Source organism: Brevibacterium daeguense (genome assembly GCF_021729135.1).
In the GTDB taxonomy this organism is placed as follows: domain Bacteria; phylum Actinomycetota; class Actinomycetes; order Actinomycetales; family Brevibacteriaceae; genus Brevibacterium; species Brevibacterium daeguense.
The window spans coordinates 170,559-228,229 of sequence record NZ_JAJTWW010000004.1; the positions used below are offsets into that span (position 1 = coordinate 170,559).

At 68.3% G+C, this 57,671-nt stretch carries 52 protein-coding genes (2 of these 52 cut by a window edge); 19 read left to right on the forward strand and 33 right to left on the reverse strand.

The genetic code is table 11. The features are described 5' to 3' along the window. A protein-coding gene (locus LXN01_RS05610; protein ID WP_236863597.1) for an FkbM family methyltransferase crosses the window boundary here: on the reverse strand, positions 1-931 show its 5' portion. The gene continues 140 nt to the left of window position 1, outside the view; the window shows 931 of its 1,071 coding nt (coding positions 1-931); its start codon is at positions 929-931; its stop codon lies off the left edge, out of view. 221 nt (positions 932-1,152) lie between these two features. Between LXN01_RS05610 and menC the strand changes: the two genes are divergently transcribed. After that, entirely contained in the window at positions 1,153-2,277 is a 1,125-nt protein-coding gene (menC, locus tag LXN01_RS05615; protein ID WP_236863599.1) for an o-succinylbenzoate synthase, read from the forward strand. 53 nt (positions 2,278-2,330) lie between these two features. On the opposite strand, the gene LXN01_RS05620 is transcribed toward menC, so the two are convergent. From LXN01_RS05620 to LXN01_RS05645, 6 genes are all read right to left on the reverse strand, one after another. Next, positions 2,331-3,134 (reverse strand): thioesterase family protein, encoded by an 804-nt coding sequence (locus LXN01_RS05620; protein ID WP_236863601.1) that lies wholly within the window; start codon positions 3,132-3,134, stop codon positions 2,331-2,333. Positions 3,135-3,202: 68 nt separating this feature from the next. Then, positions 3,203-4,210, reverse strand: a complete 1,008-nt coding sequence (locus LXN01_RS05625; RefSeq protein ID WP_236863603.1) for a cation diffusion facilitator family transporter — start codon at positions 4,208-4,210, stop codon at positions 3,203-3,205. After that, positions 4,207-4,695 (reverse strand): transporter substrate-binding domain-containing protein, encoded by a 489-nt coding sequence (locus tag LXN01_RS05630; RefSeq protein WP_236863604.1) that lies wholly within the window; start codon positions 4,693-4,695, stop codon positions 4,207-4,209. Before LXN01_RS05630 ends, LXN01_RS05625 begins: the two co-directional genes overlap by 4 nt. 64 nt (positions 4,696-4,759) lie before the next feature. Then, the gene (locus tag LXN01_RS05635; protein ID WP_236863606.1) at positions 4,760-5,719 is read right to left on the reverse strand and encodes a cation diffusion facilitator family transporter; all 960 of its coding nucleotides are present in this window, start codon (positions 5,717-5,719) and stop codon (positions 4,760-4,762) included. A 241-nt stretch (positions 5,720-5,960) separates the two neighbouring features. Then, positions 5,961-7,961, reverse strand: coding sequence for a flotillin family protein (locus LXN01_RS05640; protein WP_236863607.1), 2,001 nt, complete (start codon positions 7,959-7,961; stop codon positions 5,961-5,963). Between the two features lie 232 nt (positions 7,962-8,193). After that, positions 8,194-8,643, reverse strand: a complete 450-nt coding sequence (locus LXN01_RS05645; protein ID WP_236863609.1) for a DUF3817 domain-containing protein — start codon at positions 8,641-8,643, stop codon at positions 8,194-8,196. 142 nt (positions 8,644-8,785) lie between these two features. Here LXN01_RS05645 and LXN01_RS05650 point away from each other — a divergent pair, with 142 nt between their 5' ends. The 5 genes from LXN01_RS05650 to LXN01_RS05670 all read left to right on the forward strand — a co-directional run bounded on the left by LXN01_RS05650 (position 8,786) and on the right by LXN01_RS05670 (position 14,872). After that, positions 8,786-9,766 (forward strand): aldose epimerase family protein, encoded by a 981-nt coding sequence (locus tag LXN01_RS05650; RefSeq protein ID WP_236863610.1) that lies wholly within the window; start codon positions 8,786-8,788, stop codon positions 9,764-9,766. A 106-nt stretch (positions 9,767-9,872) separates the two neighbouring features. After that, a complete protein-coding gene (locus LXN01_RS05655; RefSeq protein ID WP_236863611.1) occupies positions 9,873-10,973 on the forward strand; it encodes a VIT1/CCC1 transporter family protein in 1,101 nt (366 codons plus the stop codon). 119 nt (positions 10,974-11,092) lie between these two features. Next, complete coding sequence (locus LXN01_RS05660; protein ID WP_236863612.1) at positions 11,093-12,001, forward strand: aminodeoxychorismate lyase; 909 nt, start codon at positions 11,093-11,095, stop codon at positions 11,999-12,001. 42 nt (positions 12,002-12,043) lie between these two features. Beyond that, complete coding sequence (locus LXN01_RS05665) at positions 12,044-12,358, forward strand: DUF4235 domain-containing protein (RefSeq protein ID WP_236863613.1); 315 nt, start codon at positions 12,044-12,046, stop codon at positions 12,356-12,358. Positions 12,359-12,520: 162 nt separating this feature from the next. Then, complete coding sequence (locus LXN01_RS05670) at positions 12,521-14,872, forward strand: (Fe-S)-binding protein (RefSeq protein WP_236863614.1); 2,352 nt, start codon at positions 12,521-12,523, stop codon at positions 14,870-14,872. Positions 14,873-15,042: 170 nt separating this feature from the next. On the opposite strand, the gene aroD is transcribed toward LXN01_RS05670, so the two are convergent. Further along, positions 15,043-15,837 (reverse strand): type I 3-dehydroquinate dehydratase, encoded by a 795-nt coding sequence (gene aroD, locus LXN01_RS05675; protein ID WP_236863615.1) that lies wholly within the window; start codon positions 15,835-15,837, stop codon positions 15,043-15,045. Positions 15,838-16,231: 394 nt separating this feature from the next. Here aroD and LXN01_RS05680 point away from each other — a divergent pair, with 394 nt between their 5' ends. The 3 genes from LXN01_RS05680 to LXN01_RS05690 all read left to right on the forward strand — a co-directional run bounded on the left by LXN01_RS05680 (position 16,232) and on the right by LXN01_RS05690 (position 19,517). After that, positions 16,232-17,542: a quaternary amine ABC transporter ATP-binding protein gene (locus LXN01_RS05680; RefSeq protein WP_236863616.1), complete on the forward strand. Its 1,311-nt coding sequence runs from the start codon at positions 16,232-16,234 to the stop codon at positions 17,540-17,542. 3 nt (positions 17,543-17,545) lie between these two features. After that, positions 17,546-18,403 carry an ABC transporter permease gene (locus tag LXN01_RS05685; protein WP_236863618.1) on the forward strand — a complete coding sequence of 286 codons (858 nt, stop codon included), beginning with the start codon at positions 17,546-17,548 and terminating at the stop codon, positions 18,401-18,403. A gap of 94 nt (positions 18,404-18,497) precedes the next feature. After that, positions 18,498-19,517, forward strand: a complete 1,020-nt coding sequence (locus tag LXN01_RS05690) for a glycine betaine ABC transporter substrate-binding protein (RefSeq protein ID WP_236863620.1) — start codon at positions 18,498-18,500, stop codon at positions 19,515-19,517. Between the two features lie 101 nt (positions 19,518-19,618). Here LXN01_RS05690 and LXN01_RS05695 read toward each other — a convergent pair whose 3' ends face one another. Continuing rightward, positions 19,619-20,083 (reverse strand): isochorismatase family protein, encoded by a 465-nt coding sequence (locus tag LXN01_RS05695; RefSeq protein ID WP_236863622.1) that lies wholly within the window; start codon positions 20,081-20,083, stop codon positions 19,619-19,621. An 87-nt stretch (positions 20,084-20,170) separates the two neighbouring features. On the opposite strand from LXN01_RS05695, the gene LXN01_RS05700 reads away from it, so the two are divergent. Beyond that, the gene (locus LXN01_RS05700; RefSeq protein ID WP_236863623.1) at positions 20,171-20,950 is read left to right on the forward strand and encodes an HpcH/HpaI aldolase family protein; all 780 of its coding nucleotides are present in this window, start codon (positions 20,171-20,173) and stop codon (positions 20,948-20,950) included. A gap of 36 nt (positions 20,951-20,986) precedes the next feature. On the opposite strand, the gene LXN01_RS05705 is transcribed toward LXN01_RS05700, so the two are convergent. From LXN01_RS05705 to dcd, 11 genes are all read right to left on the reverse strand, one after another. Next, a complete protein-coding gene (locus LXN01_RS05705) occupies positions 20,987-21,679 on the reverse strand; it encodes a hypothetical protein (protein ID WP_236863624.1) in 693 nt (230 codons plus the stop codon). Further along, the gene (locus LXN01_RS05710) at positions 21,676-22,944 is read right to left on the reverse strand and encodes a sensor histidine kinase (RefSeq protein WP_236863626.1); all 1,269 of its coding nucleotides are present in this window, start codon (positions 22,942-22,944) and stop codon (positions 21,676-21,678) included. The genes LXN01_RS05705 and LXN01_RS05710 overlap by 4 nt, the downstream gene beginning before the upstream one ends. Further along, on the reverse strand, positions 22,941-23,693 hold the full coding sequence (locus LXN01_RS05715) for a response regulator transcription factor (RefSeq protein ID WP_236863628.1): 753 nt from the start codon (positions 23,691-23,693) through the stop codon (positions 22,941-22,943). Before LXN01_RS05715 ends, LXN01_RS05710 begins: the two co-directional genes overlap by 4 nt. After that, complete coding sequence (gene mnhG / locus LXN01_RS05720) at positions 23,690-24,079, reverse strand: monovalent cation/H(+) antiporter subunit G (protein ID WP_236863629.1); 390 nt, start codon at positions 24,077-24,079, stop codon at positions 23,690-23,692. Before mnhG ends, LXN01_RS05715 begins: the two co-directional genes overlap by 4 nt. Further along, complete coding sequence (locus LXN01_RS05725; protein WP_236863631.1) at positions 24,076-24,579, reverse strand: MrpF/PhaF family protein; 504 nt, start codon at positions 24,577-24,579, stop codon at positions 24,076-24,078. The genes mnhG and LXN01_RS05725 overlap by 4 nt, the downstream gene beginning before the upstream one ends. Next, on the reverse strand, positions 24,576-25,184 hold the full coding sequence (locus LXN01_RS05730; RefSeq protein ID WP_236863633.1) for a Na+/H+ antiporter subunit E: 609 nt from the start codon (positions 25,182-25,184) through the stop codon (positions 24,576-24,578). Before LXN01_RS05730 ends, LXN01_RS05725 begins: the two co-directional genes overlap by 4 nt. Beyond that, entirely contained in the window at positions 25,181-26,758 is a 1,578-nt protein-coding gene (locus LXN01_RS05735; protein WP_236863635.1) for a Na+/H+ antiporter subunit D, read from the reverse strand. Before LXN01_RS05735 ends, LXN01_RS05730 begins: the two co-directional genes overlap by 4 nt. Further along, positions 26,758-27,363: a Na(+)/H(+) antiporter subunit C gene (locus LXN01_RS05740; RefSeq protein WP_236863637.1), complete on the reverse strand. Its 606-nt coding sequence runs from the start codon at positions 27,361-27,363 to the stop codon at positions 26,758-26,760. The genes LXN01_RS05735 and LXN01_RS05740 overlap by 1 nt, the downstream gene beginning before the upstream one ends. After that, a complete protein-coding gene (locus tag LXN01_RS05745) occupies positions 27,360-30,383 on the reverse strand; it encodes a Na+/H+ antiporter subunit A (protein WP_236863639.1) in 3,024 nt (1,007 codons plus the stop codon). Before LXN01_RS05745 ends, LXN01_RS05740 begins: the two co-directional genes overlap by 4 nt. Positions 30,384-30,507: 124 nt before the next feature. Further along, the gene (locus tag LXN01_RS05750) at positions 30,508-31,551 is read right to left on the reverse strand and encodes a hypothetical protein (RefSeq protein WP_236863640.1); all 1,044 of its coding nucleotides are present in this window, start codon (positions 31,549-31,551) and stop codon (positions 30,508-30,510) included. Continuing rightward, a complete protein-coding gene (dcd, locus tag LXN01_RS05755; protein WP_236863644.1) occupies positions 31,551-32,132 on the reverse strand; it encodes a dCTP deaminase in 582 nt (193 codons plus the stop codon). Before dcd ends, LXN01_RS05750 begins: the two co-directional genes overlap by 1 nt. Before the next feature lie 276 nt (positions 32,133-32,408). Between dcd and LXN01_RS05760 the strand changes: the two genes are divergently transcribed. The 3 genes from LXN01_RS05760 to LXN01_RS05770 all read left to right on the forward strand — a co-directional run bounded on the left by LXN01_RS05760 (position 32,409) and on the right by LXN01_RS05770 (position 36,290). Next, positions 32,409-33,902 (forward strand): LPXTG cell wall anchor domain-containing protein, encoded by a 1,494-nt coding sequence (locus LXN01_RS05760; protein WP_236863645.1) that lies wholly within the window; start codon positions 32,409-32,411, stop codon positions 33,900-33,902. 148 nt (positions 33,903-34,050) lie between these two features. Beyond that, a complete protein-coding gene (locus LXN01_RS05765; RefSeq protein ID WP_236863646.1) occupies positions 34,051-35,127 on the forward strand; it encodes an ATP-binding cassette domain-containing protein in 1,077 nt (358 codons plus the stop codon). A gap of 143 nt (positions 35,128-35,270) precedes the next feature. After that, positions 35,271-36,290 (forward strand): hypothetical protein, encoded by a 1,020-nt coding sequence (locus LXN01_RS05770; protein ID WP_236863650.1) that lies wholly within the window; start codon positions 35,271-35,273, stop codon positions 36,288-36,290. Between the two features lie 41 nt (positions 36,291-36,331). Here LXN01_RS05770 and LXN01_RS05775 read toward each other — a convergent pair whose 3' ends face one another. After that, entirely contained in the window at positions 36,332-38,239 is a 1,908-nt protein-coding gene (locus tag LXN01_RS05775; protein ID WP_236863651.1) for an NHL domain-containing thioredoxin family protein, read from the reverse strand. Positions 38,240-38,371: 132 nt separating this feature from the next. On the opposite strand from LXN01_RS05775, the gene LXN01_RS05780 reads away from it, so the two are divergent. Continuing rightward, positions 38,372-39,115, forward strand: coding sequence for a YggS family pyridoxal phosphate-dependent enzyme (locus tag LXN01_RS05780; RefSeq protein ID WP_236863653.1), 744 nt, complete (start codon positions 38,372-38,374; stop codon positions 39,113-39,115). Positions 39,116-39,199: 84 nt separating this feature from the next. Here the strand turns inward: LXN01_RS05780 and LXN01_RS05785 are convergent, their stop codons facing one another. Genes LXN01_RS05785 through LXN01_RS05795 form a run of 3 tightly spaced genes read right to left on the reverse strand, consistent with a single transcriptional unit; the run spans position 39,200 to position 41,198 of the window. Beyond that, on the reverse strand, positions 39,200-40,021 hold the full coding sequence (locus tag LXN01_RS05785) for an alpha/beta fold hydrolase (RefSeq protein WP_236863655.1): 822 nt from the start codon (positions 40,019-40,021) through the stop codon (positions 39,200-39,202). Further along, positions 40,018-40,602 carry a TetR/AcrR family transcriptional regulator gene (locus LXN01_RS05790; protein ID WP_236863656.1) on the reverse strand — a complete coding sequence of 195 codons (585 nt, stop codon included), beginning with the start codon at positions 40,600-40,602 and terminating at the stop codon, positions 40,018-40,020. The genes LXN01_RS05785 and LXN01_RS05790 overlap by 4 nt, the downstream gene beginning before the upstream one ends. Further along, the gene (locus LXN01_RS05795) at positions 40,599-41,198 is read right to left on the reverse strand and encodes a hypothetical protein (RefSeq protein WP_236863657.1); all 600 of its coding nucleotides are present in this window, start codon (positions 41,196-41,198) and stop codon (positions 40,599-40,601) included. The genes LXN01_RS05790 and LXN01_RS05795 overlap by 4 nt, the downstream gene beginning before the upstream one ends. 239 nt (positions 41,199-41,437) lie before the next feature. On the opposite strand from LXN01_RS05795, the gene LXN01_RS05800 reads away from it, so the two are divergent. From LXN01_RS05800 to LXN01_RS05815, 4 genes are all read left to right on the forward strand, one after another. Beyond that, a complete protein-coding gene (locus tag LXN01_RS05800; protein ID WP_236863659.1) occupies positions 41,438-41,722 on the forward strand; it encodes a hypothetical protein in 285 nt (94 codons plus the stop codon). A 6-nt stretch (positions 41,723-41,728) separates the two neighbouring features. Continuing rightward, the gene (locus LXN01_RS05805) at positions 41,729-43,678 is read left to right on the forward strand and encodes a DUF6571 family protein (protein ID WP_236863660.1); all 1,950 of its coding nucleotides are present in this window, start codon (positions 41,729-41,731) and stop codon (positions 43,676-43,678) included. After that, a complete protein-coding gene (locus LXN01_RS05810; RefSeq protein ID WP_236863661.1) occupies positions 43,675-44,205 on the forward strand; it encodes a hypothetical protein in 531 nt (176 codons plus the stop codon). The genes LXN01_RS05805 and LXN01_RS05810 overlap by 4 nt, the downstream gene beginning before the upstream one ends. Before the next feature lie 511 nt (positions 44,206-44,716). Further along, a complete protein-coding gene (locus LXN01_RS05815) occupies positions 44,717-46,525 on the forward strand; it encodes a DUF222 domain-containing protein (RefSeq protein WP_236863846.1) in 1,809 nt (602 codons plus the stop codon). Positions 46,526-46,668: 143 nt separating this feature from the next. Here the strand turns inward: LXN01_RS05815 and LXN01_RS05820 are convergent, their stop codons facing one another. The 6 genes from LXN01_RS05820 to mmsB all read right to left on the reverse strand — a co-directional run bounded on the left by LXN01_RS05820 (position 46,669) and on the right by mmsB (position 53,693). Further along, positions 46,669-47,085 (reverse strand): cytidine deaminase, encoded by a 417-nt coding sequence (locus LXN01_RS05820; protein ID WP_236863663.1) that lies wholly within the window; start codon positions 47,083-47,085, stop codon positions 46,669-46,671. A gap of 115 nt (positions 47,086-47,200) precedes the next feature. Further along, entirely contained in the window at positions 47,201-48,484 is a 1,284-nt protein-coding gene (locus tag LXN01_RS05825) for an ABC transporter permease (protein WP_236863664.1), read from the reverse strand. Beyond that, entirely contained in the window at positions 48,481-49,929 is a 1,449-nt protein-coding gene (locus tag LXN01_RS05830; RefSeq protein WP_425547655.1) for an ABC transporter permease, read from the reverse strand. The genes LXN01_RS05825 and LXN01_RS05830 overlap by 4 nt, the downstream gene beginning before the upstream one ends. Then, on the reverse strand, positions 49,926-51,500 hold the full coding sequence (locus LXN01_RS05835; protein WP_236863666.1) for an ABC transporter ATP-binding protein: 1,575 nt from the start codon (positions 51,498-51,500) through the stop codon (positions 49,926-49,928). Before LXN01_RS05835 ends, LXN01_RS05830 begins: the two co-directional genes overlap by 4 nt. 15 nt (positions 51,501-51,515) lie before the next feature. Further along, positions 51,516-52,607, reverse strand: coding sequence for a BMP family lipoprotein (locus LXN01_RS05840; RefSeq protein WP_236863668.1), 1,092 nt, complete (start codon positions 52,605-52,607; stop codon positions 51,516-51,518). A 177-nt stretch (positions 52,608-52,784) separates the two neighbouring features. After that, a complete protein-coding gene (gene mmsB, locus LXN01_RS05845) occupies positions 52,785-53,693 on the reverse strand; it encodes a 3-hydroxyisobutyrate dehydrogenase (RefSeq protein WP_236863671.1) in 909 nt (302 codons plus the stop codon). Between the two features lie 87 nt (positions 53,694-53,780). Here mmsB and LXN01_RS05850 point away from each other — a divergent pair, with 87 nt between their 5' ends. Next, entirely contained in the window at positions 53,781-54,740 is a 960-nt protein-coding gene (locus tag LXN01_RS05850) for a LysR family transcriptional regulator (protein WP_236863679.1), read from the forward strand. 65 nt (positions 54,741-54,805) lie between these two features. Here the strand turns inward: LXN01_RS05850 and LXN01_RS05855 are convergent, their stop codons facing one another. The 3 genes from LXN01_RS05855 to LXN01_RS05865 all read right to left on the reverse strand — a co-directional run. Then, positions 54,806-55,591 carry a 3-hydroxybutyrate dehydrogenase gene (locus LXN01_RS05855; RefSeq protein WP_236863680.1) on the reverse strand — a complete coding sequence of 262 codons (786 nt, stop codon included), beginning with the start codon at positions 55,589-55,591 and terminating at the stop codon, positions 54,806-54,808. Then, entirely contained in the window at positions 55,584-56,945 is a 1,362-nt protein-coding gene (locus LXN01_RS05860) for an MFS transporter (protein ID WP_236863681.1), read from the reverse strand. Before LXN01_RS05860 ends, LXN01_RS05855 begins: the two co-directional genes overlap by 8 nt. Before the next feature lie 216 nt (positions 56,946-57,161). Further along, positions 57,162-57,671: the final stretch of a bifunctional copper resistance protein CopD/cytochrome c oxidase assembly protein gene (locus tag LXN01_RS05865; protein ID WP_236863682.1), read on the reverse strand. The gene runs 1,563 nt beyond the window's last position; the window shows 510 of its 2,073 coding nt (coding positions 1,564-2,073); the start codon falls outside the window, past its right edge; it ends in the stop codon at positions 57,162-57,164.

Sequence of the window (57,671 nt, forward strand, 5' to 3'; positions counted from 1 at the left end):
GGGGAGCCAGCAGCACCTCGAGCTCGCGGGGTTCGGCGTGCTCGACCAGCACCTCGCACAGAATGTCCGGAGTGAAGCGGGCGAGGAACTCCTGACCGTGAGCGAACACAGTGTTCTCGGTTCCCTCGACGTCGACCTTCATGGCGACGATCGGGCTCTGCACGCCTGCTTCCGCCTCGGTGCTCGGTTCGTGCTCGGCCCCCGTGGCCGCCTCGGAGTCGTCGCCGCTCTCGGCCCCCGTGGCCGCCGCGGAGACGTCGCCGCTCTCGGCCCCACCCGCCACGTCCGCGATGAGCGAGTCGAGGGAGACGAACTCCACCTCGACGCCGGCGCTGAAAGACAGCCGCGCGGAGTAGAAGGACGGCAGCGCCGAGCCGCCCTCCCCCGACGGCACCGTCATCCTCTCGCCCGGACGGCCGACCCCGGCGCGGTGGACCGTGGCTCGGTCGGTGACGCCGTTGCGCTCCAGATTGCGCACCAGCCCTTCCGCGACGGCAGGCACCATCTCGAAGGCGTGGGCGTGAAGCCGCGGATTCGCCGTCAGCGCGGCGAGGGTGAACACTCCCGTGTAGGCGCCGACATCGAGGAACACGTCGGCATCCCGTGACAGCCGCGCCATCACGTCGAGCGCGAGCGCATCACCGGACACCGGGCGTCGCCCCCTGCCCCAGTACATCTCCTTGGCGATCTCGCAGCGGGCCGGGTCCAGCAGGACGAAGCGCTCGCCGTCGACCTCGGCGACGACTTCAGCGAGACCGGCCGGGGCCGGCAGTCTCCTGATCGACAGCCCGGGCAGCAGCCGCTGCGACGCTTGCAGGACCGGATGGATCCCGGAGCCGGCCAATGCGGTCTTGATCCCCGGTTTGAGTCCGAACCAGGATTGCCTGCGTCCCCGCGGTGACGCCCGAAAGTCCTGCTCTGCCATCGCCATGCTTTCCGTGTCGACACGCTTCTCCGCTCATCCTAAGCACACCCGGACACCGGTGCCCTCAGATCTCATCCCCCTGGCCCTCCCCCCGCGTCCGCCCGAGGCACCGGCCACTCTCCGATCTCACCGCCCTTCGCCCTCCCGAGCACCCCGAGGCGCCCGGCACCCCTTGCTATGGTGTGGCCAGTTCCGCCCAATCGCTCCCGGCCCCGAGGAAGTGTCCCGTGAAGCTGCGCGCCCTCACGCTCCACCGTGTCTCGATTCCGCTCGTCAGCCCCTTCATCACCTCGTTCGCGCGGCAGACCGAGAAGGACTGCTACCTCGTCGAGGCCGGCTTCGACACCGAGTCGGGGCAGGTCACCGGGTGGGGCGAGTCGGTGGCGATGACGGCGCCGCTGTACTCGGAGGAGTACGTGTCGGGCGGCATGGCCGTGACGCGGGACTGGCTGGCCCCGATCCTGTTCGATGTCGAGGAGCTGCGCGCGGAGACGGTCGGCTGGCATCTGCGCCACGTCATCGGCCACCGGATGTCGAAGGCGGCGCTGGAGATGGCCGTCCTCGAGGCGCAGCTGAAGTCCCAGCGGCTGTCCTTCAAGGACTACCTGGGCGGAGTGGCGGACACGATCCCCTCGGGCGTCTCGGTCGGGATCCAGGATTCGGTCGCGGACACGGTGCGCGTCATCGGCGGATACCTGGCGGAGGGGTACGCCCGCATCAAGCTCAAGATCCGACCCGGCGCGGACATCGAACCGGTCGCCGCCGTGCGCCGCGAGTTCGGCGACATCCTGTTCCAGGTCGACGCGAACGCCGCCTACACCCTCGCCGACTCCGCCCACCTGAAGAAGCTCGACGCATTCGGGCTGCTGCTCATCGAGCAGCCCCTGGGCGAGGCGGACATCCGCCAGCACGCCGAGCTCGCCCGGGTGATGTCCACGCCGATGTGCCTGGACGAGTCGATCGTCTCAGCGGAAGCCGCCGCGGATGCGATCGCGCTCGGGGCGGCCGCCGTCATCAACATCAAGCCCGGCCGCGTGGGCGGCTATCTGGAAGCGAGGCGGATCCACGACCTGGCGCGCGCCCACGGGATGGCGGTCTGGCACGGTGGAATGGTGGAGACGGGCCTGGGCCGAGCCGCCAACGCCGCAATGGCCTCCCTGCCCGGCTTCGTCCTGCCGGGTGACGTCTCCGGCTCGAACCGGTTCTTCCACGAGGACATCACCGAGGAGATCGTCATGCACGACGGAGTCGTCGATGTGCCGAGGGGACCCGGCTTCGGCGTGACCGTCGATAAGGGCAAGCTCGCGAAGTTCACCACCGAGATCCTGGAGATCGTCCCCGCGAGCGCGTGATCCGGCCCGGGCCGGCGGAAGGCGCGGCGGGAGGTCCATCCCTGCCCGCTGCGTCAGCCGATGTTCTGGGCCACCATCGTCTGCAGGCCGTAGCCGATCCCGCCCTTCGCATCGGCGAGCTCGGTGTGGACCAGGCCGCCTTCGCCCGGGGTGACGATCGACTGCGAGTTCATGCGCACCCACTCCCCCGTCGGCTCCCGGTCCAGGACGACATGGAGATCGCAGTTGATGAGGCGGTGCGAGAGCGGGTCGACGGGCAGGCTGATCCCGCCCCCGGAGTCGGCCAGCACGAGCGTCCGCTGCCATCCCGTCGGTTCCTCCCCCTCGACCAGCTGATTGAGCTGCCGCCCCCACGCCACTGCCGGAGCTCGGGTTCCCGCACCGCCTTCGAGGAAGCGCCATTCGATTGCCGAGCCGTACCCACCCGTATGTGCACCCGGGATCGTCGACAGCTTCTCCTCAGCGGGCGGGACATCGTCGGGCAGCAGCCGCGGGTCTTCGGGATCGCGTCGGCCGGGCACCTCGGGATAGCTGTCGGGCGCGGCCAGGATGCGCCAGGCGCGGGCCACGAGGGCGGGCCGTCCGTTCGCCGAGGCGCTCGCCGACACCAGCTCCATCGACCGTCCCCCGCGGATCACCTCGACCGAGATCTCCAGCGGAACGACCGGCACCGGGCCGAGGATGTCGACCCGCACATCGGCCAGCCGCTGGCCCTCTCGCGGGTCAACCGCCGCCATCTGCCGAGCGAGCAGCGCCGAGGGCGGTCCGGCATGCTGGTGCTCGGGACTCCACGGGCCGGCCGTCATCGGCGTCGACTCGAACCGGTTGTCATCGATCTGACGGTAGAAGGCCTCCATCGGCACAAGCTCCTTCGCTCGGGGGACTGCCAGGTTCCACCGCCGACCCTAGCAGTGGACGGCTGGGCCTACGCGGAGCGCAGCTGCGGCAGGAACTCCTCGGGCAGCTTCTCGACGGGGACGATCACCATGTCCTGCACCTTCCAGTCGAGGTCGACGCACGCCTCGCGCGCCTCGGCGAGCTGATCGAGAGTCGGCATCCGGCCGTTCCGGGGAACGACGAAGGCCTCGATGTGGAAGACGTGGCCTTCGTCCCTGATCCGGCACTCCGCATCCTCGACCCAGTCGATGCCGGTCAGCAGCTCGTCGACCTCGTCGATGAGCGGGTGCGGCTCCTTCGCGTCGAAGGTGGTGGCGCGCCTGTCCATGAGATCGGCGACTGCCGAGCGGAGGTTCTTCCAGCCGTCGGAGATGATGCTGAAGGAGATCAGGATCGCAGCCGCGGAGTCCGCCCACCACAGCCCGATGCCGATGCCGAACACTCCGACCGCCGTGGTGAGCGCGGTCATCCAGTCGGCCTTGTTCATATCGGCGTCGGCGTAGAGCACCTTGTTGTGCAGGACGGGCGCGAGCTTGAGCTTCATGCGCCCGAGGATCATCGGCGGGATCGCCGTCAGCAGCACGGTCGGGATCATCAGCCAGCCCAGCCACACGGTCGTCCCGAAGATCTCGATCAATCCGATCGGCGGGTGCTCGGCGGTGAGCAGCCCCAGCGCGGAATCGATCAGCAGGTACCCGCCCATGCCCAGCAGCGTCGTCGCCGCCACCAGATGGGCGACCCCAACAGAGCGGTGGAAGCCGTACGGGTGGGCTTCGGTCGGGCGACGCCGAGCGATCCGGACTGCGATGAGGAAGGCGATCGGCGGCAGGAAGGACAGCGCGTCCTCGATCCAGGCCGCCTTCATCGCTTGAGAGTTGCCCGCGACCAGGATCATCGCGACCACTGTGACCACGCGGATGACCAGGTCGATCCACTCCAGGCGGATCGCACGCCTGAGCGCCTTCGCGGGTTTTTCCGGCAGTTCGGTGTGGCCGAAGCGATAGCGTTCGGCGCCTGCGCGCGAGGACCCGTTCACAGTCGCACGTCCTGGTCGAGGAGGAACTGCTCGAGGGTGGTCGTGAATTCGTTCTCACCCATCACGGTTGCCATCACGTGCTTGGCGGTGGAGCCGTCCAGGCCCTTCGTCTCCACGTAGGGCGTGGTCAGCGCCGCATGCGACGTCCATGGCGAGGAGTCGGTGAAGCCCCCGACGATCATGTCGAGTTGGTCCTCCTGGAGCTGCATCATCAGCTGCTCCTCGCCGCCCGGAGTCCACGCGACCTCGGCATCGATCGCTCCGGCGAACTCCTCCACGAGGTCCACCTCGATGCCGGACGGGGCCTCGGACCCCGTGATGTCGGTCCACGGGGGCTGGTGCGAGATTCCCACCCGCAGCTCCCCGCCGCTGACCCGCTCAAGCGTGCCCTGCGGATCCGCCGGAATGCTGACCCCGCACCCGGTCAGCAGGAGGAGCACGACCGCCGCACCACCCCGTCTGATCCCTGCCCAACGCGACGCCACAGCAGCTCCCTCCGACCGCATCGTGCCGGTGTCGGCTGTCCTGCCGCACCTCCGCCTGGTGTCATCAAGATAGCCTGCCCCGCCTTGATCCGGGGGCATCATCCGAGGCGCCGCAGAGGCCCGCGAGATGTTCCCTGCGTGCATGGCCGGCGCGCTCGAGCTGGAACGTCGAGTGCGTGATGGCGGGCTCGAAGTGCTCACCGACGCATGCCTGCAGGTCCTGGAGGATCTCCGGCGCGCACTCGTCGCGGAAGCACTCGTCCTCCAGCACGACGTGCGCGGTGAGCACCGGCATCTTCGAGTCGATGAGGGAGATGTGCAGATCGTGCACTCCCAGCACGTGCGGCCGGCTGAGGATGTGCCGGCGGACTTCTCCGACATCGATCTGCGGCGGCGTGCCCTCGAGCAGGATGTGGAGCACCTCGCGCAGGATGAAGAACGCTCGCGGGATGATGATCACGGCGATCAGGATGCCGGCGACGGCGTCCGCCCGGGTCCAGCCGGTCGTCCAGATGACTGCCGCCGCGGCGATGACCGCGACCGAGCCCAGCGCGTCCGCCGCGACTTCGAGGAACGCGGCCCGCATGTTCAGACCCTGGTGCCGACCGCCGTGGAGCACGAGGAGTCCGATGACGTTCGCCGCCAGACCGACCACGCCGAACGCGAGCAGTTCGGGGCCGGGCACCTCGGGCGGGTCCGCGAGTCGGCTGATGCCCTCCCCGACGGCATACAGGCCCACGACCGTGAGCAGAGTGGCCTGCGCGCCGGCCGCGAGCACCTCGGCGCGACGCAGACCCCAGGTCCGCCGACCGGTGGCCGGCCGCAGCATCAGCCCTGCGGCGAAGAAGGCCATTCCCAGACCGAGCACGTCGACGAGCATGTGACCGGCGTCGGTGAGCAGCGCCAGGGAGCCGGTGACGACTGCGCCGAGCACCTCGGCGAGGAAGACGACAGCGGTCAGTCCGAGGACGACCCCCAACCGCCGGCGCGACTGGCCCTCACCGTGGCTGTGGCCCGCTCCCATCCGACCCTCCTGACCCTGCTGGCTGAGGCATCCATTTTACATCAGTGATCACTAATATGTAAGGAGAGGTGCCGGACTGACGCGGGCGAGAGGCCGCGCCTGTGTGCGACGGACACCGCGCCTGTGTGCGACATAGAACTCAGCGTGCGACCTCGAAAGGTCGCACGCTGTGCCAATGCGTCGCACAGTGCCGATAGGGCCGGGTGGCCGCTCGAACCCCGACCCGGGCTGGCCCCGTCTCTCAGGACCGGCCGCCGGTGCCGCCCTCCCCTTCGGGATCGTCGGAGTCCCCGCGGTTCGAGCCGTCGGAGGAGCCGCCCGGGGAGCCCCCGGCGTCGTCGACGTCCCCGTCGAGCGTCGGCCCGGACTTCCGACGGCGGGATTTCAGCGCCTCCTCGATGAGGGCGTTGACGTCGATGCCGGTCGAGCGCTTCACGTCCTCGCCGAATGCGCTCAGACCCGCAGCGAACTCCTGGCCGTCACGTGCACCGCCGGTCGGATCCACCGGCCCCCTGTCGTCGCCGGCACCGCGGGCACTGTCACTGCGGGCGCCGTCACCGCGGGCGCCGTCATCGCCCCGGGCACGGTTGTCTGCCCGGTTGCCCGAGGTGTACTTCTCGACGATGTCGGAGATCGCGCTGGCCGCCTCCGAGGCCGACTTCGAGGCGCCGGCCGGCCCGAAGCCCTCGGGCCTGCCGGATGCGCGCTTGACCATGTCGGCCAGATCGACCCCGGTGGTGCCGCGCAGCACTTCGAGCACCGATGCCAGGTTGGCCGACATGCTCTGCGCGAGCTTCGACTCCCCGTCGGTCGAGACGATCGACAGGTCCTTGATGTTGGCGTACGGCTCCACGAGCTTGCCCGCCAGGCTCGGCAGGGTCTGCAGGACCTGGCTGAGGACGGCGGCATCGTTGAAGTGGCGGTAGGCCTGCGCCCGCTTCTCCAGGGCTGCGGCCTCGGCGGCACCCCTGGCGCGCAGCGCCTCGGCCTCGGCGTCGCCCCTGGCCCGGATCGAGGATGCCTCGGCATCACCTTCGAGGCGCACCGCCTCGGCGTCCTTCGAACGGCGGGCGAACTCGGCGGCGGCGTCGGCCTCACCGCGAGCCCGGGTGGCCGCGGCCTCGGCCTCACCGGCCAGCCGCACTGCCTCCGCCTCCTTGGAGCGCTTTGCGAGCTCGGCGGCGGCCTGCGCCTCGCCCTCGAGCCTGACGGCCTCGGCCTCCTTCTCGCGGCGGTGCAGCTCGGCCGCGGCCTGCGCGCGTCCGCGGGAGTCGATCTCGTAGGCGTTCGCATCGGCTTCGGCCTGGCGGCGGTACTTCTCCGCATCGGCGGGTCGCTTGACCTCGGCCTCCAGCTGCTCGGCGCGCAGCTCCGCCTGCTCCTTGGCGACGACGCGCTCCTTCTCCAGGAGCTTCTGGTTCTCCTCTGCGGCGGACAGCGGGCCGGCGTTGTCGGCACGCGCCTGCCGAATATCCGCTTCCTCCTTGAGCTCGGCCCGGCGGATCGCGAGCTGCTGCTGCTGCTCGGCGATCGCCTGGTCGGTCAGCGCCTGCTGCCGCTGGGTCTCCTCGTTCTGCAGCGCCTGCACGACGGAGGCCTCGCGGTGGGCGTTCGCCTCGGCGATGGCGGCGTTCTTGGCGACCTGAGCGGCCTGCGGCCGGCCCCAGTCGGCGAGGTAGGAGCCCTCGTCCTCGACTGCCGAGATCTGGAAGGTGTCGATGACCAGACCCTGGTTGTTCATCGAGTGCTCGGCCTCGGCCTGCACCTGCGACGCGAAGGAGGCGCGGTCCTGGATGATCTGCTCGACGGTCAGCGTGCCGACAACAGCGCGCAGGGTGCCGGAGAGGATCTCCTGGCTGTACTGGTCGATCTGCTGCTGCTGATCGAGGAAGCGCTGGGCGGCCTTGCGCACATCGTCGATGTTGCCGCCGACCTTGACCTGGGCCACGCCGCGCAGCCGCAGCGCGATGCCGTTCATGGAGATGCCGTCGATCTCGACCTGGATCTGACGCGAGGACAGCGACAGGATGAAGGCCTTCTGCACGATCGGGTAGACGACCGCGCGACCGCCGATGACGACCCGGCCGCCGTGGGCGACGTCCTCGCCGGAGGCGCCCTTGCCGGTGATGATCAGAGCTTCCGACGGCGAAGCGATCTTGTAGGAGCGGAGGAGGACGAAGATGCCGACGAGGACCACGATCACAATGACCGCGATGATCACCAGCAGCAGGAGGTCCGGCATGGTGGGCCTTTCACAGGGAGCGGGGGAATGTGCAGCACTCCGACAGTACTATCGAAGGCCCGCCGCCGGGATGGGGAAAGCCCCCGAGGTGTGCCGGTTCAGGCACACGACGACCGGGTGTGCCGGCTTCGCCACACGACGACTGGTGTGCCGGCTTCGCCACCGGCGCCCGTTCCTCAGCCCGATCCGGTCGCGGTCACCCGGGTCCTGGCCCGAGGCGCCCTCAGCCTCCTCAGACCGGGGGTCCGAGGAGGAGCAGGACGGTGAAGACGATCGCCACTGCCGCGAGCCCGACGACCACCGCGGCTGCGGGGTGGCTGATCGCCCAGGCGCACAGGCGCTCGAACCAGTTGCGCGGCGCCCGGCCGCCGCGACCCAGCTGCCAGTCCCCCTCCAGCAGGCCCTGCCGCCGGGTGCTGATCTCGAAGGGGATGGTCGCGTAGGGCACGACGGCGCACAGGAGCCCCACGACCGTCAGGCCCAGGGGCCAGCGCTGCGAGGTGCCCACCAGCACCGTGACGACGCAGTAGGTCAGGAAGACGAATCCGTGGATGCCACCGCCGATGCTGACGCCGACGTCGGTCGTGCGCGTGCCGTACTTGAGGATCATGCCGATGATCAGCAGCGTCCACGTGACGGCTTCGGCAAAGGCGAAGAGGGTGAAGAGCTTCTTGGGAGTCACCCGACAAGTATCGCCGACTCGTTCGCGACCCGATCACAGCGCACTCTGCGGTTGCTCGATCACAGTGCACTCTGATCTCCGATCACAGAAGCGCCGCACCGATTCCGACACAGCTCCCAAGATGAGTTGGGAGACTGCCATCATGCGCCCGACTCCTCGTGATCCCGCTCCCGAATCCGCCGCCCTCCACGAAGCGACGCGATCCCACTCCGACCCTGCGGCCGCCGACCTGCTCAGCACCGAGGACTTCGTCAGCCTTCCGCAGGCCCCACTGGCCGCGAGCGACGCCGGCCGGATCACCCGCGCCCACATGGGCTCGGTGGACCTGCTCCTGCTCGAATACCGAGGCGCCACCGCAGTGGTCTCCGAGTTCGGCGCCCAGGTGCTCGCCTATCGGCCCGCCGATGCCGCCCGCGAGGTCCTGTTCACCTCCTCGCAGGCCGCCTTCGACGCCACCACAGCGATCCGCGGTGGGGTGCCCGTGTGCTGGCCGTGGTTCGGACCCGCCGCCCAGCCGCAGCACGGTTGGGCGCGGATCAGCCGCTGGAGCGTCGAGACCGCCACCGTCACGGAGACCGCCGCCATCGTCACCCTGTCCCTCGATCATCGGGATGGCCGCGCCGATGTCACCGTCTGCCTGGACGACGGATTGGAGATCGAGCTGCGCCACGCCGCCACCCCGGATCTCGACTTCGCGCCGACGGCCGCACTGCACGCGTACTTCCGGGTCGGCGACTCCGCCCGGACGACCGTCACCGGCATCACCGAGGAGCCGCGCGACTTCCCGCCCGGAGGGATCGACCGGGTCTACAGCCTGAGCGGGTCCGCCACGGGCGACTCCGCGACGGGCGACTCCGCCACGGGCAACTCCGCCACGGGCGACTCCGGGACTGGCAGGTCCGCAGCCGAGAGCACTCTGCGCATCCACGATCCCGTCCTCGCGCGCACGATCCACCTGCGCACCAACGCCTCGGACGCCGTCGTCTGGAATCCCGCCCACGGCCTGGCCGACACCACCGCCGAGGCGCACCGCGGCTTCGTCTGCGTCGAGCCGGCGCGCATCAGCAGGCCGCTGTCGACCAGCGACGCGCTCCGGATGCGGCTGACGGTCGCCCAGAGCTGAAGGCTGGGGGCTGAAGGCTGGGGGCTGAAGGCAGACGACGTGCACGCGTCAATCAACCAGTTGCGCAAGTGTTGAAGGAAACCCCGATTCTTCCTAGACTTGTCGCGTGCCCGTTGAACGCAGACCCGCCCCGCCCGAACCCCACCCGCGACTGATCCGCAGGTGGCAACGGCATCTCGCCAACGAACGCCTCGAGGAGCGCGTCTACCGCGGCCTGGCCGAGCGCAAGTCCGGCGAGGAGCGCGAGATCCTGCTGCGACTGGTCGAGGCGGAGCACCGGCATCAGCAGCACTGGATCGACCTGCTCGGCGAGCACGCCGGAAGACGTCGCTTCCCCGACCTCGGCACGCTCATCCTCTCCGCTCTCGGGAGCCTGTTCGGGTCGGTCTTCATCCTCGCCCTGGCTCAGCAGTCGGAGACGAGCTCTCCCTATGACGAGGACTGGTACGCCACCGACGCGATGGCCGCGGACGAGAAGATCCACGCCGAGGTGGTGCGCGCCCTGGCCGCCCGCTCGCGAGCGCGCCTGTCGGGCAATTTCCGAGCCGCCGTGTTCGGCGCCAACGACGGGCTGGTGTCCAACCTCGCCCTCGTGCTCGGCGTCGGCGGTGCGGGGCTCCCCCCGGCGACGATCCTGCTCACCGGCATCTCCGGCCTGCTCGCCGGAGCGCTCTCGATGGGCGCCGGGGAGTACGTGTCGGTGCGCTCCCAGCGGGAGCTGCTCGACGCCTCGACCCCGAACCCGGAGACCCACTCGGTGATCGGCGCCCTCGACATCGATCAGAATGAGCTCGCCCTGGTGTACCGCGCCCGCGGCATGACCGCCGGGGAAGCCGAGGAGGCCGCGGCGAACGCCATCGATGCAGCAGGAGACCCGGGCTGGAGCAGCCGGGCCCCCTCGGCACTCCAGGCCCCCGAGCACGAGGAGCTCGGAACAGGGCTGGGAGCCGCAGCCTCCTCGTTCTGCTTCTTCGCCTCGGGCGCGGTGATCCCGATCGTGCCCTACATCTTCGGCATGACGGGCATCGCAGCAATCGTCACTGCGACGGTGCTGGTCGGACTCGCCCTGCTCGTGACCGGCGGCATCACCGGCGTGCTCTCGGGACGGGCGCCGCTGCCGCGGGCACTGCGCCAGCTGGCGATCGGATACGGGGCGGCCGCGGTGACCTTCGTGCTCGGCCTGGCCTTCGGCTCGGTCGCGGCCTGACCTCCCGTCCCGAGGCGCGCTTCACCTCGGCGTGTCGGCCGGCAGTCCCGCGCTGGGTTGTGTAACCTTTTGGTCCGCGCGGCAGCCCACTGCCTGCGCCGCCGTCTATCATGACGGCCATGACGTCAAACACTGCCTCGGAGAGCCTTGCCCTCATCGACCCCTCGGCCGGGACCTTCTCGCTGGTCGACCCCACCGCCGCTCACCTGCGAGTGGACGATCTGGCTCCGCATCGCGGCGACGGGATCTTCGAAACCGTCCTCGTCACCGTGCACGACGGCGGCGGCCACGTGCACGCGCGCGGGCCCCATTTCTCCCGCTTCCGATCCTCGGCACAGATGCTGGAGCTGCCGGAGCCGGATGAGCGGCTCTGGCACGAGGCGCTCGACGCGGTGATCGCCGAGCACGTCAGCCGCCACCCGGATATCGAGGCCTTCTCGGTCCGCTACACGATGTCCCGCGGCGTCGATCATCCGAGCGGCTGGGCGCTGTCGATTCCGCTCGATCCCGCTTTCGCCCGGCAGCGGCGCGAGGGCATCGCCGCCATCACCCTCGACCGCGGATACGTGGCCTACTTCGGGCAGAACGCGCCATGGATGCTGGTGGGCGCCAAGACCCTGTCCTACGCCGCGAATCAGGCAGCGGGCCGGTGGGCGGCCGCGCAGGGCGCGGACGAAGTCCTCTACGTCTCCCACGACGGCTTCGTCCTCGAGGGACCGACCTCGAACGTCATCGTGCAGCGCGGCAACCGCCTGCTGACTCCGGATCCGAAGGCGGGACTGCTTCACGGCACCACGCAGCAGACGGTCTTCGCCCGCGCGGCGGCAGCGGGTTTCGAGTGCACCTACGCGGATCTGCGCGTCGAGGACCTGACGGCGGGCGACGGCGTGTGGCTGACGTCCTCGGCTCGCCTGTGCGTTCCGATCCGGACGCTCGACGGGGTGGAGCTGGCGCGCAACGACGAGCTCGGCACGCGGATGACCGACTGGGTGCTGCAGATCGACGCCGATTCGACTCAGAAGGTCTAGGCTGGCCCCGAGACACAGTTTTCGATTCCCGAGGGGGCAATCATGGGCGGACGAATCGCGTGGCAGATCATCGGTGTGGGCGGAGCGGCGCTGGCCGCCTTCGGCGCCCGGAAGGTGCTGGGGCTGGCGTGGGAGAAGACCACCCACAAGCCGGTGCCGGTGAACACTCAGGACGACGAGGTCGGCCTCGGCGAGGCGCTGGCCTGGACGATCGTGTCCGGCGTCGGCATGGCCGTGGTGCAGCTGGTCGTCCAGCGGGCCGCCGCCAGCACCGTGCGCAAGAACTTCGGCGAGGACTCGCTGCCCAAGAAGCTGCGCAGCGACGCGCCGGTCGCGCGCGGTGACAAGAAGGCCTGAGCCGCCTCTCACCCCAGCACTGCTCGCACCCTGCAGCCGGGGCCCGGACGACTTTTAACATTCGTTCAGGCCCCGGCTACAGTAGTCTGAGCGCAGCGTCATGATTGACACATAACTGTATCCATGCCCGAGTGAGACTCGGGCCACTCGGGAGGCTTTACCATGCACCCCCTCCAGATCGTCGCGATCGTCATCGGCGTCGCAGCGACAATCATCGGCTGGAGCATGTTCCTGACCCGCGCCGGGAAGTTCGTCAGCTACTTCCGGCTCGGAGCTCCGACGGCCAAGGGCGAGCGGACATCGCAGGCCGGCCTGCGAACCGCCACGCTGTTCCGCGAGTTCCTCGGCCACACGAGGATGGCCAAGCTGCCGATCGTCGCGATCGCCCACTGGTTCACGATGATCTCGTTCGGCGTGCTGGTGCTGACCCTCGCCCAGGCGACGATGCAGCTGTTCGATCCGCACGCGGTGCTCCCGCTCATCGGCCACTTCTTCCCGTACGAGTGGATCACCGAGTTCTTCGCGGTCACCGGGCTGATCGGCATCATCGCGCTCATCGTCATCCGCCAGCAGAAGCACCCGCGCAAGCTCGACCGCAAATCCCGATTCTTCGGGTCGACCTTCTGGGAGGCCTACTACGTCGAGTTCACCATCCTCGGCGTCGCCCTGTGCATCGCCCTGCTGCGCGGACTGGAGTACGTGCTCCAGGGACGGGCGGGACAGGAGAACCTGGTCCTCCACTTCCCGCTGACCTTCTGGATCGGCGAGCTGTTCTCGGGACTCTCGACGGGTGCCGTCGAAGCGCTGATCGTCGTCATCGCACTCATCAAGATCCTGATCTCCTACGCGTGGATGGTCACCGTCGCCCTCACCCCGACGATGGGCGTGGCATGGCACCGGTTCCTCGCGTTCTTCAACATCTGGTTCAAGCGCCACGCCGATGGCAAGGTGTCCCTCGGCCCCCTGCAGCCGATGAAGCACAACGGCGAGGACATCGACTTCGAGAACATGGAGGAGATGGACGAGGACGTCGCGCTCGGCGTGGGCAAGGTCGAGGACTTCACCTGGAAGGGCCTGCTCGACTTCTCCACCTGCACCGAGTGCGGTCGCTGCCAGAGCCAGTGCCCGGCGTGGAACACCGAGAAGCCGCTGAGCCCCAAGCTCATGATCATGAGCCTGCGCAACCACGCCAACGCCAAGGCGCCCTGGCTGCAGGCCGCCCAGAAGGCTCAGGACCAGGCGACACCGCCCGCGCCGCTGCCCGAGGACGCTGATCGCAAGGCTCAGAAGGCTCACGCCAAGGAGCTGGCGGCCTACAACGCCATCAGCGACCCGCATGAGAACCTCGACCTGCTCGGCACTCTGTCGGAGGTCGCGCAGACCGAGGCGGTCCGCCCGCTGGTCGGAGCCCAGGACGTCGAGGAGCTCACCGAGCTGGGCGTCATCGATCCCGACGCCCTGTGGGCCTGCACCACCTGCGGCGCCTGCGTCGAGCAGTGCCCGGTCGACATCGAGCACGTCGACCACTTCGTCGACATGCGCCGCTACCAGGTGCTCATCGAATCGGCGTTCCCGACCGAGCTGTCCGGCCTGTTCAAGAACCTCGAGAACAAGCAGAACCCGTGGGGCATGTCCCAGCGCAAGCGCATGGAATGGGCCAAGGACCTCGACTTCGAGGTCAAGCAGGTCGGCGCAGACATCGAGGACCTGGGGGAGACCGAATACCTGTTCTGGGTCGGCTGCGCCGGAGCGTTCGAGGACCGTGCGATGAAGACCACCCGCGCGGTGGCCGAGCTCCTCCACCATGCCGAGGTCGACTTCGCGGTGCTCGGCGACGGCGAGTCCTGCACCGGTGACCCCGCGCGCCGTGCGGGCAACGAGTTCCTGTTCCAGATGCTGGCCCAGGCCAACGTCGAGGTCCTCAACGAGATGAAGGCCCGCAAGATCGTGGTGACCTGCGCCCACTGCTTCAACACGATCGCCAATGAGTACCCGCAGCTGGGCGGCAAGTTCGAGGTCGTCCACCACACGCAGCTGCTCAACAAGCTGGTCCGCGAGAAGCGCCTCGTCCCGGTGGCCCCGGCCGAGGGCGAGCAGGTCACCACTCCGGTCACCTACCACGACCCCTGCTACCTGGGCCGCCACAACGGCATCTACTCCCCGCCGCGCGAGCTCATCGGCTCCCTGCCGGGCGTCGAGTACCGCGAGATGGAGCGCTCCCAGGAGCGGTCGTTCTGCTGCGGCGCCGGCGGTGCTCGCATGTGGATGGAGGAGACCATCGGCTCGCGGATCAACATCAACCGCACCAAGGAGGCCGTGGCCACGGGCGCGGAGCAGATCGCGATCGGCTGCCCCTTCTGCCGCGTCATGCTGTCCGACGGCCTGACCCAGGAGCAGTCCGAGGGCAATGCGTCCGAGGGCGTCGAAGTCCTCGACGTCGCTCAGATGCTGCTGGCAGGCATCAAGCGCGGTCAGGGTCCGGCAGCTCCGGACACCGAGAAGGTTCCGGTGTGACGGCAGCGCGCTGAGAACCGACCGAACCGGCCGGACGAAGGCCCCGGAACCTGCATGGTTCCGGGGCCTTCGGCATCCTCAGCGGCGGAGCCGAGCATGACCTTGCGCGGAGTCGAGCGCGACCCGGCGCGGATGAGGCGCTGCGAGCACGGCCGAGGCCGGTGCCGGCTTCAGGCCTCCGTCTGCTCCTCGTCCGCGCGGAGCGACTCGAGCGCCGCAAGCACGTGCGGAACGCGCAGCTGGCCGGGTGCGGAGATCTCGCCGACCGCGGCGAAGGTCGCGGCCGAGCCGAATTCTCCGCCCACCAGCCGCGTGGCCTTGCCCAGCCGGCCCATCGCAATCGCCACCACCGGAATCGGCAGCGTCGCCTGCGCCCTGTCGGCCACACTGAGCACCTCGAGGACGTCGGTGCGGTGATTGGGCATCACCGCGATCTTGGCGACGTTCGCGCCCGCCTTCTCCATGCGCGCCATCAGGCGGATCAGGTGCTCGGCCGGCGGGGTCTGCTCGAAGTCGTGGAACGAGGCGAAGGAGCACACCTCGGCGGCGGCGGCGCGGGCGATGAGGTCCTCCGCGGCCGTGCGCTGGAACTCGATGTCGACAGCGGTTGGCCCCAGCCCGATGAAGAAGTCGAGCAGCGCCGCGTACGCCTCTTCAGTGACCGGGGCGTACCCGCCCTCGATGGTGGTGCGCAGCGTCATGAGCACCGGCAGGTCGGACGCGGCAGACTGCAGCGCCTCCCATCCGGCGGTGACGGCAGCCCGGACCGCGTCGAGTCCGTCGACGCCGAGTTCCTCGCTCTGCCGGATCTCGTCGAGGGCATCGACGCGCCATTCGATGACGTCGACGCCCTCGGTGGCGGCGGCGCGAGCGGCCTGGTCCGCCAACTCGGCCGCGTCCCGGGGGGTCAGAGGGACGATGACCGCGGGAAAGACGTCCGCAGGAACAAAAGGCAATGATTTCATGACTCAAACTCTAGCCGCGAACGCACTCCCACCCCCAATGCCCCTCTCTCATCTCCTCCGGCGGGGCACGAGCTTCCTCCGGCGGGGCACGAGCTGCTCGTGAATCCGCAGCGCCGCCCCCACCTCGGCGCACCTGCCATAACGAAAGGACAACGATCCCGGATGCGGGCATCATCACTGATCAGGAGCGCTACTGTAAGTTGATCGGCAGTTCCCGCACAGGCTCGAGAGGGGGAAGAACGGCGAATCGGACGGGCATATTACCTAGACTCGGGCCAGCGCCAACCGTGCGTCCCGGCATCGCGGCCATCATCGTCTTCGCAGATCAGCGTCTTCTCTGCTGCCGCGCACCCGGGTTGCACCTGTTCCTGTCTCCAACAGAAAGGTCACCGCTGTGGCAGTCGTCCGCGCCTCCCACGTCTACAAGATCTTCGGCAGACAGGGGAAGGAAGTCGTCGAGCAGCTGAACCTCGGCAGATCCCGCGACGAGCTCCGGAGGCTCGGAACCGCTGCCGTCATCGACGCGAGCTTCGAAGTCGAGAAGGGCGAGACCTTCGTCGTCATGGGCCTGTCCGGATCGGGCAAGTCCACGCTCATCCGGATGATCAACGGCCTCTGGACCCCGACCGCCGGATCGATCGAGATCAACGGCCAGGACATCTCCCGGATGGACGCCAAGCAGCTGCGCCGGCTCAGGGCTGACAACATCTCGATGGTGTTCCAGCACTTCGCGCTGCTGCCGCACCGCACGGTCCGGGAGAACGCCGCCTACGCCCTCGAGATCAAGAAGGTCCCCAAGGCCGACCGGCTGGAACGAGCCGATCATTGGCTCGATGTGGTCGGGCTCGGCGGCTGGGGCGACAAGCTCCCCGGTCAGCTCTCCGGCGGCATGCAGCAGCGAGTCGGCCTCGCCCGCGCCCTCGTCGCAGAGACCGATGTGCTGCTGATGGACGAGGCGTTCTCCGCCCTCGACCCGCTGATCCGCCGCGAGATGCAGGATCAGCTCGTCGAGCTGCAGGCGAACCTCAACAAGACCGTCATCTTCATCACCCACGACCTCAACGAGGCCATGTACCTGGGTGACAGGATCGCGGTCATGCGCGACGGTCGCATCATCCAGATCGGCACCGCCGAGGAGATCCTCACCGACCCCGCTGATGATTACATCGCCAACTTCGTCCAGGACGTGGACCGCGCCCGCGTGCTCACCGCCTCGTCGATCATGCGCACGCCGGATGCGGTGATCACCGACACGGCCGGTCCGCGGGTCGCGATCAAGACGATGGAGGAGGCGCGGTCCTCCGCGCTGCTCGTCACCGACCGCTCCCGCACCCTCCTCGGCATGGTCACCGACCGCGCAGTCGTGAGCGCGGCCCGCGAGGGTGTCCGCGACCTCCGGAGTCTCATCGAGACGAGCGGCGTGCTCACGGTCGGTGCCGACACCCCGCTCTCGGAGCTCTTCGCCCCCAGCTCGGCCTCACGCGTCCCGCTTGCGGTCGTCGACGAGACCAACAAGCTGCTGGGCGTCGTGCCGCGCATCGCCCTCCTGAACTCGATGGCCTCTGTCGGGCCGTCCACCGGGGAGATGCCGGCCGTCGGCACCCTCGATGCCACACCGGCGGACGCCGACTTCTCCGCGACGCCCCAACCCACTGTCCGCGGCTCCTCCGTCGGAGCCGAAGCCGCCGACGAGAAGGGAGCCTGACGCATGGATTTCCTCAACCCCCGGATTCCGCTCGGCGACTGGGCAGAATCGTTCCTCGACTGGTTCCAGGATGCGTTCGCCTGGCTGCTGAGCTTCGTCTCCCTCGTGCTCGGCGGCCTGTACAACTCTCTGGAGTCGGCCCTGTCGGCGCCGGTGTACCTGGTCATGATCGTCATCCTGGCGGCCATTGCGTGGTTCGCAGCAGGCTGGAAGCTGGCCCTGTTCACAGTGCTCGGCTTCTACCTCATCCGCGCCCTCGACCAGTGGGGCAACTCGATGCAGACCCTGGCCCTGGTGATCGTGGCGGTCCTCTTCGCGCTGCTGATCTCCATCCCGCTGGGCATCCTCGCGGCGAAGTCCCAGATCGTATCCACCGTCGTCAAGCCGGTCCTCGACTTCATGCAGTCGATGCCGGCGCTGGCCTACCTCGTGCCGATCATCGTGATCTTCGGCATCGGGCCCGTACCCGGCGCGATCGCCACCCTGATCTTCGCCCTGCCTCCCGGCGTGCGGCTCACCGAGCTCGCCATCCGTCAGGTCGATCGGGAGGTCGTCGAGGCGGGGCAGGCATTCGGCGCCAGTCCCGGTCACATCCTCGGCAGGATCCAGGTGCCGCTGGCGATGCCCACCATCATGGCCGGCGTCAACCAGGTCATCATGCTCGCCCTGTCGATGGTCGTCCTCGCGGGCATGGCCGGCGCGCAGGGCCTCGGCGGCGCAGTCACCGGCTCGATCAGCTCGCTCAACGTGTCGCTGGGAATCGAGTCCGGCCTGGCTGTCGTCATCATCGCCGTCTACCTCGACCGGGTCACCGCGGCCTTCGGCTCCCGCAGCAACCTGACCCCGGCCAAGACCGCCTGACGCGGCGCGACGCGGTCGTGGACCCAACATCGACTCCGGCCGGTCCGTCCCCACTCCGTCACTCGCATCCAGCACCTGACACGAAGGAGAGAACATGAAACTCACACGTATGACACAGATCGGCGGCCTGGCGGCCGCATCCCTGCTCGCACTGTCGGCATGCGGCGCGTCCAACGAGGGCGGCGCCTCGAACGAAGGCGGCGGAGAGCCCGCCGGAGGTGGCGAGGAGACCGCCGCCGAGGATTGGGCGGACTGCACTCCGGGAGCGGAATCCGCTGACACCACCGGGATGGAGGCCGACGCCACCACGGACATCACCATCGGCGCCTTCAACGGCTGGGACGAATCATTCGCCGCCGCCCACCTGACCAAGCACGTGCTCGAGGAGGACGGCTACACCGTCGACGTGCAGGCCTTCGAGGCAGCGCCCGGGTTCACCGGCGTCGCTCAGGGCGACATCGACTTCCTGATGGACGCATGGCTCCCGCTGACTCACGCCGACTACATCGAGCAGTACGGCGAGGATCTCGAGGCACAGGGCTGCTGGTACAACAACGCCAAGCTGACCATCGCGGTCAACGAGGACTCCCCCGCCCAGTCGATCGCCGACCTCGCTGAGATGGGCGACGAGTACGGCAACCGCATCGTCGGCATCGAGCCCGGCGCCGGTCTGACCAAGACCACCCAGGAATCCGCGATCCCGACCTACGGGCTCGAGGACTACGAGTTCGTCGTGTCCTCGACTCCGGCGATGCTCTCCGAGCTCCAGTCCGCCGTCGACTCCGGAGACAACATCGCCGTCACCCTGTGGCGCCCGCACTGGGCGTACGACGCGTTCCCGGTCCGCGACCTCGAGGACCCGGAGGGCGCGATGGGCGGTGCCGAGGTGATCTACAACTTCTCCCGCACCGGCTTCACCGAGGAGAACCCGAAGGTCTCCCAGCTGCTGAAGAACCTCGTCCTCGACGACGAGCACCTCTCCAGCCTGGAGAACGTCATGTTCTCCGAGGAGGGCCACGGCGGCGAGAACAACGATGCCGCGGTCGACGAATGGGTCGCCGACAACCAGGACTTCATCGATGACTGGAAGGCCGGCGCACTCAGCGGCGCCTGAGTCCCCGGCACCATGAGATTAGCGGCATGAGAGAAGGCCGGGTTCGCAGCATGCGAACCCGGCCTTCGGCCATTCACCCGACTCTGTCCGGAGCCAGACATCTACATCCGGAGCCAGACATCGGCGACGTCCTTGACCATGGCGCCGGCCGCCTCGGCGGTGGGGAACCAGTCGACAGGGCCGCCGGCGAGGTCCACGGTCCCGTCGCGCAGCACGACGACATCGAAGTTGCAGGCCAGACCTGCCATCGCCGTCTGCTGCACCGAGCTCTGCACATCGACCCCGCCGATGATGACGCGGTCGATGTTCAGGTCGTGCAGTGCCGGAGCCAGCTCGTCGACGCCTTCGAACGCGTCGGCGGCGGTGGACACCAGCCCCAGGTCCTCCTCGGTCGTGCCGAACACCGATTCCGGCTGCTCCGGCGCGTCCGGGGGAACCGGGGCCGACAGCAGCACGAGCACACCGCCGGTGGTCCTGGCGCGCGCGACGATATCGCCGAGGACCTTCTCGATCCCCGAGGCCTGCGCGCGGGCGCTCTCCGTGTTCATCACCATCAGTGCATCCATTCCATCAGCATGCCATAGCATGGACTGGCGGGCGGCCCGCCTGTGGGTCCGGCCGCGCTTCCCCATCCCCGACTCGAAGGACATCACATGACGACCGCGAACTTCCGTCGGCAGCTGGCCGAAGGGGAGCTGTCACTGGGCACCTTCGTCCTCGAATTCGCCGCGGAGGGAATCGGCCCGCTGGCCGCCCGTGCCGGAGCGGACTGGGTGCTCTACGACCTCGAGCACACCGGGTGGTCGCTCGACCGGATCCGGCCCGCCCTGGCCGTGTCGCGCCGGGAGGAGATCGCCTCGTTCGTCCGCATCATCGGCTCGGCTCAGCACCTCGTCAGCGGGGCGCTCGACGCCGGCGCCGAGGGCATCATGGTCCCCTACGTCAACACGGCCGAGCAGGCCGCCATCCTGGTGCAGTGGATGAAGTACCCGCCCGTCGGCACCCGCGGCTCCGCCTTCGGCATCGCCCACGATCTCTACACCGGCGGCGACCCGTCCCGGCGGCAGGCCGAGGCCAATGCCTCGACGGTTCTGCTCACGCAGATCGAGACGCCCGAGGCGGTCGCCAATGTCGACGAGATCGCCGCTGTCGACGGGGTCGACGTGCTCTTCGTGGGTCCGCTCGACCTCAGCACCAACCTCGGCTACCCCGGGGATGTCTCCAGTCCGGCCTTCCGCAGCGCCCTCGCACGCGTCGGCGCTGCCGCACGCGATGCCGGCAAGGCTGCCGGCATCTTCTCCGGCGACGACGGGCTGACGCAGGCGGCGATCGCCGAGGGGTTCCAGGTCATCTCCCACAGCGCCGATGTCGCGATCTTCCAGCAGGGACTGAGCTCGAAGCTCACTCAGATGAGGTCCTGGCACCGGGGCTGACGAGCGCTCCCGGCGCATCGGCAGCCTCTGGGCGCCTCAGACCACCCACCGGGGCATCGTCACCGGGAGGCCGTCCACTTCCACATGGTCGGCCGCGTCCCGCAGCATCGCCAGGCCCTCGGCATCCTCCCGCAGCGATGAGGCATGGTACGAGACCTGGTAGAGCTTGCCCTCATAGCTGTAGCCGATCTCCGCACCGTACATCACCTGCGGGTGTCCTCCGGCGAGGATCTCGGTGGGTGCCAGTTCGGCCTGGAAGCCCCAGGAGTAGCCGTTGCCGAGCTGACCCTTGCGCTCGGCGACGATCTCGGAACCGGGCTCCGTGAAGGAGAACCGCTCCTGGCTGTTGACCAGGTCGATCGCCGTCTTGTCGAGGAACGCCTCGCGACAGTTGACGTTGATGGTCGGGCCCTCGCGCCCCAGGGACTGGTCCTGCGGCAGCAGCTGCTGGAACGCGCCCGGCTTCAGGGTCGCCTCCCAGTCCTCGGGGACTGCGATCACGACCGGGATCGGGCATTCGCCTCCGAAGTCGATCCGGTGCTCCGTGTAGCCCTGGGGCAGCTGCGGGCCCGTCTCCGTCGGAGTGGGGGTCGGTCCGGCGGTCGGAGCCACGCCGACGCCGATCGGGGCGCCGGGCCCCTCCGCGGTGCGCACCTGGAGAGCACCGCAGCCGCTCAGCAGCACCGCCGTCGCTGCGACAGCGCCGGCGGTCAGCAGCGGACTTCTCATCGCTGTTCGCCTCCGGCGTTCGGGGGCTGCTGAGGGGCCTGCGGAATCGACCGGGGCGGAGTCTGCGGAAGCTGCGGCAGCGGGGCCGACGGCGGCCGGGGTGGCTGCTGGGGTGGCTTGAAATGCTGGTAGGGGCCGGAGTCGAACGGCACCTCGCCGAACGCCTCGCCGGTGGTCGCGTCGCGCAGCTCGCCGCCCACCCTCTGCAGCCGCCGTTTCGAGGTGCGGCGGGGAGTGCCGAGGAGTCTGCCCTGCAGCTCGGCCTCCGAGGGCTGTCGAGGCGGGAGGAAGCCGCCGCCGCCGCGCCTGCTGCTGTCGTGGAACGGCTGGACCGGTCGCGAGGACGCCACCGCCCCGGCACCGTCCCAGCCCGAGGGCTGGGCGGGAACCTGGGCATCGCCGAGCACCGGCAGCACCAGCCGCACGGAAGTGCCCACGCCCTCCTGGCTGAACAGCTCGACCGAACCGCCGTGGCGGGCGATGATCGAGCGGACGAGGGACAGCCCCATGCCTGAGCCTGCGACGGAGCGGACGCGCTTGCCGCGGGAGAGCTCCTCCCACACGGCATCCTGCTCATCCGCCGGGATTCCCGATCCCGTGTCGGCGACCTCGACGACGACCCAGCGGTGGTTGTCGATGATCTGCTCGTTCGCGCGGAGTTCCACGACGTCCGTGTCGGAGGAGTACTTGATCGCGTTGCCGAGCAGGTTGAGGATCGCCGACAGCAGCAGGTCCTCCTCGCCGGCGACGTCCGGCAGCCGCCAGGGGGCGCGGGCGACCGTCGCCACGATCATCCGGTCCTCGGCACCGGGTGCGGTGCGCGCATCCTCGACGGCCTGGTGGATCAGGCGGTCCATGTCGACGCGGGCGAACTCGATGGTGCGGGACTCGACGTCGGCGAGCTTGCGCAGGTCGGCCAGCAGGCGGGCCACCCTGCGGGCCGACGTGTCGATCTGCCTGACCACCGGCGTGATCTCTTCGGGATCCGGGCGCTCGTCGCGGACCATCTCGCGCACCGTCGCCACCGAGGTGCGCAGCGCGGTCAGCGGATTCTTGAGCTCGTGGTCGAGGCGGATGAGCATCCGGTTGCGGCGGGTCAGGGCGTCGCGCTCGACCGCCTGACGGTGCTGCTGAGCGAGCCGGTCATCGCGCCTGCGCAGCCAGCGCCGGAACAGGAACCACGCACCCACGCCGAGCCCGGCGAGGACCAGCAGCAGGAGAAGGAGCAGCCAGATGCGGATCTCGACGACGAGGAATGCACTCATCGCGGTCCCAGCTCATTCGCCCCGGTGACCTGTGCGATGAAGCGGTACCCGCGCCCCTGCACGGTGGCGATCCACCTGGGCTCCGAGGCGTCCTCGCCGAGCACTCGGCGCAGCTCCGCCACTCGGGAGTCCACGGCACGGGTGCCGACGGCGTCGTCGAATCCCCACAGCACTTCGAGCAGGCGGCTGCGCTCGATGAGCTCGTCCTGGTGGACCATGAGGTACTCCAGCAGCGTCAGGCCCTTCGGAGTGATGACCAGGCTGCGGTCCCGGATCCACGCGCGCCTGCCCACCCGGTCCAGGGTGAGTCCGAAGGTCGAGTGCAGCACGGGGGCGTTGGCCAGCGGCGGACCGTCGCTGCGCGTTCGGCGCAGCACCGCGCGGATCCGGGCGACGAGCTCGTGGGGATCGAAGGGCTTGTTGAGGTAGTCGTCGGCGCCCTCTTCGAGCGCCATGGCCCGCTCGACGGCTTCGCCGACCTGGGTCAGCAGCAGCACGGGCACCCAGTTCTCCTCGCGGCGCAGCGTGCGCAGCACTTCCCGGCCGTCGGCTCCGGGCATCAGGACGTCGAGCACGCAGACGTCCGGGCTATGCCGGTGGATCTCGTCGAGGGCGAGCCGGCCGTCCGGGGCACTGAGCACCCGGAACCCGGAGCGCTCCAGGAACGGCACCACAGCGGCGAGGACATCGGGCTCGTCGTCGGCGACGAGGACCAGGGGCTTCTCGGTTCGGGCAGGAGGTGTGGTCACGAACGGTCCTTCGGCAGTGTGCGACTGCTGCGGTGGGAGGAGTCTCGCAGCTCGGCTCGGGCGACGGCATCGGCCAGCTCGTCCTGGTACAGCATCGAGCGCCGGAGCCGCTTGGTGCGGTACCCGGCGCGTCCCACCATATGGGTGCCGATCGGGGACGTCATCATCTGGAAGGTCATGACGAGGAACACCGTGGTGATCGGACCCCATTGCGGAATCTGGATCGCGATCGCGAGCATCATCAGCAGCAGGCCGAAGATCTGCGGCTTCGATCCGGCGTGCAGGCGGCTCATCAGGTCGGGGAACCGCAGCAGGCCGATCGATGCGGCCAGGGACAGCAGCGCGCCGCCGATCATGAACACGATCGAGAAGATGTCGGCGATCACGACTGCTCCTGCTCCTCGGCGAACAGCGGTCCCACCGTTTCGGCACCCGCGGGACGGCCCGCCTCGGCGTCGTCGGGGCCGTCAGCGCTTCCGGCACGCGAGGAGCGCTGCCGCTGCGCCTCCTCCTGATCGCGGCGCTGGGCCATCGACAGGGTGTGGGCCTGGGCCATGCTGCGGGTCTCCCCGACCACCGGCGACGAGGTGTCCGAGCGGGACACATAGCGCGACACGCTCACCGAGCCGACGAAGCCGAGGGCTGCGACGGCGAGCAGGACCGGGAGCAGGTCGACGCGGCCGGTGGCCGCGATGAAGGCTCCGAGTCCGCACAGCAGCGTGGCGAGGAACACGTCGTTGGCGATCATGCGGTCGAGGATCGAAGGTCCGCGGATCAGCTTGATCACCACGATGACCAATGTGGCCAGGAAGATCACGAGCAGGATCGGGGCGGCGATGCGCAGGATCGCGGGATCGATGAGCAGTTCGTCGGACAGTCCATTCATCGTCTGCTCTCCTTCCTCTGCAGCTCACGCGTCGGCAGAACCGGCGGCATCCCCAGCTCCTTGCGCCAGGTGTTGAGCGTGGTGATGTCGTGGGCCGAGCCGAGCGCGCGGATGAGCAGGTTCTCGATGCGGTAGACCTGGGACTTCGCGGCTTCGACCTCGTCATCCGTCGAGCAGTCGAGCACGTGGACGAAGATCACCGAGTGCGCGCGGTCGGCCTCGATCACGATCGAGCCGGGGATCAGGCCGATCACCGTGGACACCATGGTGATGAGCAGGTCGGAGCGGGTGTGGAGCTCGACCGAGATCACGCTGCCGGCGCTGACGCCCTTCGGGCGCACCGCCAGCCAGGCGACGTGGAGCGACGCGCTGATCATCGAGGCGGTGAACCACCCGAGGAACACCGCCGCCCAGAAGATGTTGAAGCGCCGCGACAGCTCCACCGGCGGCAGGTAGAAGAACCGGGTGACGAACAGCGCCAGCAGCACGCCGGTGAGGATGTTGAGCACGCTGAGGTCGTCCCAGAGCATGATCCACACCGCGGTGAGCAGCAGGATCGGCAGGGCGATCTGCCACAGCGGGCGACGAGTCTTCTTCTTGATCATGAACCGTCTCCGTGGCCGATGACCTCATTGACGTAGGTCTGCGGGCTGCGCAGGTTCTCCCCCGCCCGGGAGCTGACGTCCCACAGCGGTCCTGCGAAGACCGTCACGAAGACGCTGACACCCACCATCGCTCCAGCCGACAGTGACATGGTGCGCGGCACCGACGGCTTCGCCTTCCACGCCTTCCCCGCGGCCAGCGCCTCGCGGCGCTCCTCGAACTCCTCCACGAGCTCGGCGGTGGGCTCCTCGACGTCGTCCGGGTCTCGCCAGAACGCCAGGTTCCACGCCTTGCCGATGACGTAGAGGGTCAGCAGGGACGTGAGCGCTCCCGCCCCGATGAGCACATAGATCAGCCAGTCGCCGGTCTCGAAGCCCGACTGGAACAGCGCGACCTTGCCGATGAAGCCGGAGAACGGTGGGATGCCCGCGAGGTTGAGCGCGGGGATGAAGAACAGCAGCGACAGTCCGGGAGCCAGCACCGCGATGCCGCCGAGCCGGCGCATCGAAGTCACGCCCGCCCGCTGCTCGACCAGGCCGATGGCCAGGAAGAGCGCGGTCTGGACGACGATGTGGTGGGCGGTGTAGAAGATCGCCGCCGTCAGACCCTCCACGGTCCCCATGGCTACGCCGAACAGCATGTAGCCGATGTGGGACACGAGAGTGAACGACAGCAGCCGCTTGATCTCCGTCTGCGCTATCGCCCCGAGGATTCCCACCAGCAGGGTCAGTCCGGCCACGACGAGCAGCGGGATGCGCAGATCCGACTCGGAGAAGATCACCGTCTCCGTCCGGATGATCGCGTAGATCCCGACCTTCGTGAGCAGACCCGCGAACACCGCGGTCACCGGTGCCGGCGCGGTGGGATAGGAGTCCGGCAGCCAGAACGACAGCGGGAACACCGCCGCCTTGATGCCGAAGCCGATGAGCAGGGCGACGTGCAGGATGAGCTGGATGTCCGGCGGCAGCTCAGCCAGCCGCGAGGACAGCTGCGCGATGTTGACCGTGCCCGTCGCGGCGAGGATGAAGCCGATCGCCATCAGGAAGATCAGCGACGACACCAGCGAGATCACGACGTAGGTGACCCCGGCGCGGATCCGCTCCGCGGTCGACCCCAGGGTGAGCAGCACGTACGAGGCGCCGAGCAGCATCTCGAAGCCGACGTACAGGTTGAACAGGTCGCCCGCGAGAAAGGCATTGGCGACGCCCGCGCACAGGATCAGATACGTCGGGTTGAACACGCTGACCGGCGTCTCGTTCGCGGTGTCGGCCATCTCCTGGCCCACCGCGTTGATGAGCACGAGCAGGGTGACGATCGAGGATACGACAAGCATCAGCGCGCTCAGACGATCGGCGACGAGCGCGATGCCGTACGGCAGATCCCAGCCGCCGACGGCCACCACCTGAGTGCCGAGCGCGTCCACGCCGAACAGCAGAGCGAGGCTGATGATGAGCACGACGACCAGGGTGATCACCGTGACCGCGGTCTGCAGCCGACGACGGCCCGGGAGCATCAGCGCGATGCCCGCACCGAGGAGCGGCAGGATGACCGGCAGCGGTACCAGTGCGGCGAGCATCAGCGGCCTCCCTCCTCATCGTGGCGGTCGAGCTCCTCCGGCGTCATGTTCTCCTTCTCCGCGTGGTCGGTCGGGTTCTCGGGCACCGCTTCGCCGAACCCGTCGCCCGCGCCCCGCAGGCGCTCTCGCGGGGACCCGTCCTCATCGAGGTCGAGCGCCCCCGGGATGGGGGTCTGGGCCTCGTCGCCGAACTCGGTGTCGTCGTACTCTCCGCTGGTGCCGGCTTCCTCGCCGGTGCTGCGGTACTTGGTCAGCGCGATCTTGGCGTCCTCGATGTCGTCCTCAAGGTTCTCGTTGCGCACCAGTCGCCACGACCGGTAGATCATCGCGAGCAGGAACGCGGACAGCGAGAAGGTGATCACGATGGCCGTCAGGATCAGAGCGTGGGGCAGCGGATCATTCATGCCCTCGGCCGACAGGTTCTCCCCGTCGGTGATCGGCGGTCTCCCGGGACCTCCGGCGGTCAGCATGATGAGGATGTTGGTGGCGTTGCCCATCAGCAGGAAGCCCAGGAGCACGCGGGTGAGCGAGCGATCGAGCATGAGGTAGAGACCGCAGGCGAACATCACGCCCATCGCCAGCAGCATCACGAATGACGTCGTCACAGTCGACTTCCTCCAGCCCGGCCATCGACTTCGACATCATCCATCCGGCCCAGGATGGCGTGCAGCTGACGGGAGTCCGGCCCCTCGAAGGACGTATCCGAGATGAGCGTCTCCGCCAGCCGCTCCTGGTCGGCTTCCTGGTGCCGGTCGACCTCGGCGCCGAGACTGCGCAGGATGTCGAGCATCAGCCCGATGACGACCAGGTACACGCCGATGTCGAAGACCGTCGAAGTGCCGAACGACAGGTCGCCGAGGATGGGCACCTCCGCCGACCAGTACTCGGATCGGAAGATCGTGTCCCCCCAGATGTAGCCGCCGATGCCGGTGCCGGCCGCGAGCGCGATGCCGACGCCCAGCACCCGTCCGGCATCGATCGGAGCGGCCTCCGCCAGCTCGTACCTGCCACCGGCGAGGTACCGGGCGATGAGGGCCAGCCCCGCGACCAGGCCGGCGGCGAACCCGCCGCCGGGCAGGTTGTGCCCGGCGAACAGCAGGTAGACCGAGAAGACGAGGATCACGTGGAAGAGAATCCGCACGAGAACCTCAAGGAGGATCGACCGGTTGGAGGGGGACAGCGTCCGGCCGGCAAGCAGCCACGCGTTGCGTCCGTGCTCGGAGTCGGAATTCGGCTCCACGACGCGCAGCGGGGTGTGGAACTCGTCCTCGACCGGCTGGAAGCGGGACAGGCCGCCCGGCCGCTGCATGTCGTACCGCGGGAGCACGCCTTCGCGGCCGCGGACGAAGATCAGGCTCGCGACGCCGGTGGCGGCCACCACGACGACGGAGAGCTCGCCGACCGTGTCCCAGACGCGGATGTCGACGAGGGTCACGTTGACGACGTTCTGGCCATGGCCGTACTCGTAGGCGAGGAACGGGAACAGTTCGGAGACGGGCTCGGCGACGCGGGCGCCCAGGGCGACGAAAGCGACGATCATCATGATGATGCCGAACAGCACCGCGATCACTCCGCGCAGAGCAGGAGTCAGACGGCTCTGCGCCTGCCCCATCCGCGACGGCAGGCGCCGCAGCACGAGGATGAAGACGACGATCGTGATCGTCTCGACGAGCATCTGCGTCAGCGCGAGGTCCGGTGCGCCCTGGATCGCGAAGAACACGACCATCGAGTAGCCGGCGATGCCGACGATCACGACCGCGGCGAACCGCTTGTCCGCCCGAGTGGCGGCGAGCGAGGCGAGGATCATGCACACCGCGACGAGGATCTGGGGCCAGCCCTGCACGAAGTCGATGTCGCTCGGCCACGTCTCGTTGAGCAGCAGGGCCGTCGCCAGGGTGCCGATGAACACCACGTAGATCACGCCCTGGTAGAAGGGCATCGAGCCGCGCTGGGTGCGAGCCGTGACGTAGGCGGCAAGCGATTCAAGGCCGGTGATCGTGCGCCGGTATGCGTTGTGGAAGTTGATCCCGGCCGGCATCTCCGCTTGGAAGGCGCTCACCTGGCGGCCGAACCAGAACATCGTCAGGCCCAGCGCGATGGTGAGCGCAGACAGCAGCAGCGCCGGTTCGAGACCGTGCCACAGCGCGATGTGGTACGGCTCTCCACCCTCGGAGGGGAGTCCGGACGTCCAGGCGGCGAACACCGGATCCAGCAGATTCGCACCCAGACCGCACAGCAGCGTGAAGGCCGTGAGGATGACCGGAGCCGACTTGAACAGGGAGCTCTCGCGCGCCCTCTTCAGCGGCTCGACGCCGGGCTTGACGGCGAAGGCGCCCCAGACGAACCGCGCGGAGTACGCCACGGTGAAGACCGAGCCGAGGAAGACTCCGATCAGCGCGACGATGCCGGACTTCGTGCCGTCCTCGAGCAGCGTGGTGTAGACCGCTTCCTTGGCGACGAACCCGAGGGTGGGCGGAATGCCGGCCATCGATGCCGCCGCGATGATCGCGGTGACGAGGAGGATCGGTGATCGCCGACCGTAACCGGAGAGCTTGCGCAGATCGCGGGTGCCTGCGCGGTGGTCGATGATGCCGACGATGAGGAACAGCGCCGACTTGAACAGGGCGTGCGCAAGCAGCAGGGTGAGCGCGGCCTGGGTGACGTCACGGGTGCCGAAGGTGCCGACGATGGTGAGGAAGCCCAGCTGCGACACCGTGCCGTAGGCGAGGACGAGCTTGAGGTCGAACTGGCGCAGCGCCTGCCAGCCGCCGACCAGCATGGTCGCGATTCCCAGGGTGAGCAGCACTGCGGTCCAGCCGGGCATGGTGTGGAACCCGGGAGCCATGCGGAAGACCAGGTAGATGCCCGCCTTGACCATCGCCGCAGCGTGCAGGTAGGCGCTGACGGGCGTGGGTGCGGCCATCGCCCCCGGAAGCCAGAAGTGGAACGGGATGAGTGCCGACTTGGACACGGCGCCCACGAGGATCAGCATCACCGCGACGATGACGAACGCCTGGTCCGGTCCGGCGGAGAATCCTGCGTCGACGATCGCGGAGATCCGTCCGGTGCCCATCACCTCGCTGAGCATGATCATGCCCACGAGCATCGCCAGGCCGCCGAAGGTGGTGACGACGAGCGACTGCAGAGCGGCCCGCCGCGACTGCTGGCGCGAGTTGTACTGGCCGATGAGGAGGTAGGAGAACACCGTGGTGCCCTCCCAGAAGATGAAGAGGGTGAGCATCTCGTCGGCGAGGACGAGGCCGTACATCATCCCGGCGAAGCCCATCAGGACGCCGGCGAAGCGGACCAGGCGCGGCTCGTCGTCGTCGAAGTAGCGCGCACAGTAGATGAAGATGAAGGCGCCGACCCCGGCGACCAGCAGGGTCATCACCCAGGCCAGCGGGTCCATCAGGAAGACGACCTGCATGTTCAGGGCGGGAAGCCAGCTGAAGTGCTCGATCCACGGCGGATCACCGGAGAGCAGGTGGGGAATCTGCACCAGTGACATGACGAATGCCGCGGCGGGCACCAGTGCCAGCACGAGGAACGCATTGCGACCGAGGAGGCGGAACAGCGGGGAGACGAGCAGTGCAGCGACGAAGAACGCGCTCACCATCACCGTCATCGTTCACCCCTCAGCCCCGCGAGTACGCTGTCGGTCATTTTTTCACACGGGGCCGAGGAACACGAAGTTGCTTCGCTCCCTGAGATTGGCTACGCGCGCGCGAGCCCTCAGCGCCGGCCGCGTCTCAGCCGAGCTGGTGCGGACTGACGAGGAAGCCGTCCTCGTCCACCGCGGTTCCGGAGGTCAGCCTCACCACCTCGCCGGCGAGGCGCTCGAGCCGCAGCCCGGCGGCGACCCGGATCCGGGCGAGCTCATCGTCGAGCTCGGGCAGGTAGCGCTGCTGCTCCGAATCGATCCAGCGCAGGTGATACAGGACGAGCGGGCCCTCGGAGATGCGGGCCACAGCGCGCGGCAGCACCTCTTCGAGGATCACGCCGATCTCGATCAGCCCGGCGCGCGGCCCCAGGGTGCGCAGCGGCACCTCGACGGAGTAGCCGTCCCGCGACGCCTGCTCCGACGGGTCGATGAGGTGGGCGACTCGTTCGAGCTGCTCCGGGCTGATCGGGGCGGGCTCGGCGGCGGAGGAGTCGACGGCGTGCATCCGCTCGAGCAGCACGTCCGGCTCCAGCCAGTACGGGGAGTAGACGAAGATGTCGACATGGGCGGCCGGGTCGGGGGTGAGAAGCCGGGCGGGCGCCTCGGCGGCGGCTTCGAGGGCCGACCGGGAGGCGGCCGGCGAGGTCAGGGCCAGCGGGTCCACCGGCTCGTCGGCCAGGCGGACGGTGAGGTGCAGGCGGCGGGCCAGGGCGATGAGCAGATCGAGCGAGCGACCCTCCTCGCGGTTGGGCAGGCCTTCGGGGAAGAACTCGTGCAGCCCGTCGGGGTCGGCGAACCAGGCCGGCGGCGGTGCCGGCTCCCGGTCCCGCGGACACACGAGTGAGAACACGCGGGTCGCCCAGTCCGGCAGGCCGAGGTCGACGCGGGCGGCGCCCGGGACGAACATCGGCCCATGGAGGCGGGAGTGCCGGGTCAGCCGCCATTCGAGGACCTCGGGGCCGAGCTGCGGATGGGCCGGAGCGATGCTGACCGGCTCCGGCAGCTTCGGATAGTGGTTGCTCACCAGCGCGATGACGTCGGTGGCCTCCAGGTCCTCGTCGAGCAGCAGGAGGTGCCGCGCGGCGAGGGACTCGGTCGAGCGCGGATCACGGGAGTCGTGGGCACCGGGCATCAGTGCAGGCCCTTGCGGAAGTTGACGTGGGCGAGCGAGGCCGTGGGTCCGCGCTGACCCTGATAGCGGTTGCCCGTCTGCGGGTCCGAGCCGTAGGGCCGGTCAGCGGCCGAGGACAGCTCGAAGAAGCAGAACTGGCCGATCTTCATGCCCGGCCACAGCGTGATCGGCAGGGTGGCGACGTTGGACAGCTCCAGGGTGACATGGCCGGTGAAGCCTGGATCGATGAACCCGGCGGTCGAATGGGTGAGCAGCCCGAGGCGCCCGAGGGAGGACTTCCCCTCCAGGCGAGCCGCGACATCGTCGGGCAGGGTGATGAACTCCAGCGTCGAGGCCAGGACGAACTCCCCCGGATGGAGGACGAAGGGGGCGTCGGGTTCGGTCTCCACCAGACGGGTGAGTTCCGGCTGGTGCTGTGCCGGGTCGATCACCGAGTACTTGTGGTTGTCGAACAGCCGGAAGAACCGGTCGAGGCGCACGTCGACGCTGGCAGGCTGGATCAGCGTGGGATCGAACGGGTCCAGGCAGATCCTGCCGGCGTCGATCTGGGCGCGGATGTCACGGTCGGAAAGCAGACTCACAGGGCCAATCTACGGCCTGTCCATCCCTTTCGTGCAACGATCCGATCACGGTTGCCCGAAGGAAGCGTACGAGTTTCGCTTCCTTCTTTGGAAAATGCTCTAGAGTGGTCCGTGAAACGCCCGCGCCGATGGTGCCTTCCCCCTTAGCCTAAGGAACGCCGGGAATACGCTGTCGCCTTTGCGTGGACGAAAACGCCACAACCGAAAGGCCACACTGTGAAGACCTCTGCGAAGAGTCTTGTTCTTGCCCCCGCAGTAGCCGCCGCGGTTACGGGCTTGTTAGCCGTTCCCGCTGGTGCGACCACGACTGCTCCGCCCTCCGAGTCGACGGCGCCCGCCGAGTGCGCCCCCGGTTCACCGGTCGAGGCGCCCGCCCCCGATGCACCCGAGGCGACCGTTGCAGCCGCCGAGGTCTCGCAGACCGACATCGCCGATCCCGAGACCGGCATCCGGTTCTCGGGAGAGGGCTTCACCCCTGACTCGAAGGCCACCGTGACGGTCATCGGCACCGACGGGAGGGAGTACACGCCCAAGGTCGAGCTCACGGTCAATGAGGACGGCGAGGTCAACGGCGTCTACTTCTTCACCACCTCGGACGGGGCCAAGGTCCCGACCGGTGAGTACCAGCTCTTCCTCACCGACGTGACCACGAAGAAGGAGTCCTCGAAGGTCTCCTTCTCGGTCGTCGAGCAGACCGATGAGACGCAGGCGCCGCTGCCCGCGGACACCGAATGCACGACCCCAGCCCCGGCGCCGTCCACCTCTGCTCCGGAGGAGACCGCGTCCGAGGACGCCACGCCGTCCGAGACCCCGACCGAAACGCCGACCCCGGCTGAGACGGAGACCGAGGAGGCCGCGGCGCCGGAGGAGACCGAGGAGCCGACTGCGGAGCCGACCGAGTCGGCGACCGAGGAGACCCAGGAGCCGGCCGAGGAGACCACGGAGCCTGCTGAGGAGACCACGGAGCCCGCCGAGGGTGCGGAGCAGCCGCAGGACAACGACGACACTCAGCCGGTGCCTGCAGCAGAGGAGCCCGAGACCGAGACCTCTGCCCCCGATCAGACGCCCGCCCCGACCGAGTCGGATACCGGCACACCCGCCCCCACCGCGACCGATACCGAGACCGAGACTCCGGAGGCGTCGGACCCGGCTTCGTCGGACCCCGAGTCCACCGCCACCGAGAGCACCCCCGGTGCCGGCGCCTCGGACGACGTCGTCACCGCGATGGCTGCGACGATCCGCATCAGCCCGACCGAGATCTCCTCCGCCGAGTTCGCCGACAGCGAAGAAGGCGTCATCATCTCCGGCTCCGGCTTTGCGGAGGGTGAACGCGTGACCGTCACCGTGGAACACGCTCAGGGCAAGGTCAAGCGCTTCACGACCGAGAAGAACGCCGACGACGAGGGCAACGTGGACTTCGGGGTGCACGCTGCAACCGATCCGGTGCTCGGCGAGTACCGCGTCACCGTCGAGTCCGAGTCCGCGGATCCGCAGGGCGGCTCCTTCACCGTGGTCACCAACGGCACCTCGGTCGGCGATGAGGCCGCCGGCGGCGGATCCGCCGGGCAGAACGGGAACTCCGGCAACAGCGGGTCGGGTGGAAACGGATCAGGTGGAAGCGACAGCTCCGAGTCCGCCACCGCACTCCCCCGCACCGGTTCCGAGATGACCGGCCTGGCCCTCGGCGCCGGACTGCTCGTGGTCGGCGCCGCTGCAGTGGTCATCACTCGCCGTCGCGCCGCCGCGTCCGACGACGCCGCAAACGTCTGAGGTTCAGCCGAAGAACGCTGCTAGTACGCTGACCTCCATGACGCCTGCTCCACCTCCTGAAATCCGGACCCTTGATCTCAACGGGGTCCGGATTTCTGGTGCGTCCGCTGGTCTGCCGTCACTGGATCCGCTCGACCGCCTTGTCCTCATGGGACAGCGCGAGGACGTCCGCAGTGCCCTCCAGGGCATCGCCGCGCTGCCGGGAGCCGCGACGGCGGAGGTCCCGCAGGAGCGGCGGCTGACAGTGGGGCGCCTCGCCCGGCGCATCGAGCGGGCGGCCGGTGGTGCGCCGACAGGCGCTGTTGCCGTCGAGAAGGCGCTGGAATACTTCAGCTTCTCGCCGGCACGCACGGCCCGCGCTCGGGTCGCCGAGCTGGATGCCGAGGCGCGCGCTCGCCTGCGCATCGCGCTGGCCTTCGCGAGTGCCGGGCAGTGGCTGGTCCTCGACGAGCCGTTCTCCGGGGTTTCCGGACAGGCTCGAGCAGGTATCCGAGGAAGACTGCTCGAAGCCTGTTCGGAGTTCGGACGCGGACTGATCCTGGCCACCGACAGTCCTGTCGACGCGGCGGTCATCGGTGGCACGGCCGTGATGCTGGAGAAGGGCCAGGTCGCCGACGTGGGAGCGTTCGGGGACCTGCTGCGAGAGCCGCGCAGCAATCTGGCGGCCGGCATGGCCGGGGTCAATGTGTTCTCCGGCCTCGCGCGCCGGAACTGGCTGTCGATCGGCCACTCGAAGGTACGTGCACGTACGGAGCTCGACGGCAAGGTGTACGTCACCATCCCGACGAATGCCGCTCATCTCTCCTTCGACGAATTCGATCCGACATTCACGTCGGACTCGGTGTTCGAGGCGGTGGTCGTCGGAATCCGCGACACCCGCCGCACGGTCCAGGTCGTGCTCTCGCCCGCCGACACCGAAGTGGGTCTCGCCATGACCGCCGACCTGCTGGACTTCACGGTGGACCGCGCGACCACTGCCGCGGGAAGCGGACCGACCGGTGCGGCGGGTGCTGTGGGCGCCGCAGGAAGCGAACCGGCCGGAGTCTCAGAAGACGAACCGCCTGATGCGGCTGCGACGTCCGGCACTGCGCCCGAATGGGGCGTCCTGCACCCGGCCCTCGGTCAGACTGTGGGCGAGCAGCTCTCACGGGTGAAGGTCGGCGCGCGCCTCTATGTGGAAGTCGACACTGCCCGCATGCACGCCTACCCCATCGACCGCGAGTGACCCGAGCATCGTCTGGATGAGCGCACTGATACCGTCAGTACACTGACAGCGGCCTGCGCTCGGCACTGAGAACCGGGCCCGGGCCCGACGACCCGCATCGGGTCACAGACGGATGGGTACGGCGAATCGGGGGAGGCGCTCAGATGAGGCGTTCGACTTCGTCCCCGGAAGAACCCCGTGGGCGGCGAGTGTTCGTCCTCGGTGATCGGGCGGTTCGGCTCTTCTTCGCTGCGGCCCTGGTCGTGGTTCTGACAGTCGCGTCGGTTCCGCTCCTCAACGTCCTGGTCTACTCCCCCGCCCGCACCGTGTCCAGGTACCTGAGCGCAGTCGAGAATGGTGATGCAGCCCGCGCCCTGGGGCTGCTGGCAGCCCCGGAGACCGCGACCACCGACGCCCTCGACGCCCAGGTGCTCGCCAACGCCCCGTCGCTGCCCCACCAGATCGACATCGTCGATTCCGAGGTCGAGGACAGCACTGCAACTGTCACCGCACGGTACAACTTGGGGAACTCCTCCCACGAGTCCGAGTTCTCCCTGGTGAAGGCGGGGTCGGCGTTCGGACTCTACGACCGCTGGCTGATCCGAATCGACGAATGGCCGCGCATCTCGCTCAACGTTCGCGGCTCCCAGAGCGCCCAGATCAACGGGGTCAGCGCTCCGGTCGACCGGGGGCCGATCCCCGTCCTGTTCCCCGTGGCGTACGACGTGGGATTCAACGCGGACTACCTGAGATCAGAGATCACGCGCACCGAACTTCTGAACCCTGGCGCTGTCGCGGAGGTCACCCTTCACCCCGCTCCCACCGAAGAGCTGCGGCAGGAGGTCCAGCGGCAGGTGAATGCCCAACTCGACACCTGCGCTGAGGCAAAGACTCTGTTGCCTGCGGGGTGCACCTTCGGCTACGAGACGAACCACCAGATCCTCGGCGATGTGTCCTGGCGAGTGGTGCGCTATCCGGAGGTGAAGCTCAGCAGCGAGGGCTCTGAGCTGGTCGTCACGGAGACCGAGGCGGAGCTCGAGATCACGGGGCGCTACCGCGACATCGTGACCGCTTACGAATCGGATTTCACCGAACGACTCAGCGTGGAGCTCTCAGCGTCAGTGCGAGTGACCGACGGCGCCGTGACGGTGCAGCCCCACGAACCCGGCCAGCTGCTGGGCTGACTGGTCAGAAGTGCTTCGGGCCCTGAGTGGACAGGAGCGCTTCAGACTCCGCGCAGGTCGAGGTTGAGAGCGTTCTCCCCACCGTCGACGATGCTGACCGGGATGCCCCAATCCTGCTGATACAGGTGGCACGCCGCGTGCAGCGGGATCTCACCCCCTGGCTCCCCGTCACAGGCAGCAGCCCGCACGGTCACGTGCAGGACACCCTCATCGATGCTCGGATCGAGTTCGATCGTGCGGTTCATTCCCTCGGCTCCGCCGTCGCCGGACGTGATGAGCTCGGGCGGCGTGGACGACACCTGCAGATAAGTCGGGTCACCCCACCGGTCGTCGAGCTTCTGCCCGGGCGGAACAGTGAACGCGACCGACACCTCGATCGGCCCCGATCCGATCTCCGTGGGAGGCCTGCTGCTGGTGAGTGCGCCCTCGTCGACCTGCTGAGCCTCCTTGGGAACACTCACGCGCGTGAGCTGGTGGGCACCGGATTCGGCGATCAGCAGATGGGGTGCGTCACCGCCGACCGGAGCGACGACGAGGATGTCGGAGGGTTCGTTGAGGCCCCGGGCAAGCGTGCTCACGGAGCTGGTGCCCGGGTCGAACCGACGAATGGCTCCGTTGTAGGTATCTGCCACCGCGACCGAGCCGTCGGGCAGCTCCGCCACACCCAGCGGGTGCTGGAAACGGGCCTCTTCCGCGCTTCCGTCCCGGAAGCCGAAGTCGTAGAGCCCCTCACCCACAAGCGTCTCAACGGTGCCGGTTCGCGGATCGAGCTTGCGCACCGCCGAAGTCTCCGCGTCCGCGATCCAGATGCCGCCATCCGAGGCGCTGTCGAGCCCCGAGGTCTGTGCGTACCAGGCGGTTTCACCGTCGCCGTCGACGAGGCCCTCGTTCATCGTTCCCGACAGCAGGCGGATGGTGCCGGCAACGGGGTTGAATGCCCAGATGGTGTGGTTCCCGGCCATCGCCACGATCACCTCGCCGGTCTGCGCGGAGTATTCGAGATCCCACGGGCTCGAAAGCTTGACGGCGCGAGCGGGGCCGTCGTAGCGGCCCGTCTGCCGGTGCTCCCCGACGATGTTGTCGATGGCACCGACCATGTGCTGCTCACCGGTGCCCGCAACAGTCGTCACGTCCCCGGTCTCCAGGTTGATCCCCCGAAGCGCGTGATTGACGGTGTCCGCCGCAACCACGTGATAGCCGACCTGCTCGACGACGTCGAGGGGCAGCTCGACCAGGCCGCCCGGTTCGGCGAAGCGGGCGGTCGAGAGGCTCCCGTCCTCGAAGCCGCGCTCCCCGGAACCGATGCGCCGAAGGACAGTGCTTCCCGCTGCGTCGTACTCGACGATGCTGTGGTGACCCGAGTCCGCGACAAGGATGTTGTCGTTGCTCAGACGCAGCAGCTTGCCGGGGAAGAAGAGCTCTGTCTCCACCGGCTCCGGTGGCACATACGGACCGTCGCCGCTGTGCAGAGTGCCCTTGGCGGAATGCTCGTCGATCAGCTCCTCGATCAGCGCGCCGAGCCCGGCCGAGTGTCCCTCGCCGGACATCGACGCGACCACGTAGCCTTCCGGGTCGATGACCACGAGAGTGGGCCATGCGCGAGCAGTGTAGGCCTGCCAGGTCACGAGATCCGGGTCGTCGAGCACGATGTGCTCCACCTGGTACCGCTCCACGGCCTTGTCAACGGCTTCGACAGTGCGTTCGAACTCGAACTTGGGCGAATGCACGCCGATGATCACGAGCTCGTCGGCGTACTTCTCCTCGATGGGCCGGAGCTCGTCGAGGACGTGCAGGCAGTTGATGCAGCAGAACGTCCAGAAGTCGAGGAGGACGACCTTCCCACGCAGGTCCGCGAGAGTGAGGTCCTTGCCGCCGGTGTTCATCCACCGCCGGCCGACGAGTTCGGGCGCGCGGATCTTCACGGAGTTTCGGACGGTCGGTTCAGTCATGTGCCCATGATGGCACGAGGCCCTGACACGGGCCTGAGATCGGTAACCTCGCGTCATCGGCGCCACCTGCGTGGTGCCTCGGCAGCGGCACCTCCCCTCGCCATCCAGAAGGCCCGGTGAGACGATTGGTCCATGTCCGAGTCTCTCCATCCCGAATCCACGATCACCCCCGAGGACGCGCAGGCGATCCGCGACCGATTGGACGAGGTCGCCTCGCGCGCCGCCGCAGCTGCCGAGAAGTCCGGACGTCCGGCTGACTCCGTCTCCATCCTGCTGGCGACGAAGATGCAGCCGGTGGAGAAGATCCGGGTGGCGCTCGAGCACGGCTTCACGCTGGTCGGCGAGAACCGCGTCCAGGAGCTGACCGGGAAGGCCGAGGCGCTCGCCGACATCCCGCACGAGACGCACCTCATCGGGCCGCTGCAGAAGAACAAGGTCAATCACGCTCTCCGCGTGGCCTCGTGCATCCAGTCGATCGACAACATTCCGCTCGCCGAGAAGATTCAGCGGCGCCTTGAGGCCGAGGACCAGACTGTCGAGTATTTCGTTCAGGTGAACACCTCTCGGGAGGACACGAAGTTCGGGATTGCTCCCGAGGAGGTTTGGGAGTTCGTCGGCGCCATGCGCGAATTCGATCGGATGAAGATGCGCGGGTTCATGACCATCGGCCTGCCGGGGAAGTCGGATGAGGAGATCCGACCCAGCTACCAGGATCTCGTCGCGGTCAAGGATCGCTGCCTGGAGCAGGGACTCATCGACGAGTCGATGTGCGAGCTGTCGATGGGGATGAGCAGCGACTATGAGCTGGCGATCGAGGAGGGTGCGACGATGGTGCGCATCGGCTCCAGCGTCTTCGGCGCCCGCCCGACCGAGTAGCCGCCGAGGCCGGCAAGCTGGGGCGACGGCGCTGCCCGGCCCCTGTCTCCTGGTTCTCTCCAACGGCTGACAGGTGGCCGCCCGTCACGCAAGAGACTCCAGGAATTCGAGCAGCATCTGGTTGAACGCCTCGGGTCGCTCCATGGGCGGGTAGTGCGCAGCCTCGGCGATCAGCACTTCCCGGCCGTCGGGCACGGAGGCCGCCAGCCGGCGGCCCATCATCAGATGGTCGGAGACATCGAGCTCCCCGAGCACGGCAAGCACGGGCACGGCGATCTCTGCGAGGCGGTCCCAGGAATCGGGCACGTGCTCCGGCTGCACCGCCTCGGGCCGAATGTGGCTGATCAGGGTCTCCCGCGCCATCTCGCCAAGCCGCCGGACGACGTCGGGGTCGACCTCGTCGAGCTCCCGGTGCGGGCCGGCGGCGAACCTGAGGAATGCGTCGATCCACGCGTCCATGTCCCCGAGGCCGGCCGCCTCCTGCTGCGCAGCCAGCACGTCCAAAGCGAAGGGATCGGTGAAAGCCGGCTCGTTCGTCCCGCTGCCGACGGTGACAACGGCCCGGACCGCCTCGGGATGTTCGAGGGCGGTGTCCACTGCGGCTCCACCGCCCATCGACAGGCCGATGAGAACTGCCGGACCGGCGCCGAGGGCTTGCACGAGGGCTGCGACGTCGTCGCACTGCCGGAACGGCACCGTCGGCAAGGACGATTGCCCGTGGCCGCGTGCGTCAGCTGCCGCGACCCGGTAGCCCGCTGCGGCGAGCGGGCGGATCTGCGCGGACCACATCCGTCGATCGAGCGCGCCGCCATGGAGCAGCACGAGGGGCGGGCCGTCTCCAGTCTCCTCGACGAAGAGATGCCCGCCGGGCACGGGAAGGAGGTATTCGGTGGTCGGGGTGCTCATTGAGTACGTCGGCCTCCTGTCTGCCCTTGGTGGCCGACTATCTCGTCGACTCTTCTGTGCGCGATCTCGCGTGCCGCGCCCGGCTCCTGGCGCTCGGCCACGACGCTCAGTGCGAGGCCGTCCAGCAGGGCGAGGAGTTCCCGGGATGCCCTCTCGACGGTGCCCGCATTGCCGCCAGCGGCTGCGATCAGCAGCCTCAGCTGCACCCGGATCCGGGACCAGAGCCGAGCGTATTCGCTTCCCGTCGGGCCGTCGACGGCGGCGCGAGCGGCGAAGGCCAGCCACACCCGCGCGACCCTGTCCGAGGGGCTCCCCGGCACAAGCAGATCGACGAGCGCGTGGAGCCGCTCGACCGGTTCTGCGATGTCCTCCAGATCCGAGCCACGGGTACTCGCCAGGTCAGTGATGGCCGACATCGCGGCCCCCAGCATCGCCTCTCTCGTTGGGAAGTGGTGCTGCACGGCACCCGCCGACACGCCCGCGTCAGCCGCAACGCCGCGCACGCTCAGTCCTTCGAAGCCCTGTGCGGCGATGATCTCGATCATGGCGCGCACGATCGAATCCCGCGTGCCGGCGCTCATCGTCTCGGTCCTCCCTGCGTTCCGCGATAGACCTGCCAGATTGTGGCACCTGCACTGCGGGCGAGCACTGCGGGCTCCGGGAGTGCGTCATTCCCTTCGCGGTGGGCCACCGCCGCGCAGCAGAGCACGAGGAACCCGAGCCCGAGCGTCCCGTTCTCGAGGATCTCCAGCAGGACCGTCGCGATCGCGGTGAGCCTTTCGTGATCGGCACCCAGATCCACGTGCACGAAATGGAGTCCGACTCCCGCGACCACCAGCAGAGCGCCGGGGATCAGCCACCAGAGCGGTGCCGCTCCCCGGCGGTCGACGAGCGCCGCGACCACCAAGAGCAGACCTGCGGTGAACAGCAGGGCGAAGCGCAGAAGCGCCCAGCCGTCCATGAGTTCGAGAACGCCGGCGGTGCCGTCGCCGGCCAGGAAAGCGGCGACAATGCTGAGGCGCTGGCCGGAGAGGCCGATTCCCGAGGAGAGCAGACCGAGCACGCACGCAGCCATGCCCCACCCGAACGCCGCACCGGATCGCCCGCGGTAGCGGAACAGCAGCACACCGCCGACGACCGGGGCAACGAGCCCGATCAGTTCCAGCAAACGAAGCATTGGCACTCCTCCACAGATACGAGTGTATGGAAAAAGAATACAAGCGTATTCTCCAGAAGTCCAGGGATCTGTCCAGCGGGAGCGGAGCGGCGTCGACGTCGCAGCGGCGGCGGAAGAGTCCGTGTGCCGCTGGCGTTGCCAAGTGTTCACTCCGGGGGAATTGAGTGCACTGATCGCCCTCGGATAGCGTGACTGGGTCGACGCTGCTCCGACAGCTTTCCCCGACCAGGAGACTCGAGATGGCGCTTGTGCCGAATCAGTACCATCAGGCGCTGGAGGATGCCGCCCGCGAGCTGGAGAAGTACCATCCTTGGGCGCTGGGTGATGTCGAGAGAATTCTTGCCAAGTTTGACGAGGGAGTCTGGCTCGGCGGTGAGTCAGACCAATTCCGATCCGAAAGCCATGGCCGGAAGTCGGAGCTCACCGCCGGGGTCGACGAACGCATCGACCGGGTGAGTGAGCGTGCCGGCCTGGAGCCGCACGAGGTGGAGGAGACCGATCCCAGAGCGAACTGGGGGAGGTGATCGGACGTGGCGATGGCGAGCATCTACATCCCGGGCTTCGCAGAGATGATCAACCTGATCGAGAACGCCGGGATCGGAATCTACGAGACCTTCGGAAACCTCAACGACGAGCTCGTGGAACTCGACGTCGATGTCCCAGCCACCAGCGACTATGTGGCGGTCGTCGAGCGGCTGGAAGATCAGCTTCCGGGACTCAAGCGGCGCCTCGCGCTCGCGGAGGCGATCGAGGCCCAGGTTCCCGGAATGTTCACCGTCGAGATCGACGAGTCACTCGTCTCCCAGAAGACTCCGGAGGAGGCTGCGGAGGACGCGCAGCGCGCTGCCGATCTGATGAACCAGGTCGCCGGGTCGGAGGAATTCAGTCCAGACAACGAGGAGCTCACCCAGCTGCTGGCGGAGAACGCGAACGATCCGTACTTCGCCCACGCGCTCGCGGAGGCAGTCAGCCCGGAGGAACTGTCCCACTACATCCTCGCGTGGTCCGGTGACTACTACTACGAGGGCTTTCCCGAGGAGATGGGCCGGAACTACGAGGCACAGCTGACGGCGCTCGGGCAGGCGTTCGGGCTGGCCACCAGAGGCACGGGCGATCTCAGGCTGCCCAGTGCCTTCACGGATGAGTGGATGTCGGCGCTCGATCCCGAGTCGAGCGAGCTTGCCGCGCCGGTTCCGGCCGCCCTGGCGCTGGTCATGTCGCGAGGCGACTTCGACACCGACTTCCTGACCCGGTCCTATGACACCGTGATGGCGATCGAGGTCAAGCGCGGCGACGACGCCTTCAACGCTCAGGCACCCGTCTTCGCACCCGGCGAAGCACAGGGATTCGCCTTCACCGATCCGCTGGCCGGGATCACCGCAGCGCTTGCGCTCAACCCCGAGGCCGCCCAGACGGTCTTCGACCCCAGCCGGACCGCAAGCGTGGAGATCGACGGTGAGACCATCGAGCTCGGTGATCACCTCCGTTACGCATTCTCCCGCGGCTGGGACGAACAGACGTCAGGAGCACTGGCCGCCGCACTTCAGGCCGCTGCGACGCCGTACGAGGGCGGTTCGACGGTCTCGCTCGACATCGCGGAAGAGATCTCCTCCCTGCAGGAGGAGGCCGAGCAGCGGGAGAGCGCGGGCTTCTGGTCCGGGCTCGGGCATTTCCTGCTCGATCTCGTCGGCCTGGTGCCCGGCCTTGGCGAGTGGGCAGATGGGATCAACGCCGGCTGGTACACGGCCGAGGGCAACTACGTCGACGCCGGCCTGTCCGCAGCGGGTGCCGTTCCCATCGCCGGATGGTTCGCCGTCGGCGGCAAATGGGTCAGGAAGATCGGCAACCTGACCGACCTCAAGAAGGACTTCACTGCTGAGGAGATCGCCGAGATCGAACGCGCGCTGCGCAACGCCGACAATGCCGACTTCGACGGAGTTCCCGGGAGAATCATCGACTACCGGGGCGACAGCCTCTTCTTCCGACAGGGGCAGGTCGAGCACTTCCACTTCTTCCGCGGCAACGTCCAGCACACTCAACGTCAGTCGGAGATCCTGGCTCAGGGCGGCTACACGGAGGTACGCGTGCCGCGGTACGAGCTCGGGCCCGACGGGATGCCCATCCGCGACGCGAGCGGAAACCCGGTCCTCGCCCGAGGTGAGAACGGACAGATCGTCTACAACCGAGTGGACGGGTACTTCCCTGGTTCCGAGATCATTGAGCTCAAACCCAGTCTGCAGCTGGCCAACGCATCCGAAGCCAGGCAGGCGCTCCGGCAGCTGGCCGGGAAGTACGGCCCCGGGACGGAGATCCCTGACATTCCGTCGACGCGGGAGGCCGGCCTCGCCGGTGGGCAGCTCGACGGTGATCTCGTGCTTGAGGTTCCGGTGCAGAATGGGCCTGTGCCGCAATCGGTCCTCGATGAGGCCGACCGCCTCAACGTCACGATCCGAGACGCAGAAGGGAATGTGCTGAATTGACCTCGCCTGACATCGTCTACACCCGCGGGTGGAGCCTGCTCCGAAAGAAGTACGCGGAACTGTACTCGGAGGATCACGCGCGTCAGCTGCATGAGGCGAACCAGCCGTACACCGCTGTCCTGCTCTTCAACGGGATCGAACGGTGCGTCGTGAAGCTCAACCTCGGCTTCGATCACGTGTCGGTCTACCACCTGGATGAGGAGAGGAACCCGGAATCGACGTTCGGGTACCGGCTTGTCCTCCCGCAGCGGGAGGAGCTGTGGCTGTACAGCATGATCTTCTTCGACGTCCCCTACCCCGAGTCCACCAGCACCAGCAAGTTCGAATTCAACCGGAACCGCCCCGAGTCCGTCGGGACCTGGCTACTCAGGGCGAGCATCGACAAGGGCCCGATCCAGGACATTGAAGGAAACGCCCCGGAAGCGTGGGACGACGAACCGATTCCGGTGCCAAGGTTCGGCGACTACAACCTGCTGTGCCGACCCGGTGACTTCCGGCCGCTCGACTTCACGATCAGCCGCAGCTGAGCAGCCGAGAACAATTCTCGACGAACGAGAGCGACCAGCGGGTCATGTGCACGAGGACCCTGTGCACGAGCACGGACTCGCGACATTCCGCTACAAAATCCGCCTGACGGCACTCGAGGCGGTAGCCGCAGAATTTCGACAGGTCGGCGCACGACGCCACGGTTAGCCGAACGCCGAGCAGACCTCCCCGGCGGGCTCGGGGACCGAGGCGGGTATGCACGTTGCTTGGTTCGGGGATGCCGACAGCTGCTTTGGCCGGGTCTGCCGCCCGCCGCCTTGGATCCTCCATATGCGCCTCGTTCGATATTTGTTATCGAACAATGATCTTTCGATGCCGCTTTTACTCCTGTGTCGGTTGGTTCGTGTCCGTGGGTCCTTCTAGGGTGGGTGCAACAGGTCAGAGGGGAAATCCGGTTCCCGTCGGACCTGGAGGACCACACGGTCCGGCCCGCCAGTCGAGCTGACGGCGCCGGTGTTGACTGCGATGAGGCAGGAACAGGGGGTGAGACGGATGACAGGCACGGACGAACGCACCCGCCGCGAAGGGAGGCCGGAGAACGGGCCGGCGGTGACTGCGTTGCAGGCGTTCTTGCCGGGGCATGATGTGGTGGCGGTGCAGCGGCTGCGGTTCCTGGCCGAGGCGGTGATCGAGGAATGCTTCGCCCGCCACTTCGACGACCTCACCCCACCCAAAGACGAGGCGCTCTCCGATTGGGTGGCCGACCGGCTCGACGGCACCCACGTCACCGTGATCGCAGCCGTCCTCGACACCACGATCGTCAAAGCCTACGGACACGCCCGCATCTCCACCGTCGCCTGCTACGGCCTGCCGAAACTCTTCGCCGCGGCGCTGAAGGGCGAGATCACGTATGTCCGGTTGGAGTACGCGGCCCGGCGGGCACTCGATCTGACCGCCAAGCAGCTCACGGAGCTCGACGACGTCCTGGTGAAGCTGCGGGCGGGGATGCAGTGGCAGGGATTCTGCCGCAAGGTCAACGACACCATCCGCCTCCTCGACCCACCCGTCGCCCGGGAAGCCGAAACCCACAAGCGGCGGCGAGTGGAGATGTGGGCCACCGACGACTGCGAGGGCCGACTCCTGCTCACCGGGCCCCTGCTGCCGCTCAAGGCGCTGCACGCCCGGCTGGAGGCCACCGCCCGCGCCATCCGAACACACCAGACGTCGACCTTCGGAGAGCAACTGGAACCGGGCGATGAGATCGTCGACGACCGGACCATGGATCAACTGATGTTCGACATGCTCACCACCATGACCCCGACCACGAAAATCACCGTCGAACGCGGCAGCGGAACTGCCACGGGAACGGAGATGGTGGAGGTGGCCTGTCCCAGCAGCGGCGAATGGCTCCGCAAACAAGCAGGCGTCGTCGTCACCGTCCCCGCTCTCACCCTGACCCGGCACGCGGACCTGCCGGGCCTGTTCGCCGATGGATCACCGATCCCCGCGGAGATGGCCCGGGGGTTCGCATCCCATACCAACGTCATGTACCGGGTGCTCACCGATCCGGCCGGCGGGCGGATCGTCGACGAGGTCGCCCGCTCCTACAGCATCCCGAAAGCGTTGCGGATGACGCTGGTGCAGAAGCGGCCCTGGTGCACCGCACCCGGCTGCACCCGACGGGCAGCCACCTGCGAACAGGACCACGCCATCCCCTACAACCACCGGAACCCGAAAGCCGGTGGTCGGACGGATCTGCACAATCTCCATCCGCTGTGCAAACGGCATCACCAGCTCAAGACGCGCGGGAAGCTGCGGCTGGAGCACGGACCCGACGGGATCATCCGCTGGCTCCTGCCGTACGGCATCATCCACGACGACCACCCACCGGATCGGCCCATCGATCAGGCGCACGCGGACCACTTCACCACCCGCCCAGCCGCCGGAGAATCACCGGATGGCCGACCACCGGACGGCGGACCAGCGGGTGGCACCGGGCCGAAAGGTCCTGCCGAACCTCCCGACGCCGGCAAACCTCCCGATGACGGTGCGTCTGCTGATCATGGTGGGCCTCGAGGAAGTCGACAACCGCCAGGCGAAAGCGAGCCTCCAGACCGCACCGCGCCTCCAGAAATTCGACGTTCGCCAGCCGCTGGGGTACCTCCGGGCAGCGCTGACCGTCCAGGAAGTCGAATGCTTCCAGATCCTGGCCCGCCTACCGACGAAACGAAACCAGCGAATCAGCAGCCGGAACCGAACCACGAGGACTCGCCGGCCATCGAGCTGCCCTTCGAGGAACTCGGACCCCTCGGCACGTGCGACCGGCGACTCCGGCCCAACCACGATCCACCGCCGTTCTAGGCAGCGCGATCCCTGGCGCTATCAGCGCTGGCACCTGGCAGCGCTGGCACCTGGCAGCGCCAGCCCTGCGTCTCTCCGCCGCCCAACCCGCCCGTCTCAGCGGAGCCGTCCGCCTCCTGCGCCGATGTGCCAGCGGCGAGTGCTCAGATCGCAGCGGGCGGGTGCCGCAAGTGGTCGGGGCCGAACGCCTCGGGAAGCACCTCCGACAGCGGTTTGAACCCGGAGGGCATGTCGAGGACCAGGTCGTTGCCTCCGAACTCGAACAGCAGCTGGCGGCACCGTCCGCAGGGAACCAATGCAGACCCGGCTCGATCCACGCATGCGAACGCGACCAGCCGACCGCCGCCGCTGCGCGCGAGGTCAGAGACGAGGCCGCACTCTGCGCACAGTCCCACCCCGTACGACGCGTTCTCCACGTTCGAGCCAGTCACGATCCGTCCGTCATCCGTGAGCGCAGCGGCGCCGACCGGATAGTTCGAGTAGGGGGCGTAGGCCTTCTCCATGGCCTCCCTGGCTGCTGCGCGCAGCGTCGCCCACACCTCGGTGTCGAACTCCCTCATTGCCCTCCTCGTCGTCCTAGTGGCTGTTGACTGCCGCCTGCTGGTGCGTGCTCGCCGGCTGATCGTGCATGTTCACCGGCTGCTGGTGCGCCTGGTGCCACCTCCGCCCCTCGGCTCACTGCTTCGTGTAGGGCACGCCCTCAGCTGCGGGTGCGCGGACCCGGCCGACGAAACCGGCCACGGCGAAGATCGTGACGATGTACGGGAGCATGAGCAGCAGGTCGCCGGGGATTGGCCCGCCGATCGCGGAGAGCGAGTTGCTGAAAGACCGGGTGAACCCGAACAGCAGGGCCGCGAACAGCGCGCCGAGCGGATTCCACTTCCCCAGGATCATAGCCGCCAGCGCGATGTACCCCTGCCCCGCCGACATCTCCTTGCCGAAGGCCAATCCCGATCCGACCGTGAGATAGGCGCCGCCGAGCCCGGCGATCGCCCCGGCGATCAGGGTGTTGACCACACGGTTGAAGTTGACGTGGATGCCGACTGTGTCGGCCGCCTTCGGGTGCTCGCCGATCGCACGCATCCGCAGACCCCATTTGGACTTGAAGACCAGGACCTGCAGCGCGATGACGACCAGGTACATCAGGTAGACGAGGATGTTCTGATTGAACAGCACCGGCCCGATCACGGGGATGTCGCTGAGCAGGGGAACCGGCAGATTGGGAAGCTGCTGTCGCGCGTTCCACACCTGCGGATTCTGCGTCAGCACAGTCGAGAACAGGAAGCTCGTCAGACCCACGACCAGCACGTTGAGCACCACGCCGATGATGATCTGGTCGACCCAGTACCGGACCGCGAAGAGCGTCAGGACACTCGCGACCAGCGCTCCGGCGATGGGTGCGGCGACCAGTCCTGCGTAGGGGTTGGTCAGCGCCGAGGCGACGACCGCCGCCAGGAATGCGCCCGCCAGCAGCTGCCCTTCGATGGCGATGTTGATGATGCCGGACCGCTCGCCCACGACGCCGCACATCGCCCCGAAGATCAGCGGCACCGACAGTGCGAGGGCTCCGGCGAGCAGCGTGGTGACGGTGACGAGTCCGTGGCCCCCGCCGGCCCAGCACAGCACCGACGCCAGGAACAGGACGCCGAAGGTCAGCGGCAGCCACACGCCGGTCCTGATCCGCCGCGCAGTCGTCCAGCACGACAGCGCGGCGAGCAGGACGAGGATGACCCCGAGCACCAGAGTGGTCGGCCGAGTGGGGACGGTCAGATCCGGAATCTGGAAGAGATCCCCGCCGCGCGCGAACCGGAACGTCGTCGCGACATCGGCGGGCGCGCCGAAGCCGAAGCCGATGAGTGCCAGCAGAGCCAGCACGGCATAGGCGATGGGGTACTTCCACGAGATCGGCACCCGGACGGCGGGGTGGGCGTGCGTGGTCTGATCGGCCGCGGTGCTCATCGCTCCCCCTTCGTGCCGGTTGAGTCTTCATCGGCCTGGCCCGTTCCCTCAGAATCTGTGCCTGACGCACCTGTGCTGACCGGCCCTCGTCCGGCTGCGGTGCCCTCCGCGCCCGAGGCGCCGGCGCGGGTGCCGACACCCGTGTCACCCTCCGCCCCACCCCGGTCCTGGCCGGGGACCAGCCGGCGAGCCTTGATCAGCGGCCAGAAGATGGTCCGCACCAGCGGCGGTGCGGCGATCAGCAGCACGATGATGGACTGCACGACGAGGACGATGTCGATCGGGGTGCCGGTCTGAGACTGCATGAGGTAGCCGCCGGCCTTGAACGCACCGAACAGCAGGCCCGCGAAGAACACTCCCAGCGGCCGTGATCTGCCCAGCAGCGCCACGGTGATCGCGTCGAAACCGATCGAGCCCGCGATGCCGCCGCTGAGCTTGTGCTCGGTGCCCAGCACGGTCGTCGCCCCGCCCAGCCCGGACAGCGTTCCGGCGATCACCATCGCGAGGATCGTCGCGCGGGAGACGGAGACGCCGGCGGTGCGCGCAGCACGCGCGTTCTCGCCCACGGCGCGCAGCTCGAAGCCGACCGTCGAGCGCTCGAGGAGCCACCACACCACGATCGTCGCCAGGATCGCGACGAGGAAGCCTGCGTGCAGCCGGAACGGGGGCGGCAGGAGCAGGGGCAGCTGGGCGGTCTCGTAGATCGTGCGGCTGGCGGGATTGGTCGATCCGGTCTGCGTGAACCAGCTCTGCTTGAGCAGGTACAGCAGCAGATAACCGGCGATCGAGTTCAACATGATCGTGACGATCACCTCGTTGGCACCCGTGCGCGCCTTGAGGACACCGGCGATGCCCGCCCAGATCGCACCGCCGACCGCGCCCATGAGCAGCGCGAACAGGAAGTGCACGATCGGCGGGAGGCCGATCGCGTAGCCGAAGAACCCGGCGAACATCGCGCCGAGGATCACCTGTCCCTGGCCGCCGATGTTGAACAGGCCGGAGCGGAAGCCCAGCGCGATTCCCAGGCCGGTGAGGATCAGCGGAGTCGCGCTCACCAGGGACTCCGTCAGCGGCCGGATCATCCGGACGAACGTGTCCGCCTGCCAGTCGAAGATCGCACCGCGGAACAGCGCCGAATACGCCTCCGACACCGTCTGCCAGGCGACCCCGAAGAAATCGCTGGGTCGGGCGAAGAAGTAGCCGAGCGTGGCCTGGACCTGCGGATCGGCGGCCGCGATCAGGACGCCGCCGGCGAGCAGTGCCAGCAGGATCGATCCGATCGGCACCCACACGGTACCGGAGAAGATCTGCTCGAGGACGGTGGCGCCTCGGCCGGGGCCTGCGGGACGGGGCAGCTGCCCGGCGGCAGGTCTGGCTTCGACCGCCTGATCCTGGGCGGGAGCAGGGCCGGAAGCAGAGCCGGGACCCGCGGGCTGCGCGTTCACGGGAGGTCCTCCTCGGCGGCTTCGGAGATCATGGTTGCGGCGCTGCCGTCGGCGACCCGGGCGAGCGCCTCGGATTCGGGGACGCCGGCCATCATCAGGCCGACCGCATCGCGCGGGGTCCCGGCCGGCACGATGCCGACGATCCGGCCCTTGTACATCACCGCGATCCGGTCGGCGAGGTTGAGCACCTCGTCGAGCTCGGTCGACACGATGATGCAGGGCACTCCCCGGCCGCGCTCGGCGATCACCCGCTTGTGGACGAACTCCACGGAGCCCACGTCGAGCCCGCGGGTGGGCTGGGAGGCGATGAACAGGCGCAGCGGCCGACCCAGTTCGCGGCTGAGCACGACCTTCTGCTGGTTGCCGCCCGACAGCGTCGAGATCGGATCGTCGATCGAGGTCAGCCGGATGTCGAACTCCTCGACCTTCGCCTCGGCCGCGTCGCGGATGACCGTGGGCCTGAGCGCCAGGCCCGAGGCGTACGGCGGCCGATCGTACTGGTCGAGGATCATGTTCTCCCGGATGGAGAACGAGGCGACGAGGCCGTCCTCGGTGCGGTCCTCGGGGACGAAGCCGATCCCGGCGTCGAGGCGCTGCTTGACGGTGCGACCGGTGAGCTCGGCCCCCTCGAGCACGATGGAGCCGGCGAGCGGCTCCACCAGCCCGATGATCGCCTGGGCGAGCTCCGTCTGACCGTTGCCCTGCACCCCTGCGATGCACAGGATCTCGCCGGCGCGCACGCCGAAGGAGATGTCGTCGACGACCGTGGAGCCCGCCTTGTCGACGACGGTGAGGTTCTGCACCGCAAAGGTCTCCGGCCCCGGTTCGGCATGACCCTTGTCGGTGCTCAGCCGCACCTCGCGCCCGACCATGAGACCGGCGAGCTCGGATTCGGTGGATTCGGGCGAGGCCTGGCCGACCACCCGGCCGCGCCGGATCACGGTGATCTCGTCGGCGACGGCACGCACTTCGCGCAGCTTGTGCGTGATGAAGACGATCGAGGTCCCCCGCGCCTTGAGCTGCTTCATGATCGCGATGAGCTCGTCGGTCTCCTGCGGCGTGAGCACGGCGGTCGGCTCGTCGAGGATGAGCACCTCGGCATCGCGGGAGAGCGCCTTGATGATCTCGACGCGCTGCTGCACGCCGACGGGCAGGTCCTCGATGACGGCGTCCGGATCGATGTGGAAGCCGAACCGCTCGGAGATCTCCCGCACCCGGGCGCGCGCGGCGTCGAGGTCGAGGATCCCCAGCGCCTTCGTGGGCTCGTAGCCCAGGGCGACGGATTCCGCGACGGTGAACACCGGCACCAGCATGAAGTGTTGATGCACCATGCCGATGCCGGCGGCCACGGCGTCACCGGGACCGTCGAAGGACACCGGCGCGTCGTCGATGAGGATCTGACCGCCGTCCGGGGCGTAGAGCCCGTAGAGGACGTTCATCAGGGTCGACTTGCCAGCACCGTTCTCCCCCAGGAGGGCGTGGATCTCCCCCGGCCGCACCACGACGCTGATGTCGTCGTTCGCCACGAGGGAGCCGAACCTCTTGGTGATTCCTCTGAGCTCGAGCTTCACGCTGGTCGTTCGGGATCAGGGAGCGTTCGGGGTGTCGACGGTGATCTCGCCGCTGATGATCTGCTCGCGCAGCGTGTCGATCTCGGTCTTGAGCTCGTCCGGGACCTGGTCCTCGAAGTCGTGGTACGGAGCCAGTCCCACACCCTCGTTCTCGAGGGTGCCGACGTAGCTCTCGCTGCTGAACTGACCGGACTGCGCCTGCTCCAGCGTGTCGTAGACGGCGTTGGCGATCTGCTTCGTCACGGAGGTCAGGATGTACTCGCCGTACTCGGTGGACTCGTAGCCGTCGGAGTCGACCCAGATCAGCTTGACGTTGTCGGCCTCGGACACGGCGGCTGCCGCACCCAGGCCCACGGGACCGGCCACCGGCATGATGACATCAGCGCCCTGGGAGATGAACTGCTCGGTGAGCGTCTGGCCCTGGCCCTGGTTGTCGAAGTCGCCGGAGAAGGAGCCGTCCTGGGCCTCCTTGTCCCAGCCGAGCAGCTCGACCTCCTCGCCCTTGTCCTCGTTGTACTTGTCCACGCCGTCGGAGAAGCCGTCCATGAAGATCGACACGGATGGGATCTGCATGCCGCCGAAGGTCGCGACGGTGCCGGATTCCGACATGCCGGCCGCCAGGTACCCGGCGAGATACGCCGCCTCGGCCGTGTTGAACACGATCGGCTTGGCGTTCTCGATCTCGACCGGGTTGCCGTCGGCGTCGGTGAACATCGAGTCGACCACCGCGAAGTTCGCGTCGGGGTTGTTCTCCGCCGCGGTCTGCAGCGCGTCCTCCAGCAGGAAGCCCGCGCCGATCGTGAGGTTGCAGCCCTGCTGCACCATGCTGTCGACGTTCGGCGCGAAGTCGGCATCGCTCTGCGACTGGGCCTCGGCGTGCTCGATGCCGAGCTCGTCGACGGCCCGCTGCAACCCCTCATAGGTGGACTGGTTGAACGACTGGTCGTCCCAGCCGCCGGCGTCGGAGACGATGCAGCCCTTGAATTCGGCGGCGGCCTCGGTCGCGTCGCCGCCCGAGGACTCCTCCGGAGCCTCACCGCAGGCGGACAGGGTCAGGACGGCGGCAGCGGCGATCGCGGTGATCGGGGCCAGATACGAACGCTTCACGAGATTCACTCCTGATTCGGCGGCGAGCAGTCGGAACCGGAACCCGGCCCTGAGGCATTTCTGCTGATAGTCGTCTCAGCATAGACCGGGAAATCCCTCAGAGAATATCGCCACGCTAACGATTACTCGCGAGTTGGGGCTACCAGTTGGACTCACCAGCTGGGCCGCGGTCCCCGGTCACTCCTGCGGCACGCCGGGGGCCTCCGGGTCGATGTTGCGGATGATCAGGGAGCAGTCCTTGTCGGCGTACCCGTCGTCGACGAGCTTCTGCAGCGAGGAGTAGGCGACCTGCGCCGCGGGCAGCTCCACCCCGACCGACTCGGCACCGGCCAGGGCCAGGCCGACGTCCTTGTGGGCGAGCATCGCGGAGAAGGTCGCGTCGAAGCCCTTGTTGGCCGCCGCGGTCTCGACCACGCCGGGCACCGGGTACCAGGTGCGCAGCGGCCAGGAGTCGCCCGATGACACGTGCGCGATGTCCCAGAAGGTCTGCGCGTCCAGCCCCAGCTTGCGGGCCAGCACCGCGCCCTCGGCGGCGCCCTCCAGGCTGATCGCGAGCATCATGTTGTTGACGATCTTCGCCGCCTGCCCGAGTCCGCCGGCGCCAGCATAGAAGATGTTGCCCGCCATCGGGTCGATGTAGGCCTTCGCCCGCTCCGCGTCGGCCTCGGATCCGCCGAGCATGAAAGTCAGCGTGCCCGCCGCGGCGCCGGAGATCCCGCCGGACACCGGCGCGTCCACGAAGGCGAAGCCGGACTTCTCGGCGGCTTCGTGGAGGGCCTGGGCCGACTCGACGTCGATCGTCGAGGAATCGACCAGCAGCGCCTCGGTCGAGGCGGTCTCGAACACGCCGCCGGCGTCGAGGTACACGCTCCGGGCGTGCTCGCCCTTGGGCAGCATGGTGAAGACGGCTTCGGCACCGTCGACCGCCTCGGCGATGGATCCGCACGCGGTCACTCCGCCCGCCTCCGCCTCGGCGACGGCCTGCGAGTTGAGGTCGTAGCCGCGCACCGTGTGCCCGGCCGCCACCAGATTTTTCGTCATCGGCTTGCCCATGTTGCCCAGGCCGATCCACCCGATCGTCGCCATTGTGCCTCCTTGCACGTCGTTCGACTCAGTCTGCAGGACACAGCCTACGACGCGCGGGCCGCTGCCGCGAGCGCCTAGGATGCGGCCATGCCGAATGTCCCCACATCACCGACTGCCCCTGCGCCTGATGCGCCCGCCTCCGCCGCCGGGCAGGTGTCGCCGGAGGATCTGCTGACGCTGCTGGCCGTCGCCCGGCTGGGCAAGTACACGGCCGCGGCCCACAGCCTCGGCATCAACCACACGACCGTCTCGCGCCGGATCGCAGCTTTGGAGAACAGCATCGGGGATCGAGTGCTCCACAGCGCCTCCGAAGGGTGGGAGCTCACCGCCCGCGGTCGCGAGCTGCTGTCGGTCGCCGAGGACATCGAGGCAGCGCTGAGCCGGGTCTACCCCGCCCCGGCCGGGTCCGGCCGGCTCACCGGCATGGTGCGGGTCGCAGCTCCCGAGGGGTTCTGCCTGACGTGGGCCGCTCCAGCCCTCACCGAGCTGCAGAAGCGCCATCCCGGCCTGCAGGTCGAGCTCATCGCCTCGACTCAGCGGGCTCGGCAGTACCGCTCCGGGGTGGACATCGAGATCATGCCCGGCCGGCCCAACGTCTCCCGCTCCCTGGCCTACCGGCTCAACGACTACAGTCTGGGCCTGTTCGCCACCGCGGAATACCTGGCCCGGCACGGCACCCCGTCCTCCGAGGAGGAGCTGCCGCGACACCGCATCGTCTACTACATCGAGCACCTGCACGGCATCGACTCCCTCGACACCGCCGGCCGCCGACTGCCCGAGGCGCCGCAGGGCTTCCTGCGCTCGAACTCGATGCTCATCCATGTGCGCGCCGCCCGGGCCGGCGCCGGGATCGGTCTGATTCCCACCTACCTGGGCGAGACCCACCCGGAACTCGTCCGCGTGCTGCCGCAGCTGGATCACCGCATCACGTACTGGGCGAGCGTCCGCAAGGAAGCGCTGCGCAATCGCGGGGTCCGGGCCGCGCTCGAGGTGCTCCGCGAGTTCTGCTCGCTGCCTCCGGAGACGCCGGTCGCCCCGGGGCGGTGACCGGCAGGTGTCCCGCTACATGCCGACCAGCCGGCCCGGGGCGAACCAGCAGCCCGGCTGCCCCGCTATCCCGCCGACCAGCCGCCGTCGACGAGGTGGTCGGCACCGGTGATCACGCTCGCCGCGTCCGAGGCGAGGAACAGTGCCAGCTCGGCCACCTCCTCGGGCGTGGCCAGCCTGGGCACCGCCGAGTGGGCGAGGAACACCTCGTCCATCACCTCGTCCTCGCTGATGCCGCGCGTGCTCGCCTGGTCGGCGATCTGCTTCTCGATCAGCGGCGTCATCACGTAGCCGGGGTTGATCGCGTTGCAGGTGACGCCGTGCCGACCGCCCTCGAGCGCCGTCGTCTTCGTCAGTCCCATGAGCCCGTGCTTGGCGGCGACATAGGCGCTCTTGTACGGCGAGGCCCGCACCCCGTGGACCGAGCTCATGTTGATGATCCGTCCCCAGCCGCGCTCGTACATCGTCGGCAGCGCGGCCTTGGTCAGCAGGAACGGCGCCTCGAGCATCAGCCGCTGGATGAGCTGCCACTCCGCCAGCGGGAACTCCTCGATCGCGTGGATCCGCTGGATGCCGGCGTTGTTGACGAGGATGTCGACGTCGAGCTCGATCCCGTCGAGCTCCTCCGTCTGCGAGAAGTCCACCACCCAGGCCTCGCCGCCGACCGCCTCGGCTGCCTCCCGGGCCGCCTGCTCGTCGATATCGGCGACGGTGACGCGGGCGCCGGCTCCCGCCAGAGCCGAGGCGATCGCTCGCCCCAGCCCCGACGCGGCCCCGGTGACCAGCGCCTTCCGGCCGGCGATGCCGCTGTGCGCGGCGCCGGCGGCGGTCCGGTCCGCTGACTCAGACATCGGCGCTCCTCTCCCCTGCCCGGCGCTCCCGGTCGACCCGGTCGATCTCCGCGAGGTCGATGCCGCTCGTCTCCCGGGTGAACATCAGGGCGACGAATGAGATCGCGGCGGCGATGAGCAGGTAGATCGCGATCGGGACCCAGGTGCCGTAGTTGCTCAGCAGCGAGGTCGCGATGATCGGCGCCATCGAACCGGCCACGATCGACGTCACCTGATAGCCGAGCGAGACGCCCGAGTACCGCATCCGGGTCGGGAACATCTCGGCCATGATCGCCGGCTGGCCCGCGTACATCAGAGCGTGGAAGATCAGTCCGATCGCGATCGCGATGAAGATCACCAGATCGTCGCCGGTGTTGAACATCGGGAAGGCGAAGAAGCCCCACGAGGCGGTCAGCACGATGCCGATGCCGTAGGGAAGCTTCCGGCCCACGATGTCGGTCATCTTGCCGACCAGCGGCACGACGACTGCATGGATGGCGTGCGCGCCGAGCAGCAGACCGAGGATCTCCAGGCTGTCGATGCCCACCTGCACCGACAGGTACGTGATGGAGAACGTGACGACGAGGTAGTAGTGGATGTTCTCCACGAACCGCAGCCCCATGGCGGTGAAGACTCCGCGCGGGTAGCGCTTGAATACCTCGGCGACGCCGTACCCGGCTTCGCCCTCCACGACCTGCTCCTGCGCCTCCTGGAAGATCGGCGCGTCGGTGACCTTGGTGCGGATGTACCAGCCGATGAACACGATGACTGCCGACAGCCAGAACGCCACGCGCCAGCCCCAGGCCAGGAAGGCGTCATCGGACAGCACAGCCACCAGGCCGAACAGCACGCCGGTGGCCAGCAGGTTGCCCAGCGGGACCGCCGCCTGCGGCCAGGACGCCCAGAAGCCGCGCGCATTGCGCGGGGAGTGCTCGGCGACGAGCAGCACTGCGCCGCCCCATTCGCCGCCGACGGCGAAGCCCTGGACGAAGCGCAGGATGACCAGCAGCGTCGGGGCGAGGTAGCCGATCTGGCCGAAGGTCGGCAGACATCCCATCAGGAAGGTCGACACGCCGACGAGGATGATCGACAGCTGCAGGAGCTTCTTGCGGCCGTACTTGTCACCGAAGTGGCCGAAGACGATCCCGCCGAGGGGGCGGGCGATGAAGCCGACCGCGTAGGTCACGAAGGCGGCGATGATGGCGTTGAACGGGTTGTCCGACGGCGGGAACAGGATGAGGTTGAAGACCAGCGTGGCGGCTGCCGCGTAGAGGAAGAACTCGTACCATTCGACGATGGTGCCTGCCATGGAGGCGGCGACCACGCGCTGGAGCTTGGTCCTCTCCTCCGGCCGCAGCGTATCTGACGTGCTCATGATGCTCCTTCTGGCTCGTCCCCTGCGCACAGCGGTGTGGCAGGAGGTCCGGTCACATCTTCATGACCGGATACGATCCCCCATCCTGGCCACTCCCGCCGCGGCGATCAAGCACCGCAACCGCTTTGTGACCTGAGCGAATTCGCAGATGACATGTGCTCGCGTGTGCACTCATGCGCAGATTCGACCCTGTGAGCAGGGTCGATGCCGCGGGACTCAACGTTCATTGAGCTTGGAGAGCATCTCGTTGTAGGCGCTGAGCTCCGCGTCGCCGGAGCGGTCCTCGGCCCGGTCGCGGCGCTTGGCCTCCCGGTCGGAGGAGCGGGCCCACTGGGTCGCGACGATGATCGCGAGGATGAGCGTGGGGAACTCGCCGATGCCCCAGGCGATCTCACCGCCGCGGACCTGATCGTCGATCGCGGGGATCCAGCCGTGCCCGATGTTGCCGTACCAATCGCCTTCGATCAGGGAGGTCGAGGACATGACCGACACCCCGAAGAAGGCGTGGAATGCCATGGTCACGAGCAGCACGAGGAGACGGACCGGGTAGTTGAACCGGTTGACGCCCGGGTCGATGCCGATCATGGACTGCGCGAACAGGTATCCGGCTGCCAGGAAGTGGGCGATCATGAGCTCATGACCCAGATGGGTCTCGAGCGCGTACCACATGACCCCCGTGTAGTAGAAGACCACGAGCGAGCCGGCGAAGTTGATCGCCGCCACCAC

Coding starts and splice junctions, on each gene's coding strand:
- LXN01_RS05620 (WP_236863601.1), bottom strand. CDS start 3,134: ATGGAGGCCTTCTACCGTCAGATCGATGACAACCGGTTCGAGTCGACG.
- LXN01_RS05635 (WP_236863606.1), bottom strand. CDS start 5,719: ATGGGAGCGGGCCACAGCCACGGTGAGGGCCAGTCGCGCCGGCGGTTG.
- LXN01_RS05640 (WP_236863607.1), bottom strand. CDS start 7,961: ATGCCGGACCTCCTGCTGCTGGTGATCATCGCGGTCATTGTGATCGTG.
- LXN01_RS05650 (WP_236863610.1), top strand. CDS start 8,786: ATGCGCCCGACTCCTCGTGATCCCGCTCCCGAATCCGCCGCCCTCCAC.
- LXN01_RS05660 (WP_236863612.1), top strand. CDS start 11,093: ATGACGTCAAACACTGCCTCGGAGAGCCTTGCCCTCATCGACCCCTCG.
- LXN01_RS05665 (WP_236863613.1), top strand. CDS start 12,044: ATGGGCGGACGAATCGCGTGGCAGATCATCGGTGTGGGCGGAGCGGCG.
- LXN01_RS05670 (WP_236863614.1), top strand. CDS start 12,521: ATGCACCCCCTCCAGATCGTCGCGATCGTCATCGGCGTCGCAGCGACA.
- aroD (WP_236863615.1), bottom strand. CDS start 15,837: ATGAAATCATTGCCTTTTGTTCCTGCGGACGTCTTTCCCGCGGTCATC.
- LXN01_RS05685 (WP_236863618.1), top strand. CDS start 17,546: ATGGATTTCCTCAACCCCCGGATTCCGCTCGGCGACTGGGCAGAATCG.
- LXN01_RS05690 (WP_236863620.1), top strand. CDS start 18,498: ATGAAACTCACACGTATGACACAGATCGGCGGCCTGGCGGCCGCATCC.
- LXN01_RS05695 (WP_236863622.1), bottom strand. CDS start 20,083: ATGGATGCACTGATGGTGATGAACACGGAGAGCGCCCGCGCGCAGGCC.
- LXN01_RS05700 (WP_236863623.1), top strand. CDS start 20,171: ATGACGACCGCGAACTTCCGTCGGCAGCTGGCCGAAGGGGAGCTGTCA.
- LXN01_RS05705 (WP_236863624.1), bottom strand. CDS start 21,679: ATGAGAAGTCCGCTGCTGACCGCCGGCGCTGTCGCAGCGACGGCGGTG.
- LXN01_RS05710 (WP_236863626.1), bottom strand. CDS start 22,944: ATGAGTGCATTCCTCGTCGTCGAGATCCGCATCTGGCTGCTCCTTCTC.
- LXN01_RS05725 (WP_236863631.1), bottom strand. CDS start 24,579: ATGAATGGACTGTCCGACGAACTGCTCATCGATCCCGCGATCCTGCGC.
- LXN01_RS05730 (WP_236863633.1), bottom strand. CDS start 25,184: ATGATCAAGAAGAAGACTCGTCGCCCGCTGTGGCAGATCGCCCTGCCG.
- LXN01_RS05735 (WP_236863635.1), bottom strand. CDS start 26,758: ATGCTCGCCGCACTGGTACCGCTGCCGGTCATCCTGCCGCTCCTCGGT.
- LXN01_RS05745 (WP_236863639.1), bottom strand. CDS start 30,383: ATGACGGTGATGGTGAGCGCGTTCTTCGTCGCTGCACTGCTCGTCTCC.
- LXN01_RS05750 (WP_236863640.1), bottom strand. CDS start 31,551: ATGCCCGGTGCCCACGACTCCCGTGATCCGCGCTCGACCGAGTCCCTC.
- LXN01_RS05765 (WP_236863646.1), top strand. CDS start 34,051: ATGGGACAGCGCGAGGACGTCCGCAGTGCCCTCCAGGGCATCGCCGCG.
- LXN01_RS05770 (WP_236863650.1), top strand. CDS start 35,271: ATGAGGCGTTCGACTTCGTCCCCGGAAGAACCCCGTGGGCGGCGAGTG.
- LXN01_RS05775 (WP_236863651.1), bottom strand. CDS start 38,239: ATGACTGAACCGACCGTCCGAAACTCCGTGAAGATCCGCGCGCCCGAA.
- LXN01_RS05780 (WP_236863653.1), top strand. CDS start 38,372: ATGTCCGAGTCTCTCCATCCCGAATCCACGATCACCCCCGAGGACGCG.
- LXN01_RS05785 (WP_236863655.1), bottom strand. CDS start 40,021: ATGAGCACCCCGACCACCGAATACCTCCTTCCCGTGCCCGGCGGGCAT.
- LXN01_RS05790 (WP_236863656.1), bottom strand. CDS start 40,602: ATGAGCGCCGGCACGCGGGATTCGATCGTGCGCGCCATGATCGAGATC.
- LXN01_RS05795 (WP_236863657.1), bottom strand. CDS start 41,198: ATGCTTCGTTTGCTGGAACTGATCGGGCTCGTTGCCCCGGTCGTCGGC.
- LXN01_RS05800 (WP_236863659.1), top strand. CDS start 41,438: ATGGCGCTTGTGCCGAATCAGTACCATCAGGCGCTGGAGGATGCCGCC.
- LXN01_RS05815 (WP_236863846.1), top strand. CDS start 44,717: ATGACAGGCACGGACGAACGCACCCGCCGCGAAGGGAGGCCGGAGAAC.
- LXN01_RS05820 (WP_236863663.1), bottom strand. CDS start 47,085: ATGAGGGAGTTCGACACCGAGGTGTGGGCGACGCTGCGCGCAGCAGCC.
- LXN01_RS05825 (WP_236863664.1), bottom strand. CDS start 48,484: ATGAGCACCGCGGCCGATCAGACCACGCACGCCCACCCCGCCGTCCGG.
- mmsB (WP_236863671.1), bottom strand. CDS start 53,693: ATGGCGACGATCGGGTGGATCGGCCTGGGCAACATGGGCAAGCCGATG.
- LXN01_RS05850 (WP_236863679.1), top strand. CDS start 53,781: ATGCCGAATGTCCCCACATCACCGACTGCCCCTGCGCCTGATGCGCCC.
- LXN01_RS05855 (WP_236863680.1), bottom strand. CDS start 55,591: ATGTCTGAGTCAGCGGACCGGACCGCCGCCGGCGCCGCGCACAGCGGC.
- LXN01_RS05860 (WP_236863681.1), bottom strand. CDS start 56,945: ATGAGCACGTCAGATACGCTGCGGCCGGAGGAGAGGACCAAGCTCCAG.